We start from the raw sequence: 57671 nt of genomic DNA, 5'->3' as shown, positions 1-57671 counted from the left end.
TTCGACCAGGCCACCGCCTCCCCGCTGCCCACCCAGGACGGCAGCCGCACCCTCACCGGCGCCCTGGCGTTCAGCGGCGTCGCCCTGCCGCTGTACGACGAGTCCAGCTGGTCCTACCTGACCATGGGCCTGACCGAAGCGATCCAGAGCGGCACCGGCTCGGTGCTGCTCCAGCTCGCCGACCTCTACTACGACCGGGTCGACGGCCGGTACACCACCAACGCCACCGTCGCGTTCTGGGCGATCGGCTGCGCGGACGACCGCGGCACCACCGACATCGCCCAGATGCGCGCCGACGCCGCCGAGATCGAGGCCGCCGCCCCCACCGTCGGCAGCTTCTTCGGCTACGGCGGCGTGCTGTGCGCCAACTGGCCGGTGCCCGAGGCCGGCGGCCTGGACTCCTACACCGCCGAGGGTGCCGCCCCCATCGTCGTGATCGGCACCACCAACGACCCGGCCACCCCCTACGCCTGGTCCGAGTCCCTCACCGCGACCCTCGGCGACTCCGCCACCCTGCTCACCTACGAGGGCGAGGGCCACACCGCCTACGGCCGCTCCAACGACTGCATCCTGGACGCGGTCGATGCCTACCTGGTCGACGGCACCGTCCCCGCCGAGGGCACCCGCTGCTGATCGAGGAACGACCGAATCGCCCCGGCGCTTTGGAGCAGCACCGACGCGCCGGGTAGAGTGGGCGCGCTCGTCCTCCGGGACGACGCCGCCTTAGCTCAGTCGGCAGAGCGTCTCACTCGTAATGAGAAGGTCGTGGGTTCGATTCCCACAGGCGGCTCACGCGGAAGGCCCGGGATCATCGCGATCCCGGGCCTTCGTCGTCGTCGCTGGGCAGCTCACTCAGGGTCGCCTCGATGTCCGCGGTCACCTGCCTGGCCACGTCGTCGTCGCTGAGCCGGTGATCGGGGAAGAGCGTGATCGTGTAGCCGCCCGACACCCACACCTCGGTGGGCACCATGACGTCGTAGGTCGACTCGCCAGGTCGCTTCTGCACCGTCACCTCGACGCCGGCGATCACGAGCGTGGTCCTGGTCTCGAACACGGCGGCGAGTGTAGTGGCGCACCGTCGAGGACGGGCCCCGGCGTCGGACCGGCCTGGCAGAGTAGAGGTCTCCGCTGTGCCACGTGACGCACGGCGTGACCCAGCCGACACGAGCAGAAGGCCACCATGCGATCCGAGCCGTGCCCGCGCTGCGACGCGGCGACCGTCGTCGTCGCCTGCCATGACGGCCGGACCCGGCGGTTCACCGCGGTCGAGCTGACCGACCCGGACGTGCCCGAGCACGAGCGGTGGTACTTCCACGGCAGCCGTGGGGTGATCCACGGCGGTCTGATCGCCGCGCCACCCCGCCAGCCGTACGTGGTGCTGCACGCCTGCGACCGGACCCGGATCGGCAGTGGTCAGGGTGCCCCGGGCAAGGCCGGCTACATCGGGGTCGACACCGAGATCGCCCGGCGGGAGGACCTGCCGACCACCGACGACCAGCCGCTCAGCATCCCCGGCCGGGTGTACAGCTACCGGTTCCCCTCGCACTGGGCGCACATCGTCGCCGGGCTGGACGGTCGTGGCCTGTGCGGCGACCGGGTGCTGGACCCGGACGAGATGACGCCGCGGGAGCGGGCCCGGATCGCCGGGATGCGGGTGTGCCCGCGCTGCCGGGCCCGGAACGCGCGGGACGAGGCGGCTGTCCGCAGCTGAGCGCAGCAGACCACCGGGGTGGGTGTCGGTGGGCGGCGGTAGGACTGAGCCATGGAACCTCGGATCACCCTTGTCACCCTCGGCGTCGACGACCTGGAGCGCGAGGTCGCGTTCTACCGGGAGCTCGGCTGGCCCGAACCACACACCGCCGGGCCGGACATCGCGTTCTTCCAGGCCGGCGGCATGGTCTTCGGCCTGTGGACCGGCGTGCAGGGTCGCGGCGCCCCCGGTCTGGAGCTGGCGTACAACGTGCGCACCCCGGAGGAGGTCGCGCCGATGCTGGCGGCGGCCGAAGCGGCGGGTGGCACCGTGATCCGGCCCGCCGAGATCGCGTCGTGGGGCGGGACCTCGGGGGCGTTCACCGACCCGGAGGGCTACGTGTGGGAGGTCGCCCACAACCCGGAGTGGACGCTGGCCGAGGACGGTTCGGTCACGATGTGACGGTGCCGTCGACGCCGACCACCGCCTTGGTCCGCGACCGGCCGCCGGCGTCCTTGATCACCACGTACTCCAGGTCGACGTGCGGCTCCAGGGCGCTGAACTTGTCGTTCGGCGCACCGATCACCAGCTGGAAGCCCAGACCGCGCCAGGCGCCGATCGCCCGGCCGGTGAACCGGGCGTCGGCCTTGATCAGGGCCTCGTCCAGGAACACCGGGGCGTAGCGCGGTCGGTCGGCACCGGCGTCGCCGAGCTGGTAACGCAGCGCGGCGCCGACGATGAAGGCGACCAGCTCCTGCGACTCACCGCCGGACTTCTCGCCGATGTGGTCGTAGAGCGCGACGTGGTTGCCCTCCAGGTCGACCTTCTCGGCGGACAGCCGGACGTGGCGCCGGACGTCGACCAGGTCGGCGAAGTCCGGTGCGGTGCGGCGGATCCGGTCGATCACCTTGGCCATCCGGGTGTACCGGCGCTCGCGCTCCTCGTCGGTGGCCTCGGTGGCCAGCAGGTCGCGCAGGTCACGCAGCTCCTTGCGGAACCGGGCGACCACGGTGGACTGGGTGTCGCGGGCGTCGATCCGCAGCCGGTGGTCGTCGTCGGCGAACGGCAGGGCGGCCAGGATGTCGTTGACCGGCCGGATCCGCTCCTTGATCTCGCGCACCGAGCGGGACAGGGCGTTGTACAGGTCGGTCAGGTCGTTGCCGGACAGCCGGAGCAGGCTGCGCCGCCAGTCGGCCTCCAGCTCGTGCAGGCCAGAGGTCTCCAGCTCGTCCAGGATCCGGTCGAAGTCGGCGAAGGCGCCGCCCGGGTCGGTGCCCAGGTTCGGATCCGGCCAGCGCTCGACGAAGGTCTCGAAGATCCGGCGCAGGGTGTCCCGGGCGGTGCCGATCTCCTGTTCGGCGGCCTGCCGGTCGGCGCGCAGCAGCTCGGTGGCCCGGGCGGCGCGGGTGTCGAAGGCGTCCAGGGCCGCCGCCGGGCCGGCCGGGGGTGTGCCGTCCGGGGTGCCGAGCAGGGCGTCCAGGTAGGCGCGCTGGTCCTCGGCGACCGTGACCTCGGCGTCCTGCGCGTCGTCCAGGGCCTGCTGGGCGACGTCGACGTCGTCGGTGATCGCGGACCAGGTGTCGGAGAGTCGTTCGGCCTCGCCCTTGGCCCGGCCGAGCTGGTCGCTGAGCGCCCGGATGGACTGCTCCAGCTCGGTGGCGCGCTGCTGCAGCCGGGTGACCTCGGGGTTGCCGGAGGTGACCTGGTCGATCACCTGCTGCCAGCGGTCGCGGTCGGCCTCGGCGGTGGCGGTGTCGATCTCCTCCCAGCTGGTCTGCTCGATCACCCGGTAGGCGTCCAGCTCGGCATCCTGCTGGTCCAGGGCCCCGTCGGCGGCGTCGACCTGCTGTTCGGCCTGCAGCAGCCGGCGCTGGGCGGCCTCGATCTCCCGGTCCAGCTGGGCCAGTCGCCGGGTGTTGCTGAAGCCGAGCAGGTTGGCCCGGCCACCGCCGCCGTGCGCGCCACGGGTGCCGTCGGAGGTCTGGCCGGTCCGGGTGAGCGCCTTGCGGTGCTGGGCCAGCTCGCCCGGGGTGTCGACGCAGACGTAGGCGAACCGGTTGGCGAGCTCGGTGCGCAGCCACCCGGTGAACGGCCCGGCCCGGAAGTCGAGCCGACCGGGCAGGGTCCGCGGGTCCAGGGCGACGTCGGTGTGGATGTCGGTGGGCACGCCCTCGAACCGCAACCGGCGACCGAGCTGCACTCCGTCGATCGCATCGCGGAACCGGCGCAGGTCCGCCATGTCCAGCAGCAGCTGGGTGGCGAAGCCGCCGAGTGCCAGGTTGAACGCCTCCCGCCACGGTTCGTGCTCGGCCCGGACCTCGATCAGCTCCGCGACGAACGGCAGCTGCTCCGGCGACATCCCGGCCGCCTCGGCCAGCGCGGCCCGGGCGTGCAGCAGCTCGCTGGGGATCGCGCCCTTGTGCGCGGTGGCGGCGACCCGGTCCGACCGCAGCCGGGCCAGCTCGATCGCGGCGTCCTTCTTCTCGGTCATCGCGTCACCGAGGGCCCGGCGGGCGGTGGCCTTGGCGTCACCGTCGGCGAGTGCCGCCCGGGCCTGGTCGACCAGGCGCTGGTAGTCGGCCTGGCCCTTGAGCTCGCGGTCCAGCGCGTCCCGGACGATCCCGGCCACCCGGGTCCGGGCCGCGTCCACCCGGGCCAGGCGCTCCTCGGCGGTGCGGTGCTCGCGCTGGGCGGTGGCCAGCCGGTCGCCGCCGGAGCTCCACAGCGTCTCCTTGACCCCATCCAGCTCGGCGCGGGCGGCCTCCACCCGGGCGGTGGTCTCGGTGACCTGGCGCTGGGCGCCGCGGTGCTGCTGCTGCAGGTCGTGCTCGACGTCCCGGAGCAAGCCGAGGCGCTGCTCGTGCCGCCAGAGTGCGGCGGGGGAGTTCGGGGCGTCCACGTCGCCGAGCTGCTCGATCACCCGCAGCCGGCCGGCGGCCCGCTCCACCCGGTCGCGCAGCTCCCGGATCGGTTCCAGCGCCTTGACCTGCTGCCGGGCGGTGATCATCTGCTCGCGGGTGCCGGTCAGCTTGTCGAACTGCTCCACCACGGCATCCGCGGTGGCGAAGGTGCTCGGCTCCTCCAGCACCATCGCCTTGTACAGCGCGTCCACGGTGGTGATCTGCTGGCCGGCCTGGATCCGGCCGAGCAGGCCGACCGCCCGGCTGCCGTCGCCGGTGGCGCCGATCCCGAGGGTGGACCACAGCCGTGCGGTGAACTCCCGGTCGGTGTCGTAGGCGGTCACGCCGGTGGCGGTGACCGCGGGCCGGGCCAGGCGCTCGGCGGCGGCGGACTCCAGCGCGGCCAGGTCGAAGGCGTCGTCCACGGTGGCGCGCACCGCGGTGACCTCCTCCAGGGTCCGGGCCGCCGACGGGACGTACCAGGCGCGCACCGCGGTGAACACCCGGCCGGTCTGGTCGGCCCAGGTCATCGCGATCGCGGACCAGGTGTCCTTGCCGTCACCGCGCAGCACCCGCTGCCGGGTGCCCTCGTCGGTGCGGGACTCATCCAGCTTGCCCCGGGCGTAGGACAGGATGTTGCGCTGGTCCTTGCCGCGCGGGCGACCGACCACGCCCCCGTTGGAGGCGCCGTTGAACGGGGTGGTGTGCGGCATCAGCAGCGCGATGTAGGCGTCCATCAGGGTGGACTTGCCGGAGCCGGAGCCGCCCGACAGCAGGGTGGCGGTGGGGGCGAGCAGCACCCGGTGGTGGCCGTCGTAGCCGCCCCAGTTCACCAGTTGCAGGTCCCGGGCCACCCACTGCTGGCCGGTGGAGGCCGCCGGGATCAGGCCGAAGAGCGTGTCCACCATCGTCATCGGGCGGTCTCCTCATCGGGGGTGAACAGGTCGGTGTCCTGCGGGGGTGTGGGGGTGTCGTCCGCCGGCTCGGGGTCGGGCTCCGGCTCGGGCTCGGGAACCGGGTCCTCGTCCACGACGACCTCGGCGCCCGGGGTGCGCAGCCACTCGCGCAGCTCGACCAGGCGCTCGTTGCTCAGCACCACCTCGACCAGCGGGGTGATCCGGTAACGGCCCTCGGACACCTCCTCGATCAGCCCGTCCTTGGCCAGCCGGGCGATCGCGGCGCGGATCTCCCGCTGCCGGGTCGCCAGGTTGGTGCCGGTGGGGTCGAAGTAGGTCAGCGCGGTCTGCTCGATCTCCTCGACATCGACCCGGACCGAGGTCTCCCCGGCACCGCGCTCGCGCTGGAAGACGGTCCGCAGGTGCACCAGCACCAGGGTCTCGGCGCGGGTGTAGGCCTCGTCGCGCAGCAGCACCGGCACGTCCAGCTCGGCGGAGCGGACCTGGCGCTTGTAGGCGATGCCGCGGTCGTGGTCGACCACCAGGTGTACGAACAGGTCGTGCAGCCGGGACTCGATCACCTGCTGGTTCGCCAGCAGGGTCTTCCACTGCGCGGCGTTCTTCTCGGCCAGCAGGAACCGGCGCTGCAACAGCCGGACCAGCACCCGGCGCACCTCGGCGTCCAGGGTGCCGGAGTCGCCGGCGAACAGCTCGCCGGGGTCCTCCTCCATCGAGACGGTGTCGATGAAGGCGTCGGTGGTCTCAGTCATGCGGGGTGTCCTCCATCCGCACGCTGACGCCCTCGAAGGCGAAGCGGCGGGGGGTGCCGTCGGGCCGGATCGCCTCGACGTAGGCGATCGTGTCGGTGTCGGTGGTGTCGAACTGGGCGGCGATCTCCAGCAGACCCAGCAGGTCCACCGGTCGCCGCAGGGCGGTGGGGGCGGCGGCGAAGGCCTCGGCCAGGTCGCCGCCGGGGTGCTCGGCCAGCCAGCCGGTCAGGTAGGCACCGAGCTCGGCGTAGTGCGGACCGCCCCAGGCGCGGGCCTCGGCGTGCGAGACCTCCTCGGCGTCGTCCTCCCACACGGACAGGGCCTCCGGCGGCTGCGGCGGTCGCAGGTCACCCGGGGTCTGGCGCAGGTGGTCCACCTCGGCCACCGGCAACCGGCGCAGCGGCTCGACCGCCTGCCCGCGCCGGGAGTCCGGCATCCAGGCCTGCATCCCGGCCATCACGTCCCGCAGCAGGTCGTCGACCTGGCGGTCGCGCAGCGGGTCGTGGTTGCGGACCTGGGAGGTGATCACCGACGACGCCTCACGCTGGGCGGCGAACACCTGCTCCAGACCCTGTTCGATCCGGCGGCCGATCTCGCTCAGCTCGGTGCGCTGCTGGACCGGCAGCCGGCGGGTGAACGGGTGGCGCAGCACCACGTCCAGCTGTGCGGACAGTTCGTCCAGCCGCTGCGGGTCGCCGATCAACCGCAGCGCCCCGGCGAACGCCCGGCCCTCCACGGTCGATTCCATCACGTGCTCGCCGCGCTCCAGGTACTCGCGCAGCACCTCACCGGTGGGCCGCTCGTCCTGGCGCAGGGCGGTGACCACGTCGCGCTGCATCGCCTTGATCGACTCGGCCACCCGGGCGAAGTCGCCGGGCAGCTCCCGCACCAGGTGCAGGACGTTCTCGGCCTCCTCCAGCAGGGTCTCCTCGCCGACCTGCTCCACCGTGCCGGTGCGCTGGATCCGGTCCAGTTCGGCCTGCTTCTCCGCGATCTCCGCGTCCAGCCGGGCCATCGCGACCAGCACGTCCGGGTCGGCGTGCTGGGCCAGCCGGTCCAGGGCGTCCAGCAGGCTGCGCACCCGGGACTGCGACACCCGGGCCCGGGTGCCACCGGCCCGCCCGGCGACCTCGAGCGCCCCGACGGCGTGCGCGGACACCTGGTACACCTCGACGTCGTCGTCCAGCACCTGGCGGACCAGCCAGCCGGCGTCCGCCCACTGCCGGCACAGGTCGCGGGCACCACCGGTCGGCAGGTCGTCGCCGTGCCCGGCGGCACGCAGCTGGTCCAGGGCGTCCGCGATCTCGGTGTGCGCGTCATCCACCGGCACCGTCGCGCGCTCCGCGGTGAAGACCAGCGACAGCAGCGAGACGATCAGCGGGGCATGCCGCTTGTGCAGCAGATCGAGCATCGGATTCTGGAACGCCCGGACGGCGCCCAGGTAGGCACCTTCGGCACGAGTGATCATCGCGGGCCAGCCTAATGATCTCCGGGCGGTGCCCGTGCCACGGGTCTACTCTGCCGCCATGCCCGAGGTCATCGTCTCCGCCGCCGCCCTCGCCGAGGAGCTCGCGAGCCCCCGTCCGCCCCGCCTGCTCGACGTGCGCTGGCAGCTCGGCGGCCCGCCCGGGATCGACGGCTACCGCGCCGGCCACCTGCCGGGCGCGGTGTACGTCGACCTGGAGACCGAGCTCGCCTCGCACGCCACCCCGGCCGAGGGTCGCCACCCGCTGCCCGACCCCGAGGTGCTGCAACGGGCCGCCCGCCGCTGGGGCCTGCGCCAGGACGACCAGGTCGTGGTCTACGACGACTACGACTCGATGTCGGCCGCCCGGGCCTGGTGGACCTTGCGCTGGGCCGGGTTCGACCGGGTGCGGATCCTGGACGGCGGCCTGGCCGGCTGGGTCGCCGCCGGTGGCGAGCTGGACCAGGCCGAGGTGCACCCGCCGCTCGGCGACGTGGTGCTGAGCAGCGGCCACCTGCCCGCCCTGGACGCCGACGGCGCCGCCGAGTGGGCCGAACAGGGTCTGCTGCTGGATGCCCGGGCGCCCGAGCGGTTCCGCGGTGAGGTCGAGCCCTGGGACCCCCGGGCCGGGCACATCCCCGGTGCGGTCAACGCGCCGACCGGCCAGAACCTCGGCGCGGACGGCACCTTCCTGCCGCCGGACGCCCTCACCGCCCGGTTCGCGGCACTCGGGGCGCCGGCCGGTGGCCAGGTCGCGGTCTACTGCGGCTCCGGGGTGAGCGCCGCACACCAGGCCGCCGCGCTGACCATGGCCGGCTACACCCCGGTGCTCTACCCGGGCAGCTGGTCCCAGTGGTCCAGTGACCCGGAGCGCCCGGTGGCCACCGGCGACTGACCGCTATCCGGCCGGGCTTTCCGGCGATTCCCGCACCTTTTTCCCTTGAGATTGTTTACGCGATCCGGGCGCTTTCGGATTGTGCGATCGACACTTTCCTGCGCGTTTTCATGGCACAATCTGATGCGCATGTGACGTCATCGGTCACATCGCCGCGCCCCGCGGAATCAGGAACGACGGGGTGGCGCCGGAGCGGAGCAGGACAAGGGGTACCACGCTCATGGCACGACGGGTGGCCGGGCGCGCCCCGGTACTGGCGGGCCTCACCTACGTGCGTCCGCTGGGCTCGGGCGGGTTCGCCGACGTGTTCTGCTACGAGCAGGACATGCCCCGCCGCGTGGTGGCGGTCAAAGTGCTGGCCGCCGCGATCACCGACGCCGCCGTGCGCCGCGCGTTCAATGCCGAGGCCGACGTCCTGGCCCGGCTGTCCACCCATCCGGCGGTGGTCACCATTCATGCCGCCTCGATCGCCGCGGACGGCCGCCCCTATCTGGTGATGGAGTACTGCCCGGACACCCTGGGTGCCCGGGCCCGCCGGTCCCCGCTACCGCTCGGCCAGGTGCTGGACACCGGGGTCCGGGTGGCCGGGGCGCTGGAGATGGCCCACCGCTCCGGGGTGCTGCACCGGGACATCAAGCCGTCGAACATCCTGGTCACCACCCTGGACGCCCCGGTGCTGGCCGACTTCGGGATCGCCTCCGCCCTCGGCGGCGACCGGCACCAGATCGTGGCCATGTCCGTTCCAACCAGCGCCCCCGAGGTGCTGACCGGTGCGGTCACCGGCACGGTCGCCACCGAGGTGTGGAGCCTGGGTGCCACGCTCTACACCCTGCTGGCCGGGCGCGCACCGTTCGCCGACCCGGACCGGGAACGCAACTCGCGTGAGCAGACCGTCCGCCGGATCGTGCACGGCCGGCCGGCGCCGCTGTCGGTGCCCGGACTGCCGGAAGGGGTCGAGGACATCCTGATGCGGGCCATGTCCCGGGACCCGCGCCGCCGGCAACCGTCGATGCTGGCCGTGGCGGAAGAACTGCGCTGGGTGCAGTATCGCGCCGGCATCTCACCCACCGCGGTGGACGTGCCCTCCGCCCAGTGGGCCCAGGGGGCGGCGCCGGTGGATGTCGACGACGACGCGGTGCGTGGCCCGGCGGCCACCACCGTGCGGACCGGGGGCCGTCGCGCCGCACGTGCCGCCCGCGAGCGCGCCGAGCTGCCGGTGGACCGGGACGGGTTGACCGTGGCCACCCCCGGTCGCCTGCACCGGTGGCGTCCGGTGCTGATCGGTGCGGGTGCCGGGTTGGCGGTGCTGGCTGCCGGGGTGGTCGCGCTGCTCGGGACCGGTGTGCTGTGAGGACGCGTACCCGCCGTCGTCGGCCGATCGCCGCCGTGGTCGCCGCGGTGCTGGCGGTGGGCGCCGGGGTCGGGGCGGTGTTGTCCCCGGGGTACGACACCCAGGAGGTCGCCACCACCGAGACCGCGGTCTGGGTCACGCGCGATGACGGGCAGTACGCGCGCTTCCACACCGACGTCGGTCAGATCGACACCGTGCGGCGGGTCACCGAACCCACCCGGGTGATCCAGCACGGGGCGGACGCGGCGGTCGTGGCCCAGGGCGGTCGCTCGCTGTGGCCGGTCGATGCCGGGAACCCGGTGGATCTGGTCCCGGAGCAGGACGGTACGGCCACCGCCGGCACCTCCACCGCGGAGGGCACCACCGAGGTGGTCGCCGGTGGTGACGTGCTCGCCCAGTTGACCGACACCGGGCAGGTCTGGACCCAGCGGTTGGCCGATGCCGGTCACCGATCCCCGGTACGGCTCTACCCCGAGCCGGTGGCCGAGGAGGACGACCCCCAGGAGTCCGCCCCGGCCGGCGCGGTGGCGGTCGACCCGGACGGACTGGTCGCGGTCTACGTCCCCGGTGACGGAGTTGTGCGGCTGCTGGATGCCGAGACCGGGCTCGCCGTGGCCGACCCGGAGCCGGTGCCGCAGGCGCCCGCGTCCGCCGAGGTGCAGCTCACCGTGGTCGAAGGGCGGTGGGTACTGGTCGACCCGACTGCCGGACGGCTCTGGTGGTCCGGCGGTGACGGTCCGCACCCGGTCGACCTGGCCGACGATGCCCAACTCCAGCGGGCGACCGCCCAGGGTGGCCCGGTGTACCTGGCCGACCGGGACGGACTGGTCGCGGTCGATCACGCCGACGGCAGCAGCCGCCGGGTGGTGGAGGCGACCGGGACCCCGGCCCAGCCGGTGGTACTGGACGACGGCACCGCGCTCGCCGCCTGGCTGACCACCACCGGCGGCACCCTGTGGGTCTCCACCCAGGACCAGCCGCGTGCGCTGACCGTCCCGTCGGACACGCTGGACCAGGCGGCGCAGGTACGTCCGGTGCTCTCCGACAACGGTGCCCGGGCGGTGCTGTCCGAATCCGGCAGCGGGCTGCTGTGGACGGTGCCGGATGGGCAGGTGGTGCCGGTGGAGCAGTGGGCGCCACTGGACCGGTCCACCACCGAGACCGGCACGCGCCAGGTCGAGGAGGTCGTCGAACAGCACCCGCCGGTGGCGGCGCCGGACACCTTCGGGGTGCGGGCCGGCGCCGACGTCCGCCTGCCCGTGCTGCTCAACGACCACGACCCCAACGTCGGGGATGTGCTCACCATCGTGCCGGAGTCACTGGCCGAGGGCCTCGCACCGGGGGAGTTCGGCACGATCCGGTTGGCCGAGAACGATCAGCTCGTCGTGGCGCAGGTGTCCGCCACGACGGGGAGCGCGACCTTCAGTTACCGGGTCACCGACGGCTTCGCGGTCTCCGAGCCGGCCACCGTCACACTCCAGGTGGTCGACGAGGAGACCAGCACCCCGCCGCAGTGGTGCGCGGTGCAGGGCTGCACCCAGACCTGGCCGACCGCGACCTTGTCCCCGGGTGGCACCGCCCGGGTGCGGGTGCTGGACGCGTGGGTGGATGCCGAGGGCGATCCGCTGGTGCTCGCCGGGGCGCAGGTCGACGATCCCGCGGTGCCGGTGCGGGTGGTGGCCGCTGCCGACGGCACCGTGACCGTGCAGCACACCGACCCGAATGCCGGCCCGCTGACCACGTCGGTCACCACCACCGTCGTCGACGCGCGCGGCGAGACGGCCACCCGGGGGCTCACCGTCGCGGTCAGCGCCAGCCCGGCCCTGGAGCTCGAACCGATCGCCCTGGTCGCCACGCCCGGCGTCGCCACCGTCGTCCACCTCCCCGATCACGTGCTGAGCGGCTCCGGATCGGTGCAGGTGCAGGATGCGGTCGCCGCCACGGCCTCGGCCGCCGACCTGGTGATCGACGTCAATGCCCGCGCCGGGTCGGTGTCGATCACCGCCCGCAGCACCGGGCAGTTCCTGCTCACCTACCGGCTGCGCGACCTGGTCACCGGCCAGGAACAGTCCGCCCAGATCCGGGTGATCTGCCCGGAGGCCGCCTCCGAACTCACGTTGGCCCCGATGACCGCGGTGGTCCGGGCCCGTCAGGACAGCACGGTGGATGTGCTCGATGCGGTGCGGGGGGTCTCCGACCGGGTGGTGCAGATCAGTTCGGCGACCAGCTCCGACCCGGCGCTCGGCGTGGACGTGGTGGACGGCGCGATGCTCCGGCTGCGCGGCAGCACCCAGGACGGCCGACCGGGGCCGGTGGGCACGGTGCGGGTGGCGGTGACCGACGGGGCGAACGCCCACGCCGAGGGCACGGTGACCGTCTTCCTGGCCGAGGAACCGACCGGTCAGCCGCCGATCGCGGTTCCGGATGCGGCCGTGGTCCGGGCGGGCGAGCAGGTGGACGTCGAGGTGCTGGCCAATGACGTGGCACCCGGCGGTGCGGAGCTGACCCTGCTGCCCGAGGTCGCGGGCTCGGACGCCGAGGGGGAACTGGTCTTCGCCGCCGGTGACGTGCTGCGCTACCTGGCACCGTCCGAGCCCGGCACCTACCGGGTGGACTACGGCGTCGCGCTGGCCACCGACCCCAGCGCCCTGGCCACCGCCGCGGTCACCCTCACGGTGGTCGCGGAGGACACGAACCGGCCGCCGGTTCCCACCACCCTGGTCGCCCGGGTCGTCGCGGGGGCCACGGTGGAGATCCCGTTCGACGGCCGGCAGATCGACCCGGACGGTGACCCGGTGGCCGTGATCGGGGTGGATCAACCCGACGCCGGCACCGGCTTCGCCCGGGTGAACGAGATCGCCGACGCGATCGTCTACCAGGCCCCGGCCACCGCACGGGCCGGCGACCAGGTCCGGTTCGGCTACACGGTGCGCGACGCCCGCGGTGCGACCGCCACCGCGGAGGTCCGGATCGCGGTGCTGGACGGATCCGGTCCGCTGGCACCGATCGCGTATGCCGACCGGGTCCGGGTCGAGGCCGGGCTCAGCACTCCGATCCGGATCGAACCGCTGGTCAACGACCTGGATCCCGCCGGGGGGACGCTGTCCGTGGTCGGCCTCCGCCCGGACGCCCCGGCGGGCAGCGGGGAGGAGCGGCGCCTGTCGGGACTGCTCGACCCGGCGACCTCGCTGTCGGACGGAACGGTTCAGCTGCGGCCGGGCGATCAGCTCGGCACCCACGCCTACTGGTACACCGTCCGCTCCTCGACCACCGGGAGCACCGCCGAGGGCCTGATCGTGCTGGACGTGATCGCTGCGGCCACCGCCGAACCGCCCCTGGTCACCGACACCGTGCTCACCGCCCGCCAGCGCACCGAACTGCCAGGTGTGGGCATCGACGTACTCGCCGGCAAGGTGAGCTGGCCGACCGGTGCACCGGGCACGCTGCGGGTCGAGGTGTGGGGGCCGGCCGCGAGCCGCTACTCGGTGGTGGACGGCACCCGCATCGCCGGCCCGCTGCCGACCGAGGGCGCCCTGGTGCCCTTCGCGATCACCGGTGCGGACCACGCCGGCCGGACCGCCCGGACCTACGCCTTCCTGCGGATCCCACCTTTCGACGACATGCGGGTCGCCGCCCGCACCGATGTCGCCCCGGTGCCGGTCGCCGAGGGAGACACGGTCAGCGCGGACCTGAGCGGGCGGGTGCACCTGGCCCCCGGCGACCGGATCGAGGTCCGGACCGCCGCCGCGGTGCGCGGCAACCGTCCGCAGGCGAGTTGCGCGGTCGAGCAGGGCACACTGCGCTACATCGCGGGCAACGGCGCACCCTGGACCGACACCTGCCCGGTGGCGGTCCGGCTGGCCGGGCAGGAGACCTGGACCGACCTGCTGGTCCCGATCCAGGTCACCCCGCGCAGTCCCCAGGCGGTGCTGACTGCGCTCAGCCGGACGGTGTCACCCGGGAGCAGTGACACGATCGACCTGATGACCCTGGTCTCCTGGGAGGGCGGCAGGGTGGGGGACGAGTCCGCGCTGGCGTTCCGGATCGGCGCCACCGGTTCCGCGTTCACCGTCGATCAGCGCGGCCGCACTCTCACCGTCGCGGCGTCGGTCGGTGCGGTGCCCGGCACCCGGGTCAGTCTGCCGATCCGGGTGGACGCCTACGGCGGACTGTCCACCACGGTCGAGCTGGTGGTCGGCCAGACCAGCCCGGACACCCCCCGCGGGGCCACGGTCACCAGTTCCTGCGACGTCAGCCGCGGGCCGAACTGCACCGTCACCCTGGTCGGCGTGGCCGGGGAACACGACCCGTTCGCCGGCCGGCCGGGGGGCGGGCTCCGGGTGGAACGGATCGGCAGCAGCACCGGTGCGGTGTCCTGCCCCGCCGCCGAGGTGCGACTGCGGGACGCCACCTCGGTCCAGGTGACCTGGCCCGCCGAACCGAAACCGGCGGGTGGGTCGTGCACGGTGCCGTTCACGGTCGCCGACGCGCAGGGCCGGGTCGGCACCGGGGTGTTGCACCTGGACGTCCGCGGTTACCCGGCCGCACCCGGCAGCGTGGAACTGCGCGACTTCTCCGCCGGGTCGGTGACCCTGGACGTGCACCTGGCCACCGCCGCCACCGCTCACCCCGCGGTCAGCAGCGTCGGGATCTACGAGGACGGCCGGGCAGTCGCCGCGAGCTGTGCCGCCGCCGGTCCAGGCCGGTTCCGCTGCACGGTGGCCGGGCTGAGCAACGGCGAGCAGCACGCGTACACCGCGCGGTCGCGCAACCCGGTCGGGGAGTCCGACGACAGCACCCCGGTGCGGGCCTGGGCCTACCAGGCACCGTCGATCAGTGTCAGTGCCGCACCGGTCTTCGACGGCGGCAGGACCACCGCTGCGCAGGGGGTGGCCCGGGTGACCCTGACCTCCGGTTCCGACGTCAGCGCATTCGAGATCGAGGGCCGCCCCGAGCCGGTCACCCGCACCGGCGACACGACCACGGTGGACCTGGTGCTCGGGGTCGGTACCCACACCGTCCAGGTCACGCCGGTGAGCCGGTTCGCCCCACCGATCGGAGCCCAGGACAGCCGCGGCGCAGCGGGGCAGACGCAGGTCACCGTGGCCGGTCTGCCCAAGGTCGAGCCCGGCACGGCGCAGGTGCAGGGCCGCAGCATCGTGGTCGGTGGGGCCGGGGTCGACGCCAACGGCAGCACCCGGCCCACCGAACTGGTCTACCTGCTCGCCGACCACGCCGGACTGACCTGCCGCTCCGGGCCCTCCGGTGAGCTGGTGGTCCAGGGCACCCCACTGCGCCGCCAGACCTCCGGCACGTTCAGCGACCTCGCCAACGACACCCAGTACTGGGTCACCGTGTGCGGCGGCAACGGTTTCGGTGCGGTGGCCGCGAACCCGCCGGGCGAGCTGATCGTCTTCCAGGCCGACCCACCGACCGTGAACCGCGGCTACTCGATCAACGCCCGGGCGACCGTCCGCGGGGCGACCAGCGAGTTCACCCGGGTCACCGAACCTCGGGTGTCCGCCGCCTCCGGGCTGCACCTGTGGTACTCGACCGACGGTGTCACCTGGTCGCAGACCTTCGCGCTGCCGAGCGACCGGGTACCCGACCAGGTCCTGGTCCGCCAGTGCAGCCGGTCCGACGCCGCGCGCTGCTCCGCCCCCGCCCCCGTGCCGGCCCAGGAGGGTTCGGCCCGGGCACCGGTGATCGTCACCACCACCGCCGGGACGTGCAGCGCCACCGAACCGCCGTTCACCCTCAGCTCCGGCCCATTGACCGGCCGGGCCTCCGCCGACCCGGCGATCGTCGGCGATCAGGTGACCTGGACCTTGAACTGGGTGGCGGGCGGTCCGTACGACGGGCTGGAACCGGTGCGCGCCGCGACCTGCACGCTGCCCGCCCCCGAACCGGAACCGGAACCCGGACCGCAGGAGCCCGCCGGTGAGTCCTGACCACCCGATCCCCCGAACGAGGAGACCGTCCCGATGACCCTCACCCCGGAGCAGACCACCTGGTTCGCGGAGAGCTTCGCGGCGCTGGCCGACAACGTCGAGCGTGCGCTGTACGGCAAACGGCACGTGATCGAGCTGGTCCTCGCCACGGCGATCAGTGGTGGCCACGTGCTGCTCGAGGACTATCCGGGCACCGGCAAGACCGCGCTGGCCCGGACCATCGCGCAGTCGATCGGCGGCACCAGCACCCGGATCCAGTTCACCCCGGACCTGCTGCCCGGCGACGTCACCGGCATCACCGTCTACGACCAGCGCAGTGGGACCTTCGAGTTCCACGCCGGACCGGTCTTCGCCCAGGTCGTGCTCGCCGACGAGATCAACCGGGCCAGCCCCAAGACCCAGTCCGCGCTGCTGGAGGTGATGGAGGAGGGCCAGGTCACCGTGGACGGGGTGACCCGCTCGGTCGGGCGCCCGTTCGTGGTTCTCGCGACTCAGAATCCGGTGGAGCAGGCGGGCACCTATCGACTGCCGGAGGCACAGCTCGACCGGTTCATGATCAAGACCTCGATCGGCTACCCCGACGACGCCGCCACCATGCGGGTGCTCCAGGAGGTGGCTCAGCCCCGCACCGAGGTGCCCGCGGTGGTCGACGCCGGCACGGTGGTCACCCTGGGCGAACTGGCCCGGCAGGTGCACGTCAACCCGGTGCTGATCGACCACGTGATCCGGATCGTCAACGCCACCCGGTCCGCCACCGAGGTCCGGCTCGGCGTCAGCGTCCGCGGCGCGATGGCCCTGTCGAAGCTGGCGATGACCTGGGCGCTGGCCCACGGCCGGTCCTACCTGGTCCCCGACGACGTGCGCGACCTGGTGCTGCCGGTGTTCGGCCACCGGCTGGTGCTGGAACCCGAGGCCGAGTTCGACGGCATCGACGCCGCCCAGATCCTGGCGCAGATCCTGCTCGACGTGCCGGCCCCGGTGGAGAACGGCGTCGCGTGACGTGAGCGGTGACGAACGACTGGAACTGACCGGGACCCGGACGGCCACCGGCACCTACGCCACCACGGTCACCCGAGTGGTGCGCAGCAGTGGCCGACTGGCCGCCGCGCGCTTCTGGTGGCACCGGTTGCGGGGCTGGGCGGCCGCCCGCGGTCGCGCCGTCGCCGCCCTGCTGCGCGACACCGTGACCGCCGGGGGGTGGCTGGTGGTCGCCGCACTGGTGGCCGGGTCGGTGCTCGGGCCGCTGCTCGGGTGGGCCCTGGGTTGGGTGCTGCTGGTCGGTGCGGCGGTGCTCCTGTTGGTCAGTGCCCCCTTCCTGCTCGGTGGACAGACCTACTCGGTCGCGCTCGACCTGGGACAGGATCGGGTGGTCGCCGGACAGGTGGTCCAGGCAGTGCTCGTGGTGGCGAACACCGCCTCCCGGCCGGCATTGCCCGCCGTGGTGGACGTGCCGGTTGGCACCGGTCTGGTCGAGAGCCGGATCCCGCTGCTCGGCCCCGGCGGCAGTCACCAGCAGACCCTGACCATCCCCGCCCTGCGCCGCGGGGTGATCGAGGTCGGCCCGATGCGACTGGCCCGCAGCGACCCGATCGGGGTGCTCCGCCGCGAGGTGCGCTGGCCCCAACGGTCGACGATCCACGTACACCCCGTCACCATCGGACTACCCGCCACCAGTCTGGGCCAGGTACACGACCTGGACGGGCTGCCCTCCACCGACGTGGTCGCCAGCGACCTGTCCTTCCACGCGATCCGGGAGTACGTGGTCGGCGACTCGATGCGGCACGTGCACTGGCGGTCCACCGCCAAGACCGGCCGGTTGATGGTCCGCGAGTACCAGGAGTCGCGGCGCTCGCGGTTGGCCGTGCTGCTCGGGCTCGATGCGGCCGACTTCCTGGATGACGACGAGGTCGAACTCGCGGTCGGTGTGCTCGCCTCGCTGGCCGCGCAGGGCATTCGCGACGGCCGGGACATGTATGTGGCCACCGGCGCCGAACCGCCGCGGATCAGCCGGGGCACGGTCGTCACGGTGCGCAGCCTGCCGGTGCGCAGCCCGCGGACCCTGCTGGACGCCACCTGCGAGCTGGAACCCGGCGAGCGGTCGACCCCGGTGGAGGACGTGACCGCGCTCGCCGCCGAGGCATGCCCGCAGATGACCGTGGCCTTCCTGGTCGTCGGGTCGGCGGTGGACCTGGGACGACTGTCCGCCGCGGTGACCGCGCTGCCGGCCGCGACCCGCGCCGTGGTGCTGCAGTGCGCGATCGATGCCGAACCCGTCGTCCGTCACACCCGCCGGATGACCGTGCTGACCGTCGGCCGGCTGCCGGACCTGGGCCGGATGCTCGCCCGCGGAGCCCTGGCATGAGCGCAGCCACCGCCTCGGCCGGCCGTCGTCGCCGTGCAGCGCAGCCCTCGGCCGGGACCCGTGAGCTTGCCGCCATCGGGTACCTGCTGATCGGGGCCGGCCTGGCCACCGTCGCCGCGTGGCCGGTGTACCAGACCTGGCGTCTGGTGGTGGTCAGCGCGGTCGCGGTCGCGATCGGTCTGACCGTGGCCTCCCTGACCCGACGGCGAGCCTGGTGGGTGGCCGCACTGGCCGCCGCCGGTGCCTACCTGCTCGTCGCGGTGCCGGTGGCCGTTCCGTACCGCACCACCTCCGTGCCGGATCTGCTCGCCGGGATCGCGGAGGCGGCCGGCGCGATCGTCGTCGGCTGGCAGCACCTGCTCACCTTGCGACTTCCGGTGCAGGAGTACCGGGCGAGTCTGGCGCTGTGGCTCGCGGTGCTCACCGCGGCGATGCTGATCGCGGCCAGGTGCGCCACCGCGCCGGGCCGCCGCGCGGTGATCGCCGTGCCCGCCCTGACCCTGGCAGTGGCGGTCGGACCGCTGCTCGGACCGGCGCAGGCCGGGCAGCCGTGGCGGGTCGGTCCGGTCGAGCTGCCCGACCCGTGGGTGACCGTCCCGGTGCTCGGCTTCACGGCGGTCAGCCTGGTGTGGCTGACCCTGCGACCCCGGATCGCCCGGCGTCAGGCGGTGGCGGCGGCCCGGGAAGCCGGCACCGGCATCCCACTCGCCCGGCGCCTCGGCTCGGGGCTGATCCGGTGCGTGGTCGGTGGCACCCTCGCCGCCCTCGCCCTGGCCACCGGGTTGATCGTCGCCGACCAGACCGACCCTGCCGCCCGGCGCTCCCTGCGAGCCGACACCGAACCGGTGATCGCCGTGCAGGCCGAACCCAGCCCGCTGGACGCGTACCGCACCGCGTTCACCGGCGACGCCGCCGATCAGGTGTGGCTGCACGTCCAGTCGCAGACCGCCGAGGGCGCCGACCCGGTCGACCGGCTCCGGCTGGCCGTCCTGGACGACTACGACGGGCAGCACTTCAGCACCTCCGCCGACACCGCCGACCACCGGTTCGCCCGGGTGCCGCGCTCGCGATCCGCGGCGACCACCGCCACGGTCGAGATCGAGATCGACACCGGCTACCGCGGGCTCTGGCTCCCCCTGCCGGCCGGCGTCCTGGCCGCCCCCGAGTTCCAGGGGCCCAGGGCCGACGCGCTCGCCGCCGGCTACTACCACTCCGCCTGGGCCGACGCCGCCCTGATCACCACCACCGACCCCGAGGGCCTCACGGGACTGCGCGCCACCGACCGCTACCGGGTCACGGCCTCGCCGGTCGCCGGTGGGCCGCTGGGCGCACCCACCTCCACCTCCACCCTCGATGCCGACGCGCACCCGCAACTCATCGCCTGGGTGCAGTCCCAACAGCTGGGCGCCGACGAACCGGGACTGCGCGAACTCGTCGGCCGGCTCCGCGACCGCGGCTACCTCAGCCACTGGCTGACCGAACAGGACGCCCGGTCCGCCGCCACCGATCAGTCCCCGCCCACCGTCGTGCCCTCCCGCTCCGGTCACTCCGCCGCCCGGATCGAGGACCTGTTCGCCGACCTGAACGAGCAGCAGGACAAACTCGGCGCTGACGCCCCCACCGGCGATCTGGTGGCCGCGGCCGGGGACGACGAACAGTTCGCCACCGCGGCCGCACTGATCGCCCGGCACCTGGGCTACGAGTCCCGGGTCGTCCTCGGCTGGCGACTGACCACCGACGACCCCACCCTGACGTCCTGCACCGAGACCTGCACCGGCGGCATGCTCGCCGCCTGGGTCGAGGTCCGGTCCGCCGCCGGACACTGGGTCACCCTGGACGCCACCCCCCAGCACACCGACCCACCCCGCCCGGTCACCGAGGGCCAGATGCTGCCCGAACACCCCACCCGGGTCGAACCCGCCGACCCCGCGGTGGTCCGGCCGCCCAGCAGCGCCGACGACACCGGCGACACCCCGCCCGCCGACACCGACACCGATGAGGCAGGCACCCAGGGTTGGCGATCGATCCTGCGTATCACCGGGCTCACCCTGTCCGCGATCGCCCTGCTCGCCGCACCGGTCGCGGCCATCCCGGTCGCGAAGGCGCTGCGCCGACGATCCCGCCGCACCGCGGCCGTCCCCGAGGTCGCTGTCGTCGGCGCCTGGGCCGAACTGTCCGACCTGTGCCTCGATCTCGGCCGGCCACTGACCGGCGCCACCCGGATCAGCGCCGCCACCGCCACCGAGCGACCCGCTGCCGTCGCCCTGGCTGAGCTCACCGACCGCGCCGTGTTCGGTCCCATCCCCGTCGACCGTGACACCAGCGCCGCCGCGTGGGAACTCGTCGCCGCCGACCGCACCGCACTCGCCGCCACCCACTCGCCGTGGGCCCGGCTCGTCGCCGCCCTGCGCCCCCGATCCCTGGTGGCGGCCGCACATCCCGCCCTCACCCGCCGGAACCGGCCCCTCGCCGAGGAGGAGCCCCGATGAACCCGGCCACGCCATCCGACCAGATGATCACCGCCACTCTGATCGGCCTCCTGGCCCTCCTCTGTCTCACCGGCCTGCACTGCTGGTACGCCGCCGCTCTCGGCGCGGTGTTCCGCCGACTCGGCCTACCCGCCTGGCGCGCCTGGGTCCCGGTCTGGAACGAGGTCACCCTGCTCGAACGCGGTGGAGTGCCCGGGTGGTCGGTGATCTACCTGTTCATCCCCCTGGTCAACCTGTACGGCATCGTCCTGCACACGACCGCCGCCCACCGGATCGGCGCTGAACTCGGCCGAGGTACCGGGACCACGGTGTTCGGGGTGATCGCGCCGCCGGTGTGGGCAGGCGTCCTGGGGTGGTCGCGGGCGCCGGACCGGGGGGCAGGGCCGGTGGTCCAGTACAGGGCCGTGCCGGTCGGGCAGAGGGCTGAGGTTGCGTCGTCGACGGCGGTGCCCACTGCGCCGTCATGGACACCGACGCTGGATGTGGCACCCGCGACGCCACCGCCGATGTCGCCCGCACCCGCCCCGGCCTCGCCCCCACCGCCGCGACCCGTGATCGTTCCGGCGCTGCCTGCCGTGCCCGCACCGTCCTGCCCGGACCCCGACCCCGACCCCGACGACGCGGACGACGAGGGCACCGTGCTCGCGGTCGCTCCAGCCCGTGACCCCTGGGTCCTCCAGCTCGACGACGGTCGGCAGTTCCCCGTCCCGCCCCCGACCGCGGTGCTCGGACGCCGGCCGTCGGTGGGCGAGTTCCCGACGGTGCAGCTCGCCGACCCCGGCCGCACCCTGTCCAAGACCCATGCCCGGCTCGACCTGATCGACGGCGTGTGGTTCATCACCGACCTCGGCTCGACCAACGGCGTCACCGTCACCGAACCCGACGGCGCTCCCCGCCGCCTCGACCCGGGCACCCGGGCGCCGGTGACCGGCCGGATCCTCTTGGGCACACTCGGCGCGCTGCTGTTACCGCCGGAGAGGACGGACGCATGACCAGCGGAAACCGAGTCGTGGCGGGCGTCGAACTCGCCTGGGCCGCCGGCACCGACCCCGGCCGGGTCCGCCGCAGGAACGAGGACGCCCTGCTCGCCGAGCCTCCGGTGTTCGTCGTCCCCGACGGCATGGGCGGACTCGACGCCGGCGACCGCGCCAGCGCCGCGGTGACCGCAGCCCTCGCCGAGCGGCTCACCGGCCCGGGCCCGGTCACGGTCGAGGCCGTCGGGCAGGCGCTCAATGACGCCCAGCAGCGGGTCTGCGCGATCAGCGCCGGCACCGGCCGCGGCGCGGGCAGCACGGTCACCGGCGCCGCCGTGGTCGAACACGGGGGAACACCGCACTGGCTGGTGTTCAACATCGGGGACAGCCGGGTCTACCGGCACAGCGGCGACCGCCTCGCCCGGCTGACCCGCGATCACCAGGCCCCGGCGTCCCACGGCACCCGCTCCCACGCCATCACCCGGGCGCTCGGCACCGGCCGGGCCACCGCGGACAGGTGGCTGCTCCCGATCACGACCGGCGACCGGCTCCTGGTGTGCAGCGACGGCCTGCACGGCGAACTCCCCGACGAGTCACTGCGCGCCGCTCTGACCCTCGCCGGAACCGCGGAGTCGGCAGTGGCCGCGCTGATCCGCCTGGCCAACCGGGCGGGCGGCCGGGACAACATCACCGTCGTCGTCGTCGATGTCCGAGCCGGTGGTGCGACCGGCAGCACGAACCTCGCCGGCACGACCGACACCGGCACCGCCGACACCACCCGCCGGGTGCTCCGATGACCACACCTCCTGACACCCCGGCTCTCGAGCCCGGCCGCCACGACGACCCGCCGCTCCCGTCCACCCGCCCCGACCCGGCGGTCGAGGACCCCCTGGACCGGACGGTGTGGGCCGCGGACGAGACGGTGCCGGCCGAGCCCACCACGGTCGACGCCCTGGATCTGACCGCCCTCGCGCACGACCCCGCCGACCACACCGTGATCGCATCCCCGGCCACGCCGGGCGACCACCTGCCGATACCTCCGGCAGCGGCACCGGACGGGGCACCCCCACCGGCCCCGGTGGTCAGCCACCGCGGTCCTTCCGCACCGGTCTACCGTCCGCGACCGGTGCCCGAAACCGTCGTGCCCCCGGCGCGCGCCGCCGATTCCCGCGCCACCCGCGTCCAGGCCGCCCGGATGCCGTCGGTCGTCCGTCGGAGCAGGCGTGCCGCCCGGATCGCGCTGGCCTGCTGGGCGGTCTGCGTGCTGGCGTCGCTGGCGGGCGCGGTGATCTGGGTCCGGGTGCTCCTGACCGGCTGACCGGTCCTGCGATCCCTCAGCGCCGATCCGGCGCCCTCGCCACCCGGATCGGTGCCCGCTGTGCCAACCCCGATCCGGTGCGCACCGGATCGGGCTCCGGGTCGGGCGCGCGGCGGCGTCGCCGGAGACCGAGCACCACGACCAGCACCCCGATCATCGGTGCGGTGAGCACCCCGACCACGACAGCCGTCTCGCGCGCGGGCTGCCAGGGACGTTCGGCAGGGGCCAGCACCACGGGCTCCTGCTCGGTCGCCTGAGCCGCGGCGATGGTGCCGGTCGAGGGGCCGGCCGGGCCGCGGGTGTCACCGGTCGGCACGAGCGCCATGGCGTCGTAGGGCTGGACGATGCCCCAGCCGATGTCGTCGTCACGCTGGTCCGGGTTCGGGCGGCTGGCGGTGGTGCGCAGCCGCCAGGACCACTGGTCGGGCGACTCGGTCGGGTGGGCCACGGCGACCAGGGCGGCGGCCGCGGCGGCGTAGCCGGTGGCGAAGCTGGACTGGGCAGTGTCGGCGGCGTACAGGCAGTCACCGGCCCCGGCGGCGGCGGTGAGCACCTGGGCGCCGGGTGCGGCGACGTCGACGTGTGGGCCGGGCATCGAGGCGGCCGAAGGGCTGCCGTCGGCCTCGACCGCCGCGACCGCGAGGGCCTGCGGGTAGGCCGCCGGGTAACGCGGGCCGTCGGCACCGGACTCGGCGGTGCTCCAGTTGCCGGCACTGGCCACCACCAGGGCGCCGCGGGCGGTGGCGTCCTCGACGGCGGCGCGCAGGTCGGGGTCGTCGTCCGGGGTGGACAGCGACACGTTGATCACCTGGGCGCCCTGGTCGGTGGCGTAGCGGATCGCGGCGGCGATCCGGGCCGGGGTGGGTCCGAGCCCGGCCTGCCGTGCCTCGTCGGTGTTCGCCACGAAGACGCGGATCGGCAGCACACGGCTGTCCGGCGCCAGCCCGATCACCCCGGAGCCGGGCACCTCGCGGGCAGCGATGATGCCCGCGATCGCCGTGCCGTGACCGTCGGCGTCGGTCAACCCGAGACTGCTGCTGCCGTCCTGCACCAGGTCGAGGCCGGAGACCACCGCGTCGGAGAGGTGGGCGTTGCCTCCGTCGACGCCGGAGTCGACCACGGCGACCAGGGCGCCCTCGCCGCGGGTGACCGTCCACGCCAGGTCGGTTTGCAGCAGTGCGTGGGCGGGCGGTTCCGGGTCCATCCAGACCACCGTGCCCGGTGTGCACGCATCGTCGGCGTCCGCGGCGAGCGCGGCCGGCTGCCCCGGCACCCCCAGGGCGAGGCCTGCCGTGGCGCCCAGCAGCGCCAGGGTGCGCCACACGGCGCCGACGTCAGCCCTCACCGGCTGCCGTCCCGGCCGAACCGGCGGCGACCGGGGTGCCCGCCGCGGCGGTCGACAGGCCCGGACCGACCGGCAGCAGCTGCAGCCACGGCGCGGGCACGTCGGCGACGTCCTCCTCCTGGTAACCGAGCCGGTGCAGGGTCTCCGGGTCGTCCTGGACCGGGAAGGCGGTGCCGGTGGAGTCGATCAGGTACAGCACGGTCGCGGCTTGCTCGCCGGTGCCGGCCCGCACCACCGACCCGGCGCCGGGGTCCATCCACACCGCGCCGTCCGAGGTGACCGGCACCGCCCGGGCCGTCGCGTCCTCGCCGCCCTCGGCCGCGGCGAGGACGGTCGCCGGACTGCCATCGATGGTCGCGAGCAGCGCACACGCCGTGCCCTGCTGGACGTCCAGCGCCTGCTCGGGCCAGTCCGCCGCCCCGGCCGGGTAGCCGGCGTTGGTGAACTCGGCCAGCTCCGTGGCCCCGACCTCGACCGCGGTGCCGAGTTGGGCGCCGGTGCCGAGCAGGTAGAGCTGATAGGCGAGCGGGCTGATCGAGGCCAGCGTGCCGTCGGCGTTGAGCAGGAACCGCTGTTCCGGCGGACTGCCCGCCACGTGCACGACCTGTCCGGCGGGCAGCGTCGTCCCCGCCAGTGGCTGTCCGGCGTCCGGCACGATCATCGGGCTCAGCGCGGTCCCGGTTCGGAACAGGTTCACCCAGCGCCCGTCCACACTCAGCCGCGGGGCATCGCCCAGCCCGAGCGCACGCAACACCGCGTCGGCGTGATCGGTCGGCAGCGGGTAGTGCCGGCCGCCGGCGACCACGGACAGCCCGGCGGAGGTGCTCACCACAACCGCCGAGCCGGCACTGGCCGCCACGGGGTCGGCCGAGATCGTCAGCACGGTGGAGGCGTCCTCGCCGAGGCAGGCGGTCCACCCGGTGCCGATCAGCTCCCCGGAGCCCGGAAGCTGGTCCGGCGCGCCGACGATGCCCAGCGACGGTCCGACCGGCAGATCGGCCAGGAGCGCGGCCTTGGTCGTCACGATCGAGAAGTCGTCGGCCGGGATCAGCAGCCGGGCGCTGGCGGTGTTCAGCACCGGGAACAGCGTGCCGTCGGCCGACACGAACCTCCCGCCGGTGTCGGTGGCCAGCACGAGCCGGTTGTGCTCCCACTCGTCGGGCAACCCCGGGGAGACCAGGCCGTAGAACGCCCCACCGACCACGACCAGCGCGGACAGCGCGAGTCCGGCGACCACGGTGCGCAGCGGCTTGGCCGGTTCGAGTTCCTTGGTCCCGCTGGCGCCCGAGGTGAACGCGGTGAGCAGGCGTCGCCGGCTGAACGACTGCGCCTCGGTCAGGTCCTTCTTGCTCGCCACGACGTCAGCCCAGCCCGGCGGCCAACGTCCCCAGCGGCAGGATCGCCACCAGGCACACCAACTCGGCGGCGTCCAGCCACCGGGTCAGTGTGATCGAGGTGGTCGTGCTCACCCACGTCAACGTCACCACCAGGGCGGCGGTCGCCAGCAGCACGATCAGCAGCGCCGACGGGTCCACGGTGCCCGCCAGCGCCACGACGACCCCGGTCACCGCTAACCCGCAGGTGCCCAGCCCGGTGAGCACGGCGACCTCCACCCGGGCGTAGACCTGCCGACCGGCGAACATCATCCCGGTGAACGCGGCCGTGCAGAGCAGTGCCCCGACCACTCCGGACGTCGCGACGATCGGCGTCGCCGCCAGCACGCAGAGCGCGAAGGCGATCCGCAGCCCGAGCAGCACCGCATGACCCTGTTCGGCCCGGCGCGCGACCTCGGGGCCGTCCACCGGTGGCGGATCGGCCAGCACGTCGGCGTCGCTCTGTGGACTGATCACCGCGATCCGGGTCGAACTCAGCGCCAGCCACGGCAGCACGTTCGAGGTGGCGGCGAGCCCGGCGACCAGCAGGGCGTAGGGCATCACCAGGTCCGCTCCGGTCAGCGCCACGACCGCCGCGACCGTCCCCAGCGCCAACCCGGTGACGATCGGGATCAGGTGCACCTGCGGACTGGTCGCCGTGCCGGCCAGTGCGAGTCCACCGACCACGGCCAGGCCCAGGCAGGCGGCCGCCGGCGACCACCCCCACGGGTCCGGGTCCGGCACCAGCGACCAGGACCCGACCGCGCCGTACACCGCCGCGGCCAACCCGAGACCGTTCCCCGCCTCCGGACTGCCGACGCGGGTCAGCACCGACCCGGTCACCACCAGCACCAGCGCCGCCCCCAGGGCGATCATCGGCGCCAGGACCCCCGACGGCGGCGCCCACCACAGCAGCACCGCCCCGATCGCCAGCAGCATCAGCGACGCGGCCAGCGCGGTCCGGGCCCGGTCGGTCGCGGTCCAGGGCGCACGACCGTCCTGGGTGGCGTCGATGACGGCCTCGACGATGTCGTCGTAGCGCCGTTGATCGGTCAACTGGGTCCCACGCGCCAGGGTCAACAGCTCGCCGTCCCGCAGCCCCTGGCCGAGGCAGGTGCCCGAGGGGTCGAGGTCGGAACCGTCCGCCCGGCGCAGCGCGAAGCCGCCGTGGACCAGTGACGGGCCGAGCGCGCCCAGATCGCGCGCGATGGCCGGCAGGACCTCGACCAGAGGGACCTGCGCCGGAACGCTCACGTCGACGCGCCGGTCATCACTAGAGACGGTCAGGTGCACAAGGGTGCGCGTGGCGCTCGCGGTCTGGTTCATCTGCTCCCTGCCCACCGGGTTCGCTCATTCGGCCGGTCTGCGGCGCTCAGCACAATAGCTCCCGCTCGGTCCCGCAGTGGGCGCGATCGACCCCCGTTGCGGTGGCTGTTTTCGCCCGTATCTCCTGAAGTGCTACGTGGCGGGTCAGAAAGTTGGCCTGGGCGGGTTCGTTTGGGCCCGCGGGGGTGGGTGGAGTGGTTAGTTTGCCGGTCTGGTTGTGTTCGCGAGTGTGGGTGGAAGGGGAGTGAGCGTTGTGGCCGAGAGGATTTCTGCGGAAGAGGGTGCCCTGGCGCGTGGTGCGGTGGCGGTGGCCGATGCGAAGTCCGCGATCGATCAGAAGGTCGCGGGTGTGCGGGGGGAGATCGAGCAGGTCGGGGGCATGTGGACCGGTCCTGCTGCGGGCAAGTTCACGCAGTTGATGGCCGAGTGGGATGCCAAGACCCGCAAGTTGAATGCGGTGCTGGACACGTTGGAGGCCTCGTTGCAGGGGACCGCGCGTGATCAAGCGGCGACCGATGAGTCGCATCAGCAGACCATCTCGGGTCTGTCGTCGATGATGGGCGCCTGACGCCGGTCAGTGTGGATTGAGGGGAGTGTGTGATGTCTCTTGCTTCGTTCTCGGTGACGCCCGAGCAGGTGGTGGCGTTGTCGGGTCAGATCCGTGGTGGTGCCAACGGGATTCGTGCCGAGTTGGACACGCTGGAATCGAAGGTTTCGGCATTGCGGGCGAATTGGTCGGGTCAGGCGCAGGAGGCGTATGACCAGGCGCAGCGGTCGTGGAATGCCTCGTTGGGGGAGTTGCAGCAGCTGTTGGAGCGGATCGCCTCGGCGACCGAGCAGATCGCCTCGACGTACTCCTCGGCGGACAAGTCCTCGGCCGGGCGGTTCGCGCTGTAGGACACCCCCGCGCAGGGGCAGGTGGGGCCGGTCTGGTGCCGTGGGGTGGCGGGCCGGCCCTGCGGGGTGTCGTGGAAAGGGGTGGAGGCGATGGGTGGCAAGCAGGTCGGGGTGCGTTCGGGTGTGGTGGTGGATACCTCGCGTCGGCTGCATCGCAGTACGCAGGGGTTGCCCGCGCCGGCGCGGGTCCAGCAGACCGCCGGCGAACGCGGCATACCCGCCAGCGCTCAGGTGGAGCGGGCGCTGGCGACGGCGGCGACCCTGTTGGGACAGCGGGTGTCCAGGACGGAGCACCGGCTGAACGAGCACGCGGATGAGCTCCGCGCGGTTGCCGAGCGTCTGAGTGCGACGGACGCCGATGTCGCCAGCACCGCCGGGCGGCTGGAGGGGCAGGTCGCGGGTGCGGCCCTTGACCGGATGGTCGACCAGGCCGAGCAGCGGCAGGCACCCAGCCCTGGCACCCAGCCCAGCGCCGACGCCGACAGCAGCTCGGCCTCGATGAGCGGGTGGGTGTCCCGGTGAACGGCCGGCAGGCGATGTGTGAGGGCGGGGGCGATGCGTGATGTCGATGACCTATGTCCAGCAGCTGGAGGCCTTGGTGACCGGGCAGGACTGGGATCTGCCCGGTCTTCCTGCCTACACCGACGGCATGGTGACGTTGGGAGAAACGGTCTCGGCCGTGTCCAGCGATCAAGGGCTCACCGGTCAGGCCGGTGACGCGGCCGACGCGGTGCTGACGGACATCGCCGCACAGGCGAAGTTCGATGCCAAGATCGCCCAGGCGTTGGCCGGTGCGATCGACGAGCTCAACGCGTTCCGCGCGGGGTTGGCGGTGGCGCTGGATCGGTTGCCGCAGACGCCGGGGTGGGTTCGCTCGGCGGTACAGCGAGCCGAATCGGGTACGACCTTGGTTTTCAGCGGGTTGACCGTGGTCGCGGGAGCCGCGGCGGTGGGGTTGGTGGACCAGTGGTACGCGGACAAGCGCGAGGAGTACGCGCGGTCGGTGGTGACCAAGGCGCAGGTGGCGCTGGATGAGTACGCGCGGGTGATCGAGGACATCGTCGAGCGGACCTTTGAACCCCACGACTCAGTTCCCGACTCGAGCAGTGAGTCTCGGACGACCGGTGGTGGAGGCAACGGGTCGGGAGCTGGTGGTCCAGCCGGTGGTAGCTCTGTTGCGGGTGGGGGTGCGTCGCTGAGTGGTGCTGCGTCGGCGGTGGAGGATGCGTTGGCGCAGGCCCGGGCGGGGGTGGACATGACCGGGGTCATTGATGGGTCCGTGGCCAGCGGTCCGGGGGGCGTGGGGGGCGCGGGTGGGACCGGTTCGGGTGGCGGCACGCTCGGATCCGGTACGACCGGTGGCTCGTGGGCCGTGGGTGGGTCGGGGACGGGCGCTGACTGGGGCTCGGGTTCTGGTGGTGGGTCGGGTCTGTCGGGCGGGAGCAGTCCTGCCGGCGGTGGTTCGACGTGGCGTCCTGGGGGGTGGGTGTCGGTGGACTCGGCCGGGTCGGGAAACACCACGCTCGGTGGGTCGACCAGTGCCGCGGTGGGGTCGGGTGGTGAGAGTTCGTTCGGGCGCGGGGTGGCCGGTGGTGTGGTCGCCGGTTCGGGGCTGGTCGCCGCTGGTGGGTTGGCGGCTGGGTCCGGGCTGTCCCGCGGGGGAGCGGGTGTGGGGGCCGGGACGGGCGCGGGCGCTGGTCTGGGTAGCGGTGGTCTCGCCGGCGGGAGCGCTGCGGGCAGTGCGGGATCTGGCGCCGGTACGAGTGCGGGTGCCGGCGGGGGTGGTCGGGCTGGGACCAGCGGGATGATCGGTGGTGGTGGTGCGGGTGCCGGTGGTGGGGAGAAGAAGCGTCGCGGCCTGGCCGGGGCCAGAGCCCCGGTCCTGGAGGACGAACCCGGACCGGTGCAGCTGCCACCGTCGGCGGGTGCGGGTTCGCGGGCGGACCTGACATGACCACGCGACGGCGCCGGGTGCCGGTGCGGGTGGTCGGCGCTCTGACATCCCTGTGGCTGCTGGTCCTGGTCGGTGGTGGCAGCGCGTGGGCGGATGGTCCGCAGGACGGGCTGTGGTGGTTCGAGGCGATGGGCGTGCCCGAGGTCCACACCCAGGGCGCCACTGGTGCGGGGGTGACGATCGCGGTCATCGACGGGGGGATCAATACCGCGGTCCCGACGTTGGAGGGTGCTGACATCCGGGTGCATGAACCCTCGTTCTGCGCACCGCAGGACACCCCGGGCGAGTACCTGCCCGCCGAGTACCCCGAGTACGACGATGACTCGGCCCACGGCACCAACGTGGTCTCGATGCTGGTCGGCAACGGCCGCGGCTATCACGGTGAGGTCGGTACGTCCGGCATCGCCCCGGACGCGAGCATCCTCTTCTACGCCTTGCGCGTGGACCATGCGTGCGGCGAGCAAGTCCCGGGGGGCGGGCTGGCCGATCTGATGGCCGCCGCGATCGTGCAGGCTGTGGATGACGGCGCTGACATCATCTCGATTTCTGTTGGCGGTGGGAACGACACTGATCTGGCGGATGCGCGTGCATATGCGATCTCCCGAGGAGTGGTGATCGTCCAGAGCATGAACAACGAGTTCACGCGTGAGGCACTGCCGGTCAGCCGGATCACCGACCCGCTCAACGGTGTGGTGTTGGTGCAGGCGGTGGGCCCCGATCGTGAACCGGCGACCGAGGGTGCCCGGTCCGCGGGTGAGGGTGTGACGGTGATGGCCCCGGGCGCTCAGATCCTCCTGGTGGGCGACCGGGACACCCAGGTGTGGGAGACCTGGAGGATCAGTGGTGGTTCCTCCTTCGCGACCCCGCTGGTCGCCGGGATGCTCGCCGATACCTGGAGTGTCTATCCCGAGGCCACGGGTAACCAGTTGTTGCAGTCGCTGATCCGTAACACCGGGTCGGAGGAGCACGAGCTCACCTATCACTCGCTGTACGGCTATGGCTTGGCGTCGGTGCATCGGATGGTGCAGGTCGATCCGACGCAGTATCCGGATGTGAATCCGTTGATCGAGGCGGATGGGTACAACGAGTTCGACTACACCGCGCAGGAGATCGCCGAGGCTGAGCGTCCGAGTTGGGCGCCCCCGTTGGTGCAGGACGCGGGGGCGGGTGAGCCGGTGGCGACTGCGACGCCGAGTGCCGGGTCGGGGGTGCCGCCGGTGGTGGCTGAGCCGGAGGGTGCTGGGGTGGCGACCGGGGTGTGGATCGGTGCGGGTGCGGGCGTGGTCGCGGTTCTGGTGGTCGCCGCGGTCCTGATCGCCCGGGCGCAGAGTCGCACGACGACCACGCCTCACCCGCAACCCGGAGCCGAGCAACCCGTCCGCTGGGCTCACGGTCCGAACGGAGCGGCTGGGCCGACGATGCCGCAGGGTCACTCGCTCGAGACGGACAGACCATGAGGGCCGTGATGCGGGGTGCGGCCCGCGTGATCGGAATAGTCGTCGGCCTGGCGCTGGTCGCGTGCGTCGGCGCAGGTTCCGCGTGGGCCGACAGCCCGCAGGACGGGCTGTGGTGGGTCGAGGCGATGGGGCTGCCCGAGGTGCACGCCCAGGGCGCCACCGGCGCAGGGGTGACCATCGCGGTCATCGACGGGGGCATCAACACCGCAGTCCCTACATTAAAGGGTGCCAATGTCCGGGTCCGCGAGCCCTCGTTCTGCGCACCGGAGGACACGCCCGGACAGTATCTGCCCGCCGACTACTCCGACTACGACCGCGACTCGTCTCACGGTACGAGCGTGACTTCGATGCTGGTTGGGAACGGCCGCGGGTCTGACGGCGAGCTAGGTACTCCTGGGATAGCCCCCGACTCGAGCGTGGTTCTCTACGCGGCGCGAATCGGCCAGGACTGCGGCTCGCAGGTCGCCGGCGGCGGCGAGGCAGATCCCATGGCTGCCGCCATCGTCCAGGCGGTTGACGACGGAGCGGACATCATCTCGATGTCCCTCATCGGAGGCAGCGCGCTCGATCTGGCGGAGGCACGAGCCTACGCACTCTCGCGTGGAGTGATCGTCGTGCAGGGGATGATCAACGAAGTCACCCGCGGTCCCTCTGTGACCAACAGGCTGACCGAAGGACTCAACGGCGTGGTGTTGGTCCAATCGGTCGGCCCTGATCGTGAACCTTCCACTGAGGGTGCTCGCCTCGCCGGTGAGGGTGTGACGGTGATGGCCCCTGGTGCTCAGATTCTCGTGGTCGGCGACCAAACCACACAGAGCTGGAACTCCTGGGAGATTTCGGGCGGCTCGTCGCTCGCCACGCCGTTGGTCGCCGGGATGCTCGCCGATACCTGGAGCGTCTTTCCCGAGGCCACGGGTAACCAGTTGCTGCAGTCGCTGATCCGTAACACCGGGTCGGAGGAGCACGAGCTGACCTACGACCCGGTCTACGGCTACGGGTTGGCGTCGGTGCATCGGATGGTGCAGGTCGATCCGACGCAGTATCCGGATGTGAATCCGTTGATCGAGGCGGATGGGTACAACGAGTTCGACTACACCGCGCAGGAGATCGCCGAGGCTGAGCGTCCGAGTTGGGCGCCCCCGTTGGTGCAGGACGCGGGGGCGGGTGAGCCGGTGGCGACTGCGACGCCGAGTGCCGGGTCGGGGGTGCCGCCGGTGGTGGCTGAGCCGGAGGGTGCTGGGGTGGCGACCGGGGTGTGGATCGGTGCGGGTGCGGGCGTGGTCGGGGTTCTGGTGGTCGCCGCGGTCCTGATCGCCCGGCGTCGGCCGACGGTCGCAACGGGTCCGGTGGATCCGCCGGGGTGGGGTGGGCCGCCACCCGTGTCATCCGGTGTCGATCGTCGGACGGATGAGCCGAGATGAGGGCCCGAGCTTCGTGGGTGAGAGGACACAGTCATGGCATGTGAGATCGTCGTCGACCCGGAGGTCATGTCGCAGGTCACCGACGTGGTGACGCAGCAGTCGCTGAGCGCGAACAGTGTGCGCGACTACGTGGAGACGCACTGCACTCTCGGCGGCGAGTTCGGTCTGCTGATCTCCGGGCTGAAGGGCAACTATGAGACGGCGCGCGACCAGTGCATCGATGCCTTCGTCAACATCGAGATGGTGCTGGCCGGGCTGGGTGGCCGGTTGCACGAGTACGCCGAGGACATGGCGGCGACCGAGCAGGACGTCTGCGAGACGCTCGAACGGGTGACAGCGGAGCTTGACGCCGCGTCCTCGGGGTCCGGGCCCGGCGGTGCGGGAACGGGCGGTGCGTTCGGCGGCGGTGGTTCCGCGGGTGGGTTCTCCGGCGGTGGCGGCGGTGGGGGCATTCCGCAGTCGGCCTGGGAGAGCGCGTCCGGCGAGAGTGAGGCGTTGGCCGAGCAGGTGCGCGCAGCGCGGGAGCAGGTGCAGCGCGACGCGGCGCCGACGGGCGAGGGCGGCGGTGTGCCCGGCGCAGGGTCGGGCGCGGTCGGCGGCGACCAGATCATCAACGCCGGCGACGGTGTCCAGGTGATCATCGGTGAGGGCAACAGCGGGCAAATGAACATCTCGATCGGCTCCGGGAACGCGCAGTCGATCGGATCGGGGGCAGCCCCGGATCCGGAGCCGTCGGTCGGTGACGACGAACTGCTCGACTTCTTGGACCCGGCGGGCGATCCGGCGGACGACCTGGCTGATCTGACCGCTGACGCGGTCGCCTACCGGGAGATCTGGACCGAGATGGCAGCCCGGGATCCGCTGGGCCGCTCGCCGGAGGAACTGCGTCTCGCCTGGGAGAACCGGGACCAGATCACGATCGAGGAGGCACCCGGGCTGAACCCCGGCACGGCCACCGACGGCCCGGTCGCCCCGCCGCTGGCGGGACTGTCGCTCCACAACGCGCTGCGGGGCACGCGTTCCTCCGACCGAACGGGAGCAGCCCGATGAGCATCAGCGCCGTGTCCGATCCGCTGGCCGCACTCAGCACGCCGACGTCCGACTCGGAGAACTACATCTGGCTGGTCCGGGCCAAGTGTGGGGTGGTCGCCGGCGGGATCGACGGTGTGATCGCCTGGTTGACCGGGTTCAGCCCGCTCAACGAGTGGGTGTTCAAGCCGCTGGCCGGCGACTGGGTGGGACTGGACAAGGGGTCCTCCGCCTGGGCGAATGCCGGCAAGGCGGCCAGTGCGATCACGGAGAACCTGCGGGAGTTGCCGGCGCAGATCGGTGACGGTTGGTGCGGGGAACCGGCGCAGGCCTTCAAGCAGTCGATGAAGAAGATCGACCGGGAGCTGAACGAGCTGCCGAGCGCCTGTGCCCAGATGTCCGAGATGGTGGCGGCGATCTCGGACGCGGCGAAGGCCATCGCCGACCTGATCGCCGTGGGGATCAACGAGCTCGTCACCTTCGCGCTGTCCAGACTTCCCGCGACGGCGGTCCCGGTGGTCGGCCAGGCGGCGATCCCGCTGGTCGTGGCGGATCTGGTGGCACGGATCACCCGGTTCAGTGCTCGGCTCGGCCAGATGATCACCCGGTTCTTCGAGCTGGTCAGGAAGATCGTGCCCATCATCGTGAAGGTCCGCAACGTGCTGCACAAGCTGAAGCTCCTGAAAGACGCGGCCAGCCTCATCCCGGTCGTGGGGGCTGGCGCCAAGGCGGCGGTCACGTACGCCGACGCATACCAGAAGGTCACCACCCCGGTGTTCAGTGGCGGTGCGAGCTGAGGATGGGCATCGACGAAGACATCAACGAGGCACTCGCGCAGATGCGGGAGTTCACCGCTGAGCTGCAGGCGCAGAACCAGCGGGATCGCGAGGCCTTCGACCGGCGTGACCGGACGGCGGACGAGCAGGCAGCCGAGGCGCGACGGCGAGGGGAGTCCGGGCCCGCGTGGCAACGGATCCAGCAACGGATCGACCTGCGTCAGACCACCCTGGAGGACGTGATGGGCGGCATCGACCAGTCGCCGGAGGCCAGGCAGGTGCGCGCGACCTTGTCGCAGGAACTCGGTCGGGTCGACCGGTCCACCCTGGTCGACGACGAGGAGCTCCAGGAACAGATCGCGGTCACGCAGCAGGCGCAGGCGGCGATGATGCGCGCGCTCGACGAGGCCCGTCACGCGGGGGAGCAGTTCTGAGGTGAGCGAGACCCGTCGGCTGGTGGTGCTGGACGGTGCACGGCGCTTCGACCTCACGGTGCCCGCCGAGGCGACGGTCGCGGGTGTGCTCGACTGCGTGGGGGTGGCGCCGGGCGCCGGGTTGGCGCTGCACTGTGCGGGGGCACCGACGGATCCCGAGCGTCGGGTGGGGGAACTCGACGACGGTGTGATGCTGACCGTCGCGGACGTGCATGAGCCGCCGGTCACCGACCCGGCTGCCGGTCCGGTGGTCGATCCTGACAGCCAGGGGTCGGCACCGTGGTGGTCGTTGGCCGCGCTGGGGGTTGCCGTGGTCGTGCTGGCCGCGCTGCACCCGCACGCTCCGGTGTGGGCCGGGGTCGCCCTGCTGCTGTGTGCGCTGGTCGCCGGGCTGGTGGCCGCCGGGAGCCGGCCGGTGGCGGATCCGGCACGTGCGGCGCGGGTGGTCGGCCCTGGGGTGCTGGCCCTGGCGGCGGTGGCGCTGCTGACCCAGCGCACCGGGTTCGGGGTCGTCCAGCTCACGATGTTCGCGGGTCTGGTGGCGGTGGCGGTGATCCTGATCGCGGTCACCGTGGTCGAGCCCGCGGCGACGACCCGGGCGGCGACCGGCACCGGGGCGGTGCTGGTGCTGGTGCTGGCGGTGCCCTGGGTGGTGGCGTTGGTGGTCGGGCAGGGGCCGCTGTTCGCCGCCGGGGTGACCGCGGGTGCGATGCCCCTGGTCCTGCGGGCGCTGCCCAGCATGGTGTTGACCGTGCCGGACGGGCACTTCCTCGACTTCGAGCACCTGATGGACACCCGGTGGACCGTGCGGGGTGCGGTTCCGCGGCTGATCGGGACGGCGAACGCCGGGCAGGTGACCGAGCGGGTGCGTGCCGCCTGGGCGGCGAGGGTGAGCGGCACGGTGCTGGTCTGCGTGATCGGTGCGGTGGCGCTGCCGTTCGCGATGGTCCCCGCGACGGAGCCGATCCAGCGGATCGGGCAGATCGCGCTGGCGGTCTGCTACCCGGTGGCGATGGCGCTGCTGGCACGATCCGGGGGGTCGCCCGCGCTGGTCTGGCTACCCCGAGGTTCCGCGCTGGTCGGCGTCCTGGTGCTGGCATCGACCACTCTCACCGGCGGGCCGCTGCTCCCGACCGCCGCCGGACTGGTGGCGGCCGGACTGGTCCTGGCCGGGATGACCGTGCCGATCGGCCGAGGTGCGTCCTCGCTGGTGGTGTCCCGGCTCGCCGACCTGGTGCAGGCGTTGACCGCTGCCCTGGTGCTGCCGGCCGGTCTGGTCGCGGCCGGCACCGTGGAGCTGATGCGAGGGCTGATCGGATGACCGAGGGGCAGGTGCGCTGTGCCACCTGTGGGCAGCCGGTCCACGCCGGTATGCCCTGCGCACAGTGCGGGGCGCTGCCGGGTGCTGTCGAGCCCGGGCCGGTGGGCTCGCCGTCTGGCGCCGCGCACACCGGTGTGCTCGCGGGGTTCCGAGGGCGGCCGGCCGGCGTCGGTGCACGGCTGGCCGCGCTCGGCATCGACGCACTCGTGGTCGTGACGATCGCGGCGGCGGCGTGGTTCGGGTCCGGATCGGCGACCGTGACCGCGGTGCTCGCCGCCGAGGGGGTGATCGCGCTGGCCGTCTGGGAGGCGCGCCGCGGACTGACCGCCGGGAACGCCGTGCTGCGGCTGCGCGCCGCCCGCGACGACCGGCCGTATTCGCCGGGGATCGGCCGACAGCTCGCCCGGGCTTCCGTGCTCGGGGCGGGGGTGCTGGTGGCCGGGGTGGGTGCCGTGCTGGTGGCCTGCTCGGCGGCCTGGGATCCGACCGGTCGGCGCCGGACCTGGGCGGACCGGGTGGCGGGAACCCTGGTGGTGGCGGTGCCCCGGCGGGTGGCCGCGCCCCAGGTCGACGTGCCGGTGCTGCCGCCCGGACTGCATCCCGACGCCCTGTCTTCCCGGGGCGAGGTGGGTTGGGGCGCACCGGGCGGGGGACCGGCGCCGGCGGCACCCGCCACCCCGCCACCGCCACCCGCCGAGCCCGCCGCCCTGCTGCTGCGGTTCGACACCGGCCAGAGCGAGTTCCTCCCACCGGGCTCGACCGCCGTGCTCGGCCGCGCACCCAGCCCCACCACCGCCACCGACCTGTCGATCACCGTCCACGACGATGAGGGAACCGTGTCCAAGACTCACCTGCGACTGACCCATGACCGGCACACGGTCCGGGTGAGCGACCTGGGTTCGACCAACGGCACCGAGGTGCGCGACCCGGACGGCGTGGTGCATGCCGTGCCGTGGGGCGAGCAGGTACCCGTGGGGGTGGGAGCCCGGGTGCGGATCGGGCACCGGGAGTTCACCGTCGAGTCGGCGGGGTCGCAGCAGTGAGCACACCGCAGCGGTCGGCCGCGCCCCGGGTGCCGTCCGGCGTGATCACCCTGGAACCGCCGCCGGAGCTGTCGACCAGCGACGGCAGCAACTCGATGCTGACGTCGATGCTGCCGATGCTCGGGTCGATCGGGTCGATCGTCATGGTGACGATGACCAACTCGGGGATGACCGGGCTGCTCACCGGCGGGATGTTCCTGGTGTCCTCGTTGGGCTTCGTGGCGGTGAACGGCTGGCGGCAGCGGTCGCAGCGGGCGGCCGAGGTGGTCGGCGCACGACGGGAGTACCTGACCTACCTGGCGGAGCTGCGGGCGACCGTGCGGACCGCGGCACGTCAGCAGCGGCAGGCGGGGAACTGGCGCAGTCCGGCACCGGGCACGCTGGTCTTCCTGGCGGAGGAGCGGACCCGGGTGTGGGAGCGCGATCCGGGCGACCCGGACTTCCTCCAGGTCCGGGTGGGGACCTGTGATCAGCCCTTGTGTGTGACGTTGGCGGTGCCGGAGTTGCCGCCGATGACCCAGCTCGATCCGGTGTGTGCGTCGGCGGCGCACCGGTTCCTGCTCACCCACCAACATCAGCCCGGGTTGCCGACGTCGATCGTGTTGAGCGACTACGCCCGGGTGGAGTTGACCGGGGACGAGGCGCGGGTGCGGTCGTTGGCGCGGGCGCTGGTCACCCAGGCGGCGGTGCTGCACCACCCGGAGGCGCTGGTGGTCGCGGTGGTCGCCTCGCCGCGGGCCGCCGATCAGTGGGAGTGGATCAAGTGGTTGCCGCACGCGCACTCGCGGCGGCAAGGTGACGCGGCGGGGCCGGCGCGGATGGTGGTCGGGTCCTTCGACGAGTTGGTGGAGCTGTTGCCGGCCGACCTGGTGAACCGGCCGCGATTCGTCGAGGGCGGTGGCCCGGCGCCGCACATCCTGGTGGTGACCGACGGGGTGCCGCGCCCGGCACAGGACCCGGTGTTCCGGGGCGATGGCGTGGCCGGGGTGACGGTGCTGGACCTGCCGGAGCAGTGGGCGCCGCTGGAGTCGGCAGACACCGCTCGGGTCGCGGTGGCGGATGGCGGTGTCTCGGAGCTGATCGACGTGGCCGAGGGTGCGCGGCCACTGGACCCCGACGCCCTGAGCATCGAGGAGGCGGAGGCGGTGGCCCGTCGCCTGATGCCGCTGTACTCCGGTCCGGCTGCGGTGGAGGGCCGGGGTGCGGTCCAGCTCGGGTTGACCGAGCTGCTCGGTCTGCCGGATGTGCGGGACGTCTCGATGGAGGTGGCCTGGCGGCCGCGGCACAACCGGGACCGGTTGCGGGTGCCGATCGGGCAGGACACCACCGGTGCGCCGTTGGTGCTGGACCTCAAGGAGTCGGCGCAGCAGGGGATGGGCCCGCACGGGGTGATGATCGGGGCCACCGGCTCCGGCAAGTCCGAGGTGTTGCGCACGCTGGTGCTGGCCCTGGCCCTGACCCACTCGCCGGAGCAGCTGAACTTCGTGTTGGTGGACTTCAAGGGTGGCGCGACCTTCGCCGGGATGGCCGAGATGCCGCACGTGTCGGCGATCATCACCAACCTGGGGCAGGAGCTGTCGCTGGTCGACCGGTTCCAGGACGCGCTCCAGGGAGAGATCACCCGGCGCCAGGAGCTGCTGCGTGCAGCCGGCAACTTCGCCAACGTCGGCGACTACGAGGAAGCCCGGCTCGGCGGACGCACGGATCTGGAGCCCTTGCCGGCGTTGCTGGTGGTGGTGGACGAGTTCTCCGAGCTGCTGTCGGCCAAGCCGGAGTTCGTGGACTCGTTCGTCAACATCGGCCGGGTGGGCCGGTCGCTGTACGTGCACCTGTTGATCGCCTCGCAGCGGTTGGAGGAGGGCAAGCTGCGCGGGCTGGACACCTACCTGTCCTACCGCGTGGGCCTGCGGACCTTCTCGGGTGCGGAGTCCCGTGCGGTGCTCGGGGTGCCGGATGCGGTGGACCTGCCACGGCAACCGGGTGTCGGCTACCTGAAGGTCGGCACCGATGACCTGGCCCAGTTCCGGGCGGCCTACGTCTCCGGCTCCCTGGCTCCCCGGCTGGTCGGGGCCTCGACCAGGTCCGGGCGGTCGGCGATGGCGCGGGTGGAACCGTTCACCGTGGCGCCGGTGCACAGCCGTACCCCGGACCCGGTGGAGGAGGCCGATCCCGGCGTGCTGGAGGCGGCACCGGAGGGCTCGATGTTCGAGGTCGCGGTCCGGCAGATGGCCGGGCGGGGGCCGCAGGCGCACCGGGTGTGGCTGCCGCCGCTGGAGGTGCCCGAACCGCTGGACCGGATGTTTGGCGATCTGGTGGCCGACCCGCAGCGTGGGCTGGTCAGCCCGGGGTGGCGGTCGGCGGGCCGGTTGCGGGTGCCGATCGGGCTGGTCGATGTGCCGCTGGAACAGCGCCGGGAGCCGATGGTCGTCGACCTGAGCGGGGCGGCCGGGCACGTCGCGACCGTCGGTGGTCCGCTGTCCGGCAAGAGCACGGTGCTGCGGTCGCTGGTGTGCGCGCTGGCGCTGACCGCGACCCCGCAGGAGGTGCAGTTCTACGTCCTCGACTTCGGCGGAGGGTCCTTCACCGGATTGCAGGGTCTGCCGCACCTGTCCGGGCTGGCCACTCGGTCCGAGACCGATGTGGTGCGCCGGATGGTGGCCGAGGTGTCCTCGATCATCGACGCCCGGGAGCGGTACTTCCGCGAGCAGGGCATCGACTCGATGGACACCTACCGCAGCCGACGGGAGCATGGCACCGCCGACGACGGGTGGGGTGATGTCTTCCTGGTGGTCGACGGCTGGTCCACCCTGCGCGGCGAGTTCGAGCCGGTGGAGGAGCAGGTCCAGGCCATCGCAGCCCGGGGACTGAGCTACGGGGTACACCTGATGCTGGCCGCCAGCCGGTGGATGGAGGTCCGGCCCCAGGTCCGCGACCTGATCAGCACCAGGGTGGAGCTGCGGTTGGGGGACCCGTCGGACTCCGAGATCGACCGCAAGAGTGCGGCGAATGTCCCGGCCGGGATGCCCGGTCGCGGTCTGACCCCCGGTGGGCTGCACCTGCTGACCGCGCTGCCCCGGATCGACGGTTCCGGCGACCCGAGCACCCTGGCCGAGGGTGTGCAGCACCTGGTGCACCAGCTGCGTGCGGCCTGGACCGGGCCTGCTGGACCCCGGTTGCGCCTGCTGCCGGAGCGGATCGATCTGGAGCAGGTGCGCGCGCAGGCGGGGTCGCAGGACCGGCGGCTGTTGCTGGGGGTCGACGAGGCGGGGCTGGCACCCTTCGGCCTGGACCCGGTGGCCGAGCCGCATCTGTACGCCTTCGGCGAGTCGGACTCCGGCAAGTCGACCCTGTTGCGCGGTCTGGCCGCCGAGGTGCAACGCCTGTACACCCCGGAGCAGGCCAAGATCTTCGTGGTCGACTACCGGCGCGCGTTGCTGGACGAGATCCCGCCGGAGTACCTGGGGGCGTACCTCACCTCGCACGAGCTGGCCGCGGGTGGGATCGCGGAGTTGGCCGCGTTCTTCACCTCCCGGCTGCCCGGCCCGGACCTGACCGCCGACCAGCTGCGGAACCGGTCCTGGTGGCAGGGTGCGGAGGGGTTCATCCTGGTCGACGACTACGACCTGGTCGCCACCTCCCAGGGCAACCCGCTGACACCATTGGTGCCCCTGCTCGCCCAGGCCGGTGACCTCGGACTGCATCTGGCGGTGGTCAGGCACTCCGGCGGTGCCGGCCGCGCGCTGTACGACCCGATCCTGCAGCGGATGTCGGACCTCGGCGCCACCGGGATCCTGCTGTCCGGCAACCCGGAGGAGGGTCAGCTGATCGGCCGGGTGAAGCCGGTGGCGGCACCGCCTGGCCGGGTCCAGGTGGTCAGCCGGGAACGCGGGCTGTTCGCCGGTCACCTGGCATACACCCGGTCCCGGCACGGCGAGCCGGGCTGATCAGCCCACCCGGTCCGCCGCGGAGGCCGCACCCAGCCAGGTGTGCGGGTTGCGGTCCCAGCACCAGCCGAGCTTCGGCCGCCGCTCACTGATCCAGATCGCCGGCACCCGCTGGTTCGTGGTGCGCGAGGCCATCAGGGAGAAGCACTTGTTCGGCCGCAGCATGTCCGGCCGGACCGTGACCAGGGCCAGCCCCTCGGCGATGGTCAGCGCCGCCCGGCCACGCTCGCGCAGCACGGTCAGCGCGTGCTCCGGGGTCTGGTTGCAGAACTCCGCACCGGTGTCCACGTCCACCAGCAGGTACGGCCCGGTGGGCACCCGCTCGGTGTCCAGGGTGCGGTAGGTGGCGAGTTCCTCGTCGTCGATCACGCTGACCCCGGGCCGGGAGCCACGGCGCATCGCCGGCACCAGGGCGTTGGACGGCGCCGGGTCCAGCACCAGCACGAACGGGATGTGGTCGTCGTGCGCCGGGGCGTTCGGCGGCGGGGTCAGCCGGGCCACCGCGGCGGTCAGGGCGTCCTCGGTCCAGCCCAGCGCGGCGGCGGTGCCCAGCCTCAGATGGGCGCGCACCTGCCGGGCCAGCTCGTCGGTGGCGCTCGCGGTCGGGTCGTAGGGCTCGGCGGGGGTGGTGCCGGCAGCGGTGGTGGGCCAGCGGGGATCGTGCTGGACGGCGGACATGCCCATGGGAAGACCTCCGGATGTGGGGGAAGAGGTCCAACGCCCGGCCGGCCCGGGCGGTTCCCCGTGCGGCTCGCCCGGCGAGTTCGTGGCATCTGCCGCGACGTCGGCAGCCCCGCCACCGCAGTCGGCGCGGGAGTCACGAACTCGGCCAGGGCAGCGGGGTCGGTGGGTGCGGGAGTGACGAACTCGCGCAAGGCGGCGGGGTCGATGGGTGCGGGAGTGACGAACTCGCGCGGGGCCAGCGGGCGGGGCGAAGGGCAGCGGGCTCAGTCGGCGGGGCGGTCGCGGTCCTTGCTGGGCTGCACCCGCTTGGGCTCGCCCGGCATCTTGGGGTACTCCGGCGGATAGGGCAGGTCGCCCAGCCCGTGGTCGCGCTCGTCGCGGTCGGCCAGGTCGAGCAGGCCGTCCAGCGAACCGCGGCCGGGCGCTCCGGCGGCCAGCGGGGCGAACAGGTCACCGACCGCGGCGAACCGGGCCGGCACCGTGGTCAGGTCGAAGTCGTCGGGGTGCACGTCGGCGACCTCGTCCCAGCGCAGCGGGGTGGACACCGTGGCGCGGGGGTTGGGCCGGATCGAGTAGGCGGAGGCGATGGTGCGGTCGCGGGCCATCTGGTTGTAGTCGACGAAGATCGCCTCGCCGCGCTCCTCCTTCCACCATTTGGTGGTGACCTGTCCGGGCAGGCGGCGTTCGAGCTCGCGGCCGACGGCGATGGCGGCACGGCGGCACTGGGTGAAGGTCCAGCGCGGTTCGATCGGGGCGAAGATGTGGATCCCGCGCCCGCCGGAGGTCTTGGGGTAGCCGGTCAGGCCGTGGTCGGCCAGGATCTCCCGGACGTGCGGGGCGACCCGGGCGGCATCCGCAAAGCCGGTGCCGGGCTGCGGGTCCAGGTCGATCCGGAGCTGGTCGGGGGCCTCGACGTCGGCGTCGGTGACCGGCCAGGGGTGGAAGGTGAGGGTGCCGAGGTTGGCCGCCCAGATCACCACGGCCAGCTCGGTGGGGCTGACCTCGTCCGCGGTCCGGCCGGAGGGGAACGCGATCCGGGCGGTCTGCACGTAGTCGGGCGCCCCCTGTGGCACCCGCTTCTGGAAGAACGCGTCGCCGCGGTTGTCGGCCCGGGTGGACAGGGTGGCGCCGGGGAACACGCCCTTCGGCCAGCGCTCCAGGGTGGTCGGCCGGTGTTCCAGGGCACCGAGGATGCCGTCGCCGACCGCCAGCAGGTACTGCACCACGTCCAGCTTGGTGAAGCCGCGCTCGGCGAAGTAGACCTTCTGCGGGTTGCTCACCCGCACGGTGCGGCCGCGGACCTCGATCTCCTCCGCGGGGGAGGCGCTGGGCGTCATCGCCCCACGGTAGGGCGAGCGGCCCGCCACCGCCCGGTGTGTGCGGGGCGCGACGACCGCGGTGCGGGTATGGCCGCCGCGCCATCGACTGTGTCTAGGGTCACACCGGTCGTCCGGCAATGGCGCGGACGACGCCACGCAGGGGGACTCGCCACGTGCTGCCCCCTGCCCAGACGGCGGGCCGACCGGTCCGCCCAGACCAGGGGGAACACATGAATCGACGTCACAGGATCTCCGGCGCCGTCGCGGCGCTCGCGGTCGCGGCCGGACTCGGCCTGGCCTCCGCCCCGGCGGCGGTGTCGCACGCCTACATCGGCGGCAGCGGCTCCCAGCTGACCGCCCGGGCGGCGATGCCGGGCAACACCGGGCTCGGGGCGGTGCAGTACGAGCCGCAGAGCATCGAGGGGCCGAAGGGCTTCCCGGCTGCCGGGCCGGCCGACGGGATGCTGGCCTCCGGCGGCAACACCCGGTTCTCCGAGCTGGACCAGCAGAGCTCCACCCGGTGGGTGAAGAACCAGGTCACCACCGACTCGGTCACGGTGGCGTGGAAGTACAGCGCGCTGCACGCCACGACCAAGTGGGAGTACTACATCACCAAGCAGGGCTGGAACCAGAACGCCCCGCTCAGCCGGTCCTCGCTGGAGCTGATCGAGACCGTGCCCTACAACGGGACGCTGCCGGTGCAGGGCCAGACCCACACCATCGACATCCCGGCCGACCGGAGCGGGTACCACGTGATCTACGCGGTCTGGGTGGTGGACAACACGGCGAACGCCTTCTACAACGCGATCGACGTGAACATCCAGCGCTGACTCAGCCGGCCTGGGCGCCGTGCTCGGCATCGAGTGCGGCGTCCAGGTCCGCCAGGATCCGGCGGCACTCCGCCACGTCCCAGGGGGTGCCGGCGATCTCGAACTCGAACAGCACCGGCCGCCCGGACATCGCCGCGATCTGCCGGCAGGCCATCTGGTAGTGCCGGCCGAAGTTGCGGTTGCCCGAGCCCATCACCCCGACCAACCGGCGGCGGTTGACCGGATTGCGCAGGAACCGGCGCACCGCCTCCGGGATGGTGTCGTTGTTCTCGTTGCCGGTCTTGTAGGACGGGGTCAGCAGCACCCAGGGGCCGTCGGCCTCGCTCTGCCGGTGCGCGCGCTCGGCCAGGTTGAACACCGGCCGGTCCAGGCGCTCGGCGAAGGACCGGACCAGTCCGCTGGCGCTGGAGTAGTAGTACACGGGGGTCTGGCGCACCGGTTCAGGGAACCCCGGATCGCCGTCGCCCGCCGGGGACGATGGTCCCGGACAGCCCGAGGGCCGGACCCCGTGCGCGGGATCCGGCCCTCGGACTCGGTGCGGCTCAGCTCACTGCTGGTCGCCGGTGCCCGAGGCGGTCGGCGCCGCGCTCTCGTTCGCCGGGGTGGCGCCACCGGCCGCGGCCAGCGACTCCTTGGCCGCCGCGACCACGGCGTCGGCGGTGATGCCGAACTCGCGGTACAGCGTCTCGTAGTCGGCGGACGCGCCGTAGTGCTCCAGGGAGACCGCGCGACCGGCCTCGCCCAGGATCTTGTGCCAGGACAGCGCGATGCCGGCCTCGACCGACACCCGGGCCCGCACCGCCGCCGGCAGCACGGACTCCCGGTAGGCGTCGTCCTGCTCGGCGAACCACTCCAGGCTCGGCGCCGACACCACCCGGGTGGCGATGCCCGCGGCCTCCAGCTGCTCACGGGCCTCGACGGCGAGCTGCACCTCGGAGCCGGTGCCGATCAGGATCACGTCCGGGGTGCCGGAAGAGGCCTCCAGCAGCACGTAGGCGCCCTTGGCCACCCCCTCCGCGGAGGCGAAGCCTTGCTCGCCGCGCGGGAAGGTCGGCACGTTCTGCCGGGTCAGCACCAGGCCGACCGGGCCGTCGTGCCGCTCCAGGGTGGCCTTCCACGCCTGGGCGGTCTCGTTCGCGTCGGCCGGGCGCACGATGGCCAGGCCCGGGATCGCCCGCAGCGCGGTCAGGTGCTCCACCGGCTGGTGGGTCGGGCCGTCTTCGCCCAGGCCGATCGAGTCGTGGGTCCAGACGTAGATCGCCGGCACGCCCATCAGCGACGCCAGGCGGACGGCGCCGCGCATGTAGTCGGAGAAGGTGAAGAAGGTGCCGCCGTACGGCCGGGTCAGCCCGTGCAGGGTGATGCCGGACAGGATGGCGCCCATCGCGTGCTCGCGGATGCCGAAGTGCAGCGTGCGGCCGTACTCGTTGCCCGCGAACTCGTGGGTGGAGCGGTCGGCCGGGATGAAGGAAGGCTCGCCCTTCATGGTGGTGTTGTTCGACCCGGCCAGGTCCGCCGAACCGCCCCACAGCTCGGGCAGCACGGAGGCCAGCGAGGACAGCACCTCACCGGAGGCGGACCGGGTGGCGACCGACTTACCGGCCTCGAACACCGGCAGCTGGTCGGCCCAGCCCTCGGGCAGCTCGTGGGCGACCAGCCGGTCCAGCAGGGCGGCGCGGTCCGGGTGGGCCTGGCGCCAGGCCTGGTAGCCCTTGTCCCACTCGGCCTGCGCCGCGGTGCCGCGCTCGACCGCCTTGCGGGTGTGCTCGATCACCTCGGGGGCGACGTCGAAGCTCTTGTCCGGGTCGAAGCCCAGGACCTCCTTCAGGCCGCGGATCTCCTCGGTGCCCAGCTTGGAGCCGTGCGAGCCGTGGGTGTTCTGCTTGGTCGGCGACGGCCAGGCGATGATGGTGCGCAGCCCGATGAAGGACGGCCGGTCGGTGACCTTCTTGGCCTCCTCGATCGCCGCGTACAGCGCATCGACGTTCTCGGTGTACTCGCCACCCTCGGTCCAGTCCACGAACTGCACATGCCAGCCGTAGGCCTCGTAGCGCTTGAGCACGTCCTCGGTGAAGGCGATCTCGGTGTCGCCCTCGATCGAGATGTGGTTGTTGTCCCAGATCGTGATCAGGTTGCCCAGCTTCTGGGTGCCCGCGATCGACGACGCCTCGGAGGTGACGCCCTCCTGCAGGTCGCCGTCGGAGGCGATCACGTAGACGAAGTGGTCGAACGGGCTGGTGCCCGGGGCGGCCTCGGGGTCGAGCAGGCCACGCTCACGGCGGGCGGCCATCGCGAAGCCGACCGCGGAGGACAGGCCCTGGCCGAGCGGACCGGTGGTGATCTCCACCCCGGTGGTGTGCTTGTACTCGGGGTGGCCCGGGGTCTTCGAGCCCCAGGTGCGCAGCGCCTCGAGGTCGGACAGCTCCAGGCCGTAGCCGGACAGGTAGAGCTGGATGTACTGGGTCAGCGAGGAGTGCCCCGCGGACAGGATGAAGCGGTCACGGCCGAGCCAGTGCGCGTCCGCCGGGTTGTGCCGCATCACGTTCTGGTAGAGCAGGTAGGCGGCGGGAGCCAGGCTGATGGCGGTACCGGGGTGTCCGTTGCCGACCTTCTCCACCGCATCGGCGGCCAGGACACGCACGGTGTCCACTGCCTTGCGGTCGAGCTCGGTCCATCCGACCTGCTGAGCCAGGGGAGCCTTCGCGTTCACCACACCTCATTTCTGCCCGGGTGGTTCCCGGGCTCGTTGCGGGCTCGGGCCGGTGGCGACCGACCTCGGGCACTGGGACCGAGCCTAGACGCCCGGGCGGGGCCTCCGCGGCCGGGTTCGCGATCCGGGCGTCCCGGGATCACGGGCCACGATGACCGCAGAGTGGACCCGGGCGTCCGGCTCGCGGGACGGTGACCTAGGCTGGAACGTGTGAGCGAACCCCAGATCTCCCGCGAGGCCCGCAGTGGCCTGGCACGGCACGAGGTCCCGGACCCGCTCCGCAACGACGTCCGGATGCTCGGCGAGTTCCTCGGCCGCGTGATCCGGGAGTCCGGCGGAGACGACCTGTTCGACGACGTCGAGCGCGTGCGTGCGCTGACCATCCGGGCCCATGACGAGCAGGACCCGGCCGCACTGGCCGAGGCCGAGGAACTCGTCGCCTCCTTCAGCATGGAGCGCGCCCAGCAGGTGGCGCGGGCCTTCACCTGCTACTTCCACCTGGCCAACCTGGCGGAGGAGCACCACCGGGTGCGGGTGCTGCGCGCCCGCGAGGCCGAGCTGCCCGCCGGTGAACTGATGCAGGACGACTCGCTGCCCGCGGCGATCGACGCCCTGGCCGGCGAGGTCGGCCGCGAGGAGGCCCTGCGCCGGCTGCAGGAGCTGGAGTTCCGGCCGGTGCTGACCGCGCACCCGACCGAGGCCCGGCGCCGCTCGGTGTCCCGGTCGATCCGCCGGCTGTCCGACCTGCTGGCCGAGCGGGACGCGCTGGCCGCCGGCGGCACCTCCCGGGCGGAGAACGACCGCCGGGTGCTGGAGGAGATCGACGCCCTGTGGCGCACCTCCCCGCTGCGCGCCCAGAAGCCCACGGTGCTGGACGAGGTCCGCACCGTGATGAACATCTTCGACACCACGCTGTTCGAGACTTTCCCGTCGGTGTACCGCCGGCTGGACGACTGGCTCAGCGGCTCCGAGGCCGGCCGCACCGCGCCGCTGGTCCGGCCGTTCGTGCACCTGGGCTCCTGGATCGGCGGCGACCGGGACGGCAACCCGAACGTCACCGCCGAGGTGACCCGGGCGGCCGCCGCGCTGGCGAACGAGCACGTGTTGACCGCGCTGGAGGACTCCGCGCGCCGGATCTCGGCCAAGCTGACCCTGGATGACACCGGCACCCCGGCCTCCGCCGAGCTGACCGCCCTGTGGCACCAGCAGCGCGACCTGTCCGAGGACGCCGCCAAGAAGGCCGCCAACGAGGTCAAGCACCAGCCGCACCGCCGGGCGCTGCGGATGATCGCCGAGCGGATCGCCGCCACCCGCCGCCGGGACGCGGACCTGTCCTACGCCGGGCCGGAGGCGCTGCTCGCCGACCTGGACGTGGTGCAGCAGTCGCTGGTGCAGGCCGGTGCGACCCGGGCCGCCTTCGGTGACCTGCAGAAGCTGATCTGGCAGGTGCAGACCTTCGGCTTCCACCTGGCCGAGCTGGAGGTGCGCCAGCACTCGCAGGTGCACGCCGCCGCGCTGGCCGACGTGCAGGAGCACGGCCTGGACGGCGACCTGCAGCCGCGCACCCTGGAGGTGCTGGACACCTACCGGGCGCTCGGTGCGGTGCAGCGCCGCTACGGCGTGGCCGCGGCCCGGCGGTACATCGTGTCCTTCACCCAGGCGCCAGAGCACCTGGCGGCGGTCTACCAGTTGGCCGAGATCGTGTTCCCGGACCCGGCGACCCGGCCGGTGATCGACGCGATCCCGCTGTTCGAGACGTTCGCCGACCTCGAGGCGTCGGTGGACATCCTGGAGTCGATGCTGACCCTGCCGCAGGTGCAGGCCCGGCTGGCGCAGAACGGCCGGCACGTGGAGGTCATGCTCGGCTATTCCGACTCCTCCAAGGACGTCGGCCCGGTCGCCGCGACCCTGGCGCTGGATGTCGCGCAGAGCCGGATCGCGCAGTGGGGTGCCAAGCACGACCTGCGGCTGACCCTGTTCCACGGCCGCGGCGGCGCGCTCGGTCGTGGCGGCGGCCCGGCGAACCGTGCAGTGCTGGCCCAGCCCCCGGGCTCGGTCGACGGCCGGTTCAAGCTCACCGAGCAGGGTGAGGTGATCTTCGCCCGGTACGGGAACCCGACCATCGGCGCCCGGCACATCGAGCAGGTGGCCGCCGCGACCCTGCTGGCCGGTGCCCCGTCCACCGAGGAGCGCAACGCCGCCGCCACCGAGCGGTTCGCCGCGCTGGCCACCGCGATGGACGGCACCTCCCGGGCCCGGTTCTACGAGCTGGTGCGCGCCGAGGGCTTCCCGCAGTGGTTCGCCCAGGTGACCCCGCTGGAGGAGATCGGGCTGCTGCCGATCGGCTCCCGCCCGGCCCGTCGCGGGCTGTCGGTGGAGTCGCTGGACGACCTGCGGGCGATCCCGTGGGTGTTCTCCTGGTCGCAGGCCCGGACCAACCTGGCCGGCTGGTTCGGCCTGGGCACCGCGCTGGACCGGGTCGGCGACCTGGCCGAGCTGCGCGCCGCCTACGCCGAGTGGCCGCTGTTCACCACGATGATCGACAACGTCGAGATGTCGCTGGCCAAGACCGACGAGCGGCTGGCCGAGCGCTACCTGGCGCTGGGTGACCGGGACGACCTGGCGGCCCTGGTGCTGGCGGAGATGGCCCTGACCCGCCGCTGGGTGATGGCGATCACCGGCTCGGAGTCGATCCTGTCCCGGCGCCGGATCCTGGGCCGGGCGGTCCAGCTGCGCAGCCCCTATGTGGACGCGCTGTCCCTGCTGCAGATCCGCGCGCTGCGGGCCCTGCGCACCGGGGTGGCCGAGGAGCAGGTGGAGGAGAACAAGCGCCTGCTGCTGCTGACCGTCAACGGGGTAGCCGCCGGGTTGCAGAACACCGGCTGATCGACAGCGGAAAGGCCCCCCGGCGTGCGCCGGGGGGCCTTTTTCCGTTCCGGGGTCAGGCCCAGAGCCGCCGGGTGGCCAGCTCGGCGCCCTCGGTCAGGGTGCGCAGCTTGGCCCAGGCGATCTGCGGGTGGATCCGGCCGCCGAGCCCGCAGTCGGTGGAGGCGATCACGTTCTCCCGGCCGACCAGGCCGGCGAAGCGCTCGATCCGGTCCGCGACCAGCTCCGGGTGCTCGACCACGTTGGTGGCGTGCGAGACCACGCCGGGCAGGATCACCTTGCCGTCGGGCAGCGTGACGTCCTGCCAGACCTTCCACTCGTGCTCGTGCCGGACGTTGCCCGCCTCGAAGGAGTAGGCGCCGGCGTTGACCTCGAGCATCAGGCCGACGATGTCCCGCATCGGCAGGTCGGTGGTGTGCGGGCCGTGCCAGGAGCCCCAGCACAGGTGGTAGCGGATCCGGTCCTCGGGCAGCCCGCGCAGGGCGTGGTTCAGCGCCTCCACCCGCACCCGGCTGAACGCCTGGTAGTCGGCCACCGACGGCTCCGGGGTGATTTGGTCCCAGTTCTCGGCCAGCGAGGGGTCGTCGATCTGCAGGATCAGCCCGGCGTCGATGATCGCCCGGTACTCCTCGCGCATCGCGTCCGCGCAGGCCCAGACGAACTCCTCGTCGGTGTCATAGAAGTCGTTGTCGATCCGGACCACGCTGCCCGGGGCGATCGAGGTGAGGAATCCCTCGGTGTAGCCGTGCGCATCCAGCGCGGCCTTGAGGTTGCGGATGTCCGCGGCGATCGCGTCCTGGCCGGTGTAGGTCACCGGGGCGACTGCGGTGGGGTACGGCTTGGGCGCCCCACCGGCGAAGATGCCGGAGGTCGGGTCGTCGTAGGCCTGCTCGAACCGGGCCCGGTCGCGGCGGTGGCCGAAACCGGTGGTGCGCACGTCGCCGGGGGAGGACTGCACGTCCCGGGTGATCCAGCCGTAGCCCTCGCGCAGTTCCAGGCCGCCCAGCCGCTGGAAGCAGTAGGACCACCAGGCGCCGTAGTCGATCGGGGAGCTGGAGGCCTTGCCGAGCTCGCCGTCGCCGGGCACCGAGATGCCGATCTCCTGCTGGAGCCGGACGGTCTCGCCGACCGCGTCGGTCAGCACGGTGGCGACCTCGGCCTGCTCGCCCGCCTCCACCGCGGCGTGCGCGGCGGTGAGGTCGTCCAGCCGCGGCAGGCTCCCGGCGTGGGTGGTGAGGATGCGGTCCGTGCTGCGCTTCATCGGGTCTCCCGGGTCGAGGTCGGTCCGCGGTCATCCTGGCACGCGGGCACCCCTGACGCGGCAGGTATCCGGCACGTGGTCAGGCCCGGGCGAAGGGCGATCTCAGCTCGCGCAGCACGGTCATCAGGATCCGGTTGAAGGCGACCGGGGCGTGGCTGTTCACGTCGTGGCCGGCCTTCGGCACCACCCACTGCCGGCTGCCCGGCCGGGCGGTCAGGTACCGGCGGGCGCCGAAGCGCAGCGGGTCGCGGGCACCGTTCACCAGCCACACCGGCAGTCCGAGGGAGCGCAGGTCGGCCAGCGGCGTGTACCCGTGCAGCGCGTTCAGCATGTCGGTCACCACGTGCCAGGTGCCGCGGTCCCGGCGCAGCAGCCGGACCGCGCGGGCGGACAGCCGCCGGTAGGTGCGCAGCGGCTTGCCCTTGAGGTCGGTGGAGCAGCCGGACAGCACCAGGCCGGCCAGCCGGTCCTCGTGCCGGGCGGCGTAGGCCAGCGACATGTAGCCGCCCAGCGACAGGCCGACCAGCAGCGGCGGGCTGTCACAGGCGGCGACCGCGTCGTCGATCGCGGCGATCGCGCCCTCGAAGCTGAACCGCTCGTCGGAGCGGCTGCCGTGTCCGGGCAGGTCGATGGCGTGGGTGACGTGTCCGCCCTGGGTCAGGGCGCGCACCTGGTCGTCCCAGATCCGGGACGAGGTGCGGGTGCCGTGCACCAGGACGATGGGGTGGTCGGTGGTCATGCGTGTCTTCCGGGTCGGCTGAACTGCTGGCGGGATTCTGATCGGTCCACCTGGGACCGGCCTGAGAGTGCCGCCGCAGCGAGTGTGCGCCCCGGTTGTGGAGATCCGGCGCGGACCGGGGAGGGGGACGGTACCGATCCCGGCCGGGTCAGGGGCGGGATCAGGGTGCGATCAGGGCTGGTCCCCGATGCCCGCGCGCCGCGGGTCGATCAGGCTGGTCCCAGAGCCCGCGGACGGGCGACGGACGAGCAGAAGGAGACGTGAGATGACCGGGATCTACGAGACCATGTGGCGCAGCGGCCTGGTGCGCCCGCAGTCCGGCCGGGTGATCGGCGGGGTGTGTGCCGGCCTGGCCGCGCGGTTCGGCATCGACCCGTGGCCGATGCGCTGGCTGTTCCTGATCGTGCTGATCATCCTGCCGGGCAGCCCGTTCCTGATCTACCCGATCCTGTGGATCCTGATGCCGGGTGAGGACTGGGTGGCCCGCAACCACGGCTGGGGCGCGCGCTACACCCCCACCGCGGGCTGAGCGGGTCGGTCAGCCGCCGAGCACCTCGACCTCGACCTCGTGCGGCCAGCCGTCCAGCACCTCGGCGGCATGGGCCCGGGCCACCCGTTCGGCCGTCGCCTGATCGGGTGCCTCGCCGCGCAGGTCGAAGACCACCACCCCGGGGCCGGTGAACCCGGGCGGCGCGTCGTCCCGCAGGGCGCCGAGTGCATCGGCCATCCCGGCGCGGGTCTCGTCGTCCGGCACGGCAGCGACGGTGAGATGAGCGACGTAGTCCGGCATGACCGCATCCTGCCCGACACCTCCGACATCTCCCCCGGATCGCCCGGATGGGGAGCTTCCGGTCGGCGGATCCGCCCGGCTTCGGGCAGAGTGTCCGGGTGGGCGATGTCAGGGATCTCCGTTCGGCACCGGCGGCGCGCCGTGCCGACGCCCGGGCTGAGCACGACGAACTGGTGCTCGATGCCCGGCGTACGGCTCCGCGCGCGGCCCGGCACTGGATCATGCACCGGGTGGCGGCCTCCGGGTTGCACGGCTCGGCGAACCAAGTGATCGAACTGCTCACCGGCGAGGTGGTGGCCAACGCGGTGGTGCACGGTCCGGAGCACGGCCGGGTCCGGGTCGGGGTGCGGATCGACGACCGCGGCGTCCTGGTCGCGGTCACCGACGAGAGCCCTGCGGACCCGGTGGTGCGGCATCCCGAACCCACCGCGGTCAGCGGCCGGGGGATGGCCCTGGTCGAGGCGCTGTCCCGCACCTGGGGGGTCGACCACCACGACGACGGCGGCAAGACCGTGTGGTTCCTGGTCGACCCGGAGGCCGACTAGCCGACCGCCAGGTCCACCACCAGCGCCCGGTGGTCGGACATCCCGGTGTCCACCGCGATCGGCTCGCTGCTCGGCCGCACCGCACCGTCCAGCAGCACGTGGTCGATCTGCCGGTCCGGCACCTGCACCGGGAAGGTCAGCGCCCGGCCCGCGCTGCGCCACCGGCTGATCCGGGCCGGCGCCGCGCCCTCCAGGTTGAGGTCGCCGGTGACCGCCAGCGGCCGGGGCAGTGGCCGGCAGACCCGGACCAGCCGCCGCAGCTGCAGCGCGTTCCAGCCGGGGATGAACGTCAGGTGGGTGGCCACCACGGTCAACGGCCCGCCGCCGGTTTCCACCACGGCGGCCAGGGCGGCCCGCTGCTCGTCCCGGACCAGCGACGGCCGCCGGTTGCCCCGGTGCACCATCGGCACCCGGGTCGGCAGCGTCGGCAGGGCGAGCACCTTCCACTGCCGCACCGGCAGCCGGCTGAGCAGCGCGATCCCGTAGGCGGCGATCTCCGGCTGGTCCTCACCGGTGGCGGCGGTCCAGGTCCCGGGATGCCCGTGCAGGGTGGCGACGAACCGGTGGTGCCGGGCGCCCATCGCCTCGGCGGCCACCGCGGTGAGGTCGGCCTGGTGCGAGCGCGGCTGATCGCGGTCCACCTCCTGCAGCGCCACCACGTCGGCGTCCAGGGCGGCCACCGCGGCGCCGAACCGGTCCAGGTCCACCCGGCCGTCGCTCAGGCCGCGTCCGTGCAGGATGTTGAAGGTCGCGAGTCTCACCCGGCGATTCTGGCGGCCGGACTGCGACCTCGCCCGTCGTCGTGTACACCCGTGGCATGGCCGCCACGCACTCCACCGGTGACGACAGCGCCGTCCGGGCGGGGGCACTCGCCGAGCCCGGGCCCGGATCGCCGCCCGCCCCGCCGGACGAACGGACCGCCCTGCAGGACGCCCTGCGCCTGACCGCGGTCGCCCTGACCGACGCCGGGATCGACTTCGCCCTGGTCGGCGGGTACGCCGCGTGGGCCCGGGGCGCGCCGGAGCCCAGCCACGATGCCGACTTCGCGGTGGCCGAGCAGGACGCGGACCGGGCGCGGGAGGCGATCGCGGCGGCCGGGCTGGAGGTGCGTGAGCCCGCGGAGAACTGGCTGTTCAAGGCGTTCCACCACGGCGCGATGGTGGATGTGCTGTTCCGGATGGTCGGCGAGCCGATCACCGCGCAGATGCTCGCCCGGTCCGACCAGATCGAGGTGCTGGCGGTCCGGATGCCGGTGCTGGACGCCACCGACATCCTGTCCGCGAAGATGCGGGTGCTCGGCGAGCACTACTGCGACTTCACCCGGATGCTGGCGATCGCCCGGGCGCTGCGCGAGCAGATCGACTGGCACCGGGTGCGCGCCGAGACCGCCGAGACCCCCTACGGCCGGGCCTTCCTGCACCTGGTGCACGAGCTCGGGATCAGCCCGGTCGGCCCCGCGGACTGAACACCTGGTGCAAGATCGGCAGCACTGCCGACACAGGGAACACACATGGCAGTTCCCTGCCCGGCCGTCGCCACGACGTGCCGCCGATCCGGAGGTGACCAGTGAGCGACCCCGCCGAGGGCCTGACCGCCCGGGCTCCCCAGGCCGAGGACTGGTTCACCACGCTGTTCCAGGACCATGCCGGCGCCGTGCACCGCTACCTGGTGCGCCGCGGCGCGGGGCCGGAGGCCGAGGACCTGACCGCCGAGGTGCTGACCGTGGCCTGGCGCCGCCGGGCGGACGTGCCCGCGGGGGCCGAGCTGCCCTGGCTGTACCGGACCGCCGGGTTCGTGCTGGCGAACCACCGGCGCAAGGGCCGGCCGGTGCCGGTCGCCGAGCTGCCCGACGAGGCCGACCCGGACGACCCGGCCCTGCGCGCGGTCCGGGACGACCAGGTCCGGCAGGCGCTCGCGGCCCTCGGTGCCCGGGACCGGGAGATCCTGCTGCTGGCCGCCTGGGAGGGGATGTCCGGCGCCGAACTGGCCGAGGTGCTCGGCATCGGCCGCGGCGGGGCGGACGCGGCGCTGTCCCGGGCCCGGTCCCGGTTGCGCGCCGCCTGGGCCGAGCACGCCTGAGCCGCCCGCTGCAAGACGCGCCGGCCCGGCGACACAGACAGCACGAGGACGCCGGTGGGCGTCCGATCGACCCAGGAGGCACCGGTGAACGAGCAGCACGGACAGGACGAGGCCTTCGCCCGGCTGCGGGCGTCCGACCCCGCGGCGGACGCCCGGCTCGACCGGGAGGCGCTCCGGCAGGAGGTGGACCGGCGGATCGCCGGCACCGGCACCACCGCGCCCGGGGAACCGGGGGAGGACGCGGTGGAGGTCGCGACGGTCACCCCGATCCGCCGCCCGGCCCGCTGGTGGCAGGCCGTGGCGGCGGTGGCGGCGATCGCCGTGGTCGGTGGCGCCGGGTACGCGGTCGGCCGGGGCAGCGACGGCCCGGTGACCGCGACCCCGCTGATCGAACTCGCCTCGGGCGGCACCGGCACCGAGCAGGCGACCGCGGCGATGGACACCCGGATGTGGTCGCCGGGCCGGGTGGTGTTCAGCGCCGCCGACGGGCTGGGCGACCAGCCGGGCCGGGCACGGGCCTGGGCGCTGGACCCCGGTGCCGTGACCGCGGAGACGGTGGCTGCGCTCGCGGCGGCGCTCGGGGTGACCGGGGAGCCGGTCCAGCAGGACGGTTCCTGGCAGGTCGGGTCCCAGGACGGTTCCGGTCCGGGGGTCACGGTCTATGCCGACGGCACCGCCGCCGTGAACTACTACGACCCGGACCGCGATCCCTGGACCTGCGCCCAGGCCGCCGACGCCGGGCAGGCCGCGGAGGCCGAGCAGACCATCGATCCGGTCGCGCCCTGCGAGCCCGCCACCGGCGGCGCACCCGGTGCCGAGGTGGCCGAGGCCGCGCTGCGGGACGTGCTGACCGCGGTCGGGCTGGACCCGGCGGAGTTCCAGTTCTCCCACCAGGAGAGCGGCGGCGGGGCCGGCAGCTTCGTGTCCGCGGAGCGGGTGATCGACGGGCAGTCCACCGGCCTGACCTGGAGCGCCACCGTGGTCGCGGACGGGGTGCAGAGCCTGTCCGGGCAGCTCGCCCCGCTGGTGGACCTCGGCGAGTACGACGTGATCGGGGCAACCAGCGCGGTGCAGCGGATGGCCGATCCGCGGTTCGGGTCGGGCTATGCCGGGGTGATGCCGCTGGCCACCGCGGACACACCGGCGCTGTCCCGGACCCTGGACAGCACGGCCGAGGCCGCCCCGGTGACCGAGAGCACCGTGCCGCCGGCGGTCACCCCCGGTGCGGCGATCGACTGGCCGGTGCAGCAGGTCACGATCACCGAGGCGCGGCTCGGCCTGAGCCAGGTGGTGCAGTCCGACGGGGCGGTGCTGCTGGCCCCGGCGTACGAGTTCACCGGTGACGACGGCGGGGTGTGGGGCGTGATCGCGGTGGCGGAGTCCGCCCTGTCCTTCGGCTGAGCCGCCAGCGGTTGCCGCCCGGCGCGGGTGGCGGGACCGTCGGGGGATGAGCGCTCCCCGCCACGGCCACGGATCCCGTCATCGCGCCCGCACCGGATCGGTGCTGCTGCGCTCCGCCGCACTCGGGGTGGCGGCCGGCAGCCGGGCCAGTCTCGGCGTCGCCGGACCGGCCCTCAGCTCCGGCTCCTCCCTACTGGTGCGCGGTCCGGCGCTGACCGGGGTGATCGGCGAGCTGACCGGGGACAAGCTGCCCGGCACCCCGAGCCGGTTGCTCCCGCCCGGGCCGCAGAGCCGGGCGGTCGCCGCGGCGCTGGGTGGGGCCGCGCTGGCCCGGCGTGGACGGCGGCGGGTGTGGTCGGCGGCGCTGGTCGCGGCGGCGGCCTCCACCGTGGGCACCTTCGGCGGTGCTGCCTGGCGGTCCTGGGCGGGGCGGCGCGGCCCGGACTGGCGCGGTGCGCTGGCCGAGGACGCGGTGGCGATCACCCTGGCCACGCTGGCCTGCCGGGGCACGCGGGACTGAGTCTCACCCGGGCGATCGCGCCCGAACCCCTCCACAGTGCCCGATCCCGGCCGATACGAGGATCGACACCCGCGTTCCATGGAGGGGACCCCGAACAGATGAGCAGCACACAGCGACGGATCTGGGCCGACCGGCCGGTTCTGGTCAAGATCCTCACCGCGGTCGCGGTCATGTTCCTCGCGACGGCGGTGCTCGCGGCGGTGGCCTTCGGCTCGCTGCGCACCCTGCGCGCGGACGCCGCCCGGATGTACAGCGACAACGTGCAGCCGCTGCAGACGCTGTCCGACATCCAGCGCGCGTACCAGGGCGACCGGGCCCGGGTGATCCAGTACGGCATCGCCGACGACGAGACCCGCGCCACCCTGCGCGACGAGCTGACCGAGCGCCAGGCCGACCTGACCGCACTGCTGGACGAGTACCGTCCCGGCGCCGTGGACCCGGCGGGCGCCCAGGCGATCGAGGACGCGCTGGAGGAGTGGTACGCCGACGCGGACGAGATGCTCGACCTGACCGACGCGGGCGGCGA

Annotated in this window: 48 protein-coding genes and 1 tRNA gene (2 of these 49 only partly in view); 33 read left to right on the top strand and 16 right to left on the bottom strand. The window is 73.2% G+C overall.

Annotated features, from left to right (window positions below):
* Positions 1-633, top strand: the 3' portion of a protein-coding gene (locus tag HGA03_RS01800; protein ID WP_239073745.1) for an alpha/beta hydrolase. Its footprint begins 903 nt before the window's first position; the window shows 633 of its 1536 coding nt (coding positions 904-1536); its start codon lies off the left edge, out of view; it ends in the stop codon at positions 631-633.
* Positions 634-717: 84 nt separating this feature from the next.
* Positions 718-790 (top strand) — tRNA-Thr (locus tag HGA03_RS01795).
* Between the two features lie 18 nt (positions 791-808).
* On the opposite strand, the gene HGA03_RS01790 is transcribed toward HGA03_RS01795, so the two are convergent.
* Complete coding sequence (locus HGA03_RS01790) at positions 809-1054, bottom strand: hypothetical protein (RefSeq protein ID WP_168628492.1); 246 nt, start codon at positions 1052-1054, stop codon at positions 809-811.
* 126 nt (positions 1055-1180) lie between these two features.
* On the opposite strand from HGA03_RS01790, the gene HGA03_RS01785 reads away from it, so the two are divergent.
* Complete coding sequence (locus HGA03_RS01785; protein WP_168628491.1) at positions 1181-1711, top strand: hypothetical protein; 531 nt, start codon at positions 1181-1183, stop codon at positions 1709-1711.
* A gap of 51 nt (positions 1712-1762) precedes the next feature.
* The gene (locus tag HGA03_RS01780) at positions 1763-2152 is read left to right on the top strand and encodes a VOC family protein (protein WP_168628490.1); all 390 of its coding nucleotides are present in this window, start codon (positions 1763-1765) and stop codon (positions 2150-2152) included.
* Here the strand turns inward: HGA03_RS01780 and HGA03_RS01775 are convergent.
* The 3 genes from HGA03_RS01775 to HGA03_RS01765 are packed head-to-tail and all read right to left on the bottom strand — an operon-like array spanning position 2142 to position 7724.
* Entirely contained in the window at positions 2142-5504 is a 3363-nt protein-coding gene (locus HGA03_RS01775) for an ATP-binding protein (RefSeq protein ID WP_168628489.1), read from the bottom strand. The two genes, HGA03_RS01780 and HGA03_RS01775, sit on opposite strands and share 11 nt — an antisense overlap.
* The gene (locus HGA03_RS01770) at positions 5501-6256 is read right to left on the bottom strand and encodes a DUF4194 domain-containing protein (protein ID WP_168628488.1); all 756 of its coding nucleotides are present in this window, start codon (positions 6254-6256) and stop codon (positions 5501-5503) included. The genes HGA03_RS01775 and HGA03_RS01770 overlap by 4 nt, the downstream gene beginning before the upstream one ends.
* Positions 6249-7724 carry a DUF3375 domain-containing protein gene (locus HGA03_RS01765; RefSeq protein WP_168628487.1) on the bottom strand — a complete coding sequence of 492 codons (1476 nt, stop codon included), beginning with the start codon at positions 7722-7724 and terminating at the stop codon, positions 6249-6251. Before HGA03_RS01765 ends, HGA03_RS01770 begins: the two co-directional genes overlap by 8 nt.
* Before the next feature lie 58 nt (positions 7725-7782).
* On the opposite strand from HGA03_RS01765, the gene HGA03_RS01760 reads away from it, so the two are divergent.
* The 9 genes from HGA03_RS01760 to HGA03_RS01720 all read left to right on the top strand — a co-directional run bounded on the left by HGA03_RS01760 (position 7783) and on the right by HGA03_RS01720 (position 23061).
* A complete protein-coding gene (locus HGA03_RS01760) occupies positions 7783-8616 on the top strand; it encodes a sulfurtransferase (protein WP_168628486.1) in 834 nt (277 codons plus the stop codon).
* 220 nt (positions 8617-8836) lie between these two features.
* Positions 8837-9967 (top strand): serine/threonine-protein kinase, encoded by a 1131-nt coding sequence (locus tag HGA03_RS01755; protein ID WP_168628485.1) that lies wholly within the window; start codon positions 8837-8839, stop codon positions 9965-9967.
* Positions 9964-15918 carry an Ig-like domain-containing protein gene (locus HGA03_RS01750; RefSeq protein WP_168628484.1) on the top strand — a complete coding sequence of 1985 codons (5955 nt, stop codon included), beginning with the start codon at positions 9964-9966 and terminating at the stop codon, positions 15916-15918. The genes HGA03_RS01755 and HGA03_RS01750 overlap by 4 nt, the downstream gene beginning before the upstream one ends.
* Before the next feature lie 33 nt (positions 15919-15951).
* The gene (locus HGA03_RS01745) at positions 15952-16917 is read left to right on the top strand and encodes an AAA family ATPase (protein ID WP_168628483.1); all 966 of its coding nucleotides are present in this window, start codon (positions 15952-15954) and stop codon (positions 16915-16917) included.
* A gap of 1 nt (position 16918) precedes the next feature.
* On the top strand, positions 16919-18280 hold the full coding sequence (locus tag HGA03_RS19525) for a DUF58 domain-containing protein (RefSeq protein ID WP_168628482.1): 1362 nt from the start codon (positions 16919-16921) through the stop codon (positions 18278-18280).
* Positions 18277-20769, top strand: coding sequence for a transglutaminase domain-containing protein (locus tag HGA03_RS19235; protein WP_168628481.1), 2493 nt, complete (start codon positions 18277-18279; stop codon positions 20767-20769). Before HGA03_RS19525 ends, HGA03_RS19235 begins: the two co-directional genes overlap by 4 nt.
* Positions 20766-21761, top strand: a complete 996-nt coding sequence (locus HGA03_RS19230; RefSeq protein WP_168628480.1) for a DUF5684 domain-containing protein — start codon at positions 20766-20768, stop codon at positions 21759-21761. Before HGA03_RS19235 ends, HGA03_RS19230 begins: the two co-directional genes overlap by 4 nt.
* Positions 21758-22540: a PP2C family protein-serine/threonine phosphatase gene (locus tag HGA03_RS01725; RefSeq protein WP_168628479.1), complete on the top strand. Its 783-nt coding sequence runs from the start codon at positions 21758-21760 to the stop codon at positions 22538-22540. The genes HGA03_RS19230 and HGA03_RS01725 overlap by 4 nt, the downstream gene beginning before the upstream one ends.
* Positions 22537-23061, top strand: a complete 525-nt coding sequence (locus HGA03_RS01720) for a hypothetical protein (protein ID WP_168628478.1) — start codon at positions 22537-22539, stop codon at positions 23059-23061. Before HGA03_RS01725 ends, HGA03_RS01720 begins: the two co-directional genes overlap by 4 nt.
* A 16-nt stretch (positions 23062-23077) precedes the next feature.
* On the opposite strand, the gene HGA03_RS01715 is transcribed toward HGA03_RS01720, so the two are convergent.
* From HGA03_RS01715 to eccD, 3 genes are read right to left on the bottom strand one after another with little or no spacing between them, the layout of a single operon-like run.
* Complete coding sequence (locus tag HGA03_RS01715) at positions 23078-24406, bottom strand: S8 family serine peptidase (RefSeq protein ID WP_168628477.1); 1329 nt, start codon at positions 24404-24406, stop codon at positions 23078-23080.
* The gene (gene eccB / locus HGA03_RS01710; RefSeq protein WP_168628476.1) at positions 24396-25763 is read right to left on the bottom strand and encodes a type VII secretion protein EccB; all 1368 of its coding nucleotides are present in this window, start codon (positions 25761-25763) and stop codon (positions 24396-24398) included. Before eccB ends, HGA03_RS01715 begins: the two co-directional genes overlap by 11 nt.
* Positions 25764-25767: 4 nt before the next feature.
* A complete protein-coding gene (gene eccD / locus HGA03_RS01705; RefSeq protein ID WP_168628475.1) occupies positions 25768-27105 on the bottom strand; it encodes a type VII secretion integral membrane protein EccD in 1338 nt (445 codons plus the stop codon).
* Between the two features lie 244 nt (positions 27106-27349).
* Between eccD and HGA03_RS01700 the strand changes: the two genes are divergently transcribed.
* The 3 genes from HGA03_RS01700 (at position 27350) to HGA03_RS01690 (ending at position 28524) form a co-directional block, all read left to right on the top strand.
* Positions 27350-27673: a WXG100 family type VII secretion target gene (locus HGA03_RS01700; protein WP_239073749.1), complete on the top strand. Its 324-nt coding sequence runs from the start codon at positions 27350-27352 to the stop codon at positions 27671-27673.
* A 32-nt stretch (positions 27674-27705) separates the two neighbouring features.
* Positions 27706-28002, top strand: coding sequence for a WXG100 family type VII secretion target (locus HGA03_RS01695; RefSeq protein ID WP_168628474.1), 297 nt, complete (start codon positions 27706-27708; stop codon positions 28000-28002).
* 90 nt (positions 28003-28092) lie between these two features.
* The gene (locus HGA03_RS01690) at positions 28093-28524 is read left to right on the top strand and encodes a hypothetical protein (protein ID WP_168628473.1); all 432 of its coding nucleotides are present in this window, start codon (positions 28093-28095) and stop codon (positions 28522-28524) included.
* A 183-nt stretch (positions 28525-28707) separates the two neighbouring features.
* On the opposite strand, the gene HGA03_RS01685 is transcribed toward HGA03_RS01690, so the two are convergent.
* Entirely contained in the window at positions 28708-29061 is a 354-nt protein-coding gene (locus tag HGA03_RS01685) for a hypothetical protein (protein ID WP_168628472.1), read from the bottom strand.
* An 891-nt stretch (positions 29062-29952) separates the two neighbouring features.
* Here HGA03_RS01685 and HGA03_RS19225 point away from each other — a divergent pair.
* The 8 genes from HGA03_RS19225 to eccCa all read left to right on the top strand — a co-directional run bounded on the left by HGA03_RS19225 (position 29953) and on the right by eccCa (position 41381).
* Entirely contained in the window at positions 29953-31413 is a 1461-nt protein-coding gene (locus HGA03_RS19225; protein ID WP_168628471.1) for a S8 family peptidase, read from the top strand.
* Positions 31410-32834 carry a S8 family peptidase gene (locus tag HGA03_RS01675; RefSeq protein ID WP_168628470.1) on the top strand — a complete coding sequence of 475 codons (1425 nt, stop codon included), beginning with the start codon at positions 31410-31412 and terminating at the stop codon, positions 32832-32834. Before HGA03_RS19225 ends, HGA03_RS01675 begins: the two co-directional genes overlap by 4 nt.
* A 33-nt stretch (positions 32835-32867) precedes the next feature.
* Complete coding sequence (locus tag HGA03_RS01670) at positions 32868-33884, top strand: hypothetical protein (RefSeq protein ID WP_168628181.1); 1017 nt, start codon at positions 32868-32870, stop codon at positions 33882-33884.
* On the top strand, positions 33881-34660 hold the full coding sequence (locus tag HGA03_RS01665; protein ID WP_168628469.1) for a hypothetical protein: 780 nt from the start codon (positions 33881-33883) through the stop codon (positions 34658-34660). The genes HGA03_RS01670 and HGA03_RS01665 overlap by 4 nt, the downstream gene beginning before the upstream one ends.
* A 2-nt stretch (positions 34661-34662) precedes the next feature.
* Positions 34663-35073 carry a hypothetical protein gene (locus HGA03_RS01660; protein WP_168628468.1) on the top strand — a complete coding sequence of 137 codons (411 nt, stop codon included), beginning with the start codon at positions 34663-34665 and terminating at the stop codon, positions 35071-35073.
* Between the two features lies 1 nt (position 35074).
* On the top strand, positions 35075-36394 hold the full coding sequence (locus HGA03_RS01655; RefSeq protein WP_168628467.1) for a hypothetical protein: 1320 nt from the start codon (positions 35075-35077) through the stop codon (positions 36392-36394).
* A gap of 101 nt (positions 36395-36495) precedes the next feature.
* Complete coding sequence (locus HGA03_RS01650; protein WP_168628466.1) at positions 36496-37437, top strand: RDD family protein; 942 nt, start codon at positions 36496-36498, stop codon at positions 37435-37437.
* The gene (gene eccCa, locus HGA03_RS01645; protein WP_239073789.1) at positions 37434-41381 is read left to right on the top strand and encodes a type VII secretion protein EccCa; all 3948 of its coding nucleotides are present in this window, start codon (positions 37434-37436) and stop codon (positions 41379-41381) included. Before HGA03_RS01650 ends, eccCa begins: the two co-directional genes overlap by 4 nt.
* Here eccCa and HGA03_RS01640 read toward each other — a convergent pair whose 3' ends face one another.
* On the bottom strand, positions 41382-42065 hold the full coding sequence (locus HGA03_RS01640; protein ID WP_239073790.1) for a DUF5701 family protein: 684 nt from the start codon (positions 42063-42065) through the stop codon (positions 41382-41384).
* A gap of 263 nt (positions 42066-42328) precedes the next feature.
* On the bottom strand, positions 42329-43402 hold the full coding sequence (locus HGA03_RS01635; RefSeq protein ID WP_168628464.1) for a DNA polymerase domain-containing protein: 1074 nt from the start codon (positions 43400-43402) through the stop codon (positions 42329-42331).
* Positions 43403-43614: 212 nt separating this feature from the next.
* Between HGA03_RS01635 and HGA03_RS01630 the strand changes: the two genes are divergently transcribed.
* Positions 43615-44214, top strand: a complete 600-nt coding sequence (locus HGA03_RS01630) for a lytic polysaccharide monooxygenase (protein WP_168628463.1) — start codon at positions 43615-43617, stop codon at positions 44212-44214.
* A 1-nt stretch (position 44215) separates the two neighbouring features.
* On the opposite strand, the gene nrdI is transcribed toward HGA03_RS01630, so the two are convergent.
* Together nrdI and tkt are read right to left on the bottom strand one after the other, a co-directional pair.
* Positions 44216-44650, bottom strand: a complete 435-nt coding sequence (gene nrdI / locus HGA03_RS01625) for a class Ib ribonucleoside-diphosphate reductase assembly flavoprotein NrdI (protein ID WP_168628462.1) — start codon at positions 44648-44650, stop codon at positions 44216-44218.
* Positions 44651-44761: 111 nt separating this feature from the next.
* Complete coding sequence (gene tkt, locus HGA03_RS01620) at positions 44762-46924, bottom strand: transketolase (protein ID WP_168628461.1); 2163 nt, start codon at positions 46922-46924, stop codon at positions 44762-44764.
* A 210-nt stretch (positions 46925-47134) separates the two neighbouring features.
* Between tkt and HGA03_RS01615 the strand changes: the two genes are divergently transcribed.
* A complete protein-coding gene (locus HGA03_RS01615; RefSeq protein ID WP_275407620.1) occupies positions 47135-49810 on the top strand; it encodes a phosphoenolpyruvate carboxylase in 2676 nt (891 codons plus the stop codon).
* Positions 49811-49865: 55 nt separating this feature from the next.
* Here the strand turns inward: HGA03_RS01615 and HGA03_RS01610 are convergent, their stop codons facing one another.
* Together HGA03_RS01610 and HGA03_RS01605 are read right to left on the bottom strand one after the other, a co-directional pair.
* A complete protein-coding gene (locus HGA03_RS01610) occupies positions 49866-51071 on the bottom strand; it encodes a cobalamin-independent methionine synthase II family protein (protein WP_168628460.1) in 1206 nt (401 codons plus the stop codon).
* Positions 51072-51150: 79 nt separating this feature from the next.
* Positions 51151-51810, bottom strand: coding sequence for an alpha/beta fold hydrolase (locus HGA03_RS01605; RefSeq protein WP_168628459.1), 660 nt, complete (start codon positions 51808-51810; stop codon positions 51151-51153).
* 265 nt (positions 51811-52075) lie between these two features.
* Here HGA03_RS01605 and HGA03_RS01600 point away from each other — a divergent pair, with 265 nt between their 5' ends.
* A complete protein-coding gene (locus HGA03_RS01600) occupies positions 52076-52339 on the top strand; it encodes a PspC domain-containing protein (RefSeq protein ID WP_168628458.1) in 264 nt (87 codons plus the stop codon).
* A gap of 9 nt (positions 52340-52348) precedes the next feature.
* On the opposite strand, the gene HGA03_RS01595 is transcribed toward HGA03_RS01600, so the two are convergent.
* Positions 52349-52600: a hypothetical protein gene (locus tag HGA03_RS01595; protein WP_168628457.1), complete on the bottom strand. Its 252-nt coding sequence runs from the start codon at positions 52598-52600 to the stop codon at positions 52349-52351.
* A 98-nt stretch (positions 52601-52698) separates the two neighbouring features.
* On the opposite strand from HGA03_RS01595, the gene HGA03_RS01590 reads away from it, so the two are divergent.
* Entirely contained in the window at positions 52699-53145 is a 447-nt protein-coding gene (locus HGA03_RS01590; protein ID WP_239073792.1) for an ATP-binding protein, read from the top strand.
* Here the strand turns inward: HGA03_RS01590 and HGA03_RS01585 are convergent.
* Entirely contained in the window at positions 53142-53906 is a 765-nt protein-coding gene (locus HGA03_RS01585) for an endonuclease/exonuclease/phosphatase family protein (RefSeq protein WP_168628455.1), read from the bottom strand. The two genes, HGA03_RS01590 and HGA03_RS01585, sit on opposite strands and share 4 nt — an antisense overlap.
* A 56-nt stretch (positions 53907-53962) precedes the next feature.
* Here HGA03_RS01585 and HGA03_RS01580 point away from each other — a divergent pair, with 56 nt between their 5' ends.
* The 5 genes from HGA03_RS01580 to HGA03_RS01560 all read left to right on the top strand — a co-directional run.
* The gene (locus HGA03_RS01580) at positions 53963-54610 is read left to right on the top strand and encodes a nucleotidyltransferase family protein (RefSeq protein ID WP_168628454.1); all 648 of its coding nucleotides are present in this window, start codon (positions 53963-53965) and stop codon (positions 54608-54610) included.
* 101 nt (positions 54611-54711) lie between these two features.
* Positions 54712-55224 (top strand): RNA polymerase sigma factor, encoded by a 513-nt coding sequence (locus HGA03_RS01575; protein ID WP_203767768.1) that lies wholly within the window; start codon positions 54712-54714, stop codon positions 55222-55224.
* An 84-nt stretch (positions 55225-55308) separates the two neighbouring features.
* Positions 55309-56625 carry a hypothetical protein gene (locus tag HGA03_RS01570; RefSeq protein ID WP_168628453.1) on the top strand — a complete coding sequence of 439 codons (1317 nt, stop codon included), beginning with the start codon at positions 55309-55311 and terminating at the stop codon, positions 56623-56625.
* Between the two features lie 46 nt (positions 56626-56671).
* A complete protein-coding gene (locus HGA03_RS01565) occupies positions 56672-57145 on the top strand; it encodes a hypothetical protein (protein WP_168628452.1) in 474 nt (157 codons plus the stop codon).
* 98 nt (positions 57146-57243) lie between these two features.
* Positions 57244-57671: the 5' portion of a methyl-accepting chemotaxis protein gene (locus HGA03_RS01560; protein ID WP_168628451.1), read on the top strand. The gene runs 1156 nt beyond the window's last position; the window shows 428 of its 1584 coding nt (coding positions 1-428); its start codon is at positions 57244-57246; its stop codon lies off the right edge, out of view.

The sequence above is a fragment of the Cellulomonas denverensis genome, assembly GCF_012396125.1.
GTDB classification, from domain to species: domain Bacteria; phylum Actinomycetota; class Actinomycetes; order Actinomycetales; family Cellulomonadaceae; genus Cellulomonas; species Cellulomonas denverensis.
This window is presented reverse-complemented; position numbering and strand designations above follow the sequence as displayed.

Coding starts and splice junctions, on each gene's coding strand:
- HGA03_RS01690 (WP_168628473.1), top strand. CDS start 28,093: ATGGGTGGCAAGCAGGTCGGGGTGCGTTCGGGTGTGGTGGTGGATACC.
- HGA03_RS01755 (WP_168628485.1), top strand. CDS start 8,837: ATGGCACGACGGGTGGCCGGGCGCGCCCCGGTACTGGCGGGCCTCACC.
- HGA03_RS01725 (WP_168628479.1), top strand. CDS start 21,758: ATGACCAGCGGAAACCGAGTCGTGGCGGGCGTCGAACTCGCCTGGGCC.
- HGA03_RS01595 (WP_168628457.1), bottom strand. CDS start 52,600: ATGCCGGACTACGTCGCTCATCTCACCGTCGCTGCCGTGCCGGACGAC.
- HGA03_RS01660 (WP_168628468.1), top strand. CDS start 34,663: ATGGGCATCGACGAAGACATCAACGAGGCACTCGCGCAGATGCGGGAG.
- HGA03_RS01675 (WP_168628470.1), top strand. CDS start 31,410: ATGAGGGCCGTGATGCGGGGTGCGGCCCGCGTGATCGGAATAGTCGTC.
- HGA03_RS01780 (WP_168628490.1), top strand. CDS start 1,763: ATGGAACCTCGGATCACCCTTGTCACCCTCGGCGTCGACGACCTGGAG.
- HGA03_RS01665 (WP_168628469.1), top strand. CDS start 33,881: ATGAGCATCAGCGCCGTGTCCGATCCGCTGGCCGCACTCAGCACGCCG.
- HGA03_RS19230 (WP_168628480.1), top strand. CDS start 20,766: ATGAACCCGGCCACGCCATCCGACCAGATGATCACCGCCACTCTGATC.
- HGA03_RS01745 (WP_168628483.1), top strand. CDS start 15,952: ATGACCCTCACCCCGGAGCAGACCACCTGGTTCGCGGAGAGCTTCGCG.
- HGA03_RS01640 (WP_239073790.1), bottom strand. CDS start 42,065: ATGGGCATGTCCGCCGTCCAGCACGATCCCCGCTGGCCCACCACCGCT.
- HGA03_RS01775 (WP_168628489.1), bottom strand. CDS start 5,504: ATGACGATGGTGGACACGCTCTTCGGCCTGATCCCGGCGGCCTCCACC.
- HGA03_RS01635 (WP_168628464.1), bottom strand. CDS start 43,402: ATGACGCCCAGCGCCTCCCCCGCGGAGGAGATCGAGGTCCGCGGCCGC.
- HGA03_RS01760 (WP_168628486.1), top strand. CDS start 7,783: ATGCCCGAGGTCATCGTCTCCGCCGCCGCCCTCGCCGAGGAGCTCGCG.
- HGA03_RS01695 (WP_168628474.1), top strand. CDS start 27,706: ATGTCTCTTGCTTCGTTCTCGGTGACGCCCGAGCAGGTGGTGGCGTTG.
- HGA03_RS19225 (WP_168628471.1), top strand. CDS start 29,953: ATGACCACGCGACGGCGCCGGGTGCCGGTGCGGGTGGTCGGCGCTCTG.
- HGA03_RS01630 (WP_168628463.1), top strand. CDS start 43,615: ATGAATCGACGTCACAGGATCTCCGGCGCCGTCGCGGCGCTCGCGGTC.
- HGA03_RS01770 (WP_168628488.1), bottom strand. CDS start 6,256: ATGACTGAGACCACCGACGCCTTCATCGACACCGTCTCGATGGAGGAG.
- HGA03_RS01785 (WP_168628491.1), top strand. CDS start 1,181: ATGCGATCCGAGCCGTGCCCGCGCTGCGACGCGGCGACCGTCGTCGTC.
- eccD (WP_168628475.1), bottom strand. CDS start 27,105: ATGAACCAGACCGCGAGCGCCACGCGCACCCTTGTGCACCTGACCGTC.
- HGA03_RS01610 (WP_168628460.1), bottom strand. CDS start 51,071: ATGAAGCGCAGCACGGACCGCATCCTCACCACCCACGCCGGGAGCCTG.
- HGA03_RS19235 (WP_168628481.1), top strand. CDS start 18,277: ATGAGCGCAGCCACCGCCTCGGCCGGCCGTCGTCGCCGTGCAGCGCAG.
- HGA03_RS01565 (WP_168628452.1), top strand. CDS start 56,672: ATGAGCGCTCCCCGCCACGGCCACGGATCCCGTCATCGCGCCCGCACC.
- HGA03_RS01580 (WP_168628454.1), top strand. CDS start 53,963: ATGGCCGCCACGCACTCCACCGGTGACGACAGCGCCGTCCGGGCGGGG.
- HGA03_RS01600 (WP_168628458.1), top strand. CDS start 52,076: ATGACCGGGATCTACGAGACCATGTGGCGCAGCGGCCTGGTGCGCCCG.
- HGA03_RS01720 (WP_168628478.1), top strand. CDS start 22,537: ATGACCACACCTCCTGACACCCCGGCTCTCGAGCCCGGCCGCCACGAC.
- HGA03_RS01670 (WP_168628181.1), top strand. CDS start 32,868: ATGGCATGTGAGATCGTCGTCGACCCGGAGGTCATGTCGCAGGTCACC.
- HGA03_RS01605 (WP_168628459.1), bottom strand. CDS start 51,810: ATGACCACCGACCACCCCATCGTCCTGGTGCACGGCACCCGCACCTCG.
- HGA03_RS01685 (WP_168628472.1), bottom strand. CDS start 29,061: ATGTCCTCGATCACCCGCGCGTACTCATCCAGCGCCACCTGCGCCTTG.
- HGA03_RS01765 (WP_168628487.1), bottom strand. CDS start 7,724: ATGATCACTCGTGCCGAAGGTGCCTACCTGGGCGCCGTCCGGGCGTTC.